The organism is Kribbella sancticallisti (assembly GCF_039530625.1).
GTDB classification, from domain to species: domain Bacteria; phylum Actinomycetota; class Actinomycetes; order Propionibacteriales; family Kribbellaceae; genus Kribbella; species Kribbella sancticallisti.
In genome coordinates this window covers 369,768-425,786 of record NZ_BAAAOS010000056.1, presented here as the reverse complement: position 1 = coordinate 425,786, position 56,019 = coordinate 369,768, and the positions used below count along the sequence as shown (strand labels likewise).

Genomic DNA, 56,019 nt, shown 5'->3' with positions numbered 1-56,019 from the left:
GCGATCACCCCGAGCAGGAACAACGCGGCCTTGAACGCCCCGAGTGCCCCAGAACTGTGCCCCATCCGCGCCCGATCGGCCACCTCCACGATCTCGAACAGCCGGAACAACCGGTCCTGCTCCCGCCGCGCGGCCGCGAGATCCCCGGCGGCGACGGCGTCGAAGATCCGCACGTAGCCGGCCGGATCCACGTTCCCCAGTCCCGGCACCACGCCGTCGACCCCGAAGTTCAACGCCGAGTCCACCGTCACCTCGGACCCGGTCATGATCGCGAAACCCTCCAGCCCGGCAGCAGCGCGATCGAGCACCAGCCGCCGCAGGCTCGTCTCCTGGCCGCTCGAATCCTTCACCCCGGCCAGCACACCCCGCCGGCCCAGGTCGATCATCAACGCCGACGGCAGCTTCGTCCCGCTGATCCGCGACGGAATGTCGTAGGCGAACATCGGCGTCTCCCCGGCGACGGAAGCCAGCCGCGTGTAGTGCCGCTCGATCTCCGCGGGGTGCGTTGCCGCATAGAACGGCGCCGTCGCCACCACCGCGTCCACACCTGCCTTCAACGCGGCGGCCACATGCGCACCGGCTCGCGCGGTCGAGGTGTCGATCGCGCCCGCCAGTACGGGGACTTGGCCGGACACCTCGGACACGACCGTCTCCAGCACGGTCTGCCGCTGCTCATCGGTCAGAAAGGTCCCCTCCCCGGAGGTCCCGAGGACGAAGACGCCGCGGACTCCCCCGGCCAGTTGGTGCGCGACCAGCCGCGCCAGCGAGGCGGTGTCGACGTCGTACTCGGTGGTGAGAGGGGTGACGAGCGGCGGCACCACACCGCTGAGGTTCTGGGCGGAATCGGACACAAAAATCTCCCCTGGATCGGTCAGAGCTGGGACGGATCGAACGTGACGAAACGCAAGGTGGCGAAGGACGAGGTCTCACCGGCCTCGTAGAACAGCCCGACCTGGCCGCCCGGCAGCGGTACCAGATCGGAGTACCCGGCCATGCCCGGGTGGACGACGAGCCCCGGACGCCAGGACAGGCCGTCGTCGGAGCTCACGAAGACGGTCAGTTCGCGCCGGATCTCCGGATGCACCGGCGTCGACAGAAGCAGCCGATCCCCTACCCGCAGCACGCTTCCCTGGATCCCGGGCGCCGTGACCTCAGGAATCCCCGCGTACTGCGAATCGAGGGAAGCGCCACCGTCCGACGAGTACGCGTGCACCCGAGCCGGGCCGGTACCGCGGTGGTTGCGGGCGTTGAAGTAGAGCCGTCCGTCGGCCAGTTCCACGACGGTCGTCTCGTTCGCGTTGATCTCGTCGCCGTCGTTGCGGTCGACGAATCCGAGCGACCAGGTCCGGCCGCCGTCATCGCTGAAGATGCCGTGGCCTCCGTTCAGCCGCATCGCTCCCGCAGCGTCGAGGCCGTCGAAGTCCGCGGGGATGAACGAGTGGTTCGCGGGCACGACCAGCCGGCCGGCGTACGGGCCTTGGGTGAGGGCGATGCCGTGGCAGGGGCCGGTCGCGTACCAGCCCCAGTCGTCCGGCTTGACCTGCTTGGTGATCTCTTCCGGGTCGGTCCAGGTCTCGCCGTCGTCACTGCTGCGCTGGACGTAGACGCGGCGGCCGCTCTCGGGGTCGGAGCCGCGGGCGACCGTGATCTCGATCTGGTCCGCGCCGTTCTGGACGGTGACCAGGACGAGGTCGCCGCTGGCCGGGTCGACCATCGGCACGGGATTCCCGCAGGTCTTGCCGGGGGCGGCCGACACGACCTGGAGCGGCAACCAGGTCCGCCCGCCGTCGCGTGAGCGCCGCAGTACGACCTCGATCTCGCCGGCGTCGGCCGACGAGTTCAGCCGTCCTTCGCAGAAGGCGAACAGCACGTCCCCTCGCGCCGTGATCGAGGGGATCCGGAACGTGTGATATCCGCTGCCGGCGGGGTCGAAGACGACTTTCGGGGCACCGAGTCTTGAAGACATAGGACGTACTATGTCATGGTGAGGCCGCTGACTCAACGCCCATGGCCGGCTTAATCAATGAAGGAGAGGCCTCATGCCACTCAGCAGACGGACATTCCTCGGCGGCGGCCTGGCCGCCGCGGCGGTCGCGGTCACCGGTACGCCGTTGCTCAGCGGCTGCGCGTCGGACAAGAAGAACCAGGCCGCCGCCAATCTCGCGGTCAAGTTGCCGACGTACCAGCGCTACACCGGGGTGAAGCCGGACCTCCCGGGCACGGACCTGGTGCTGGACGGATTCCTGAAGTACCCGGCCAACCCGATCAGGGCCATCACCGAGAAGCCGGGCGACGGTCAGCCGATCACGTTCATGACGAACATCCCCGGCGCGATCCCACCGGCCGCCGACAAGAACGCCTTCTGGCAGGCGCTGAACGAGCGCCTCGGCTCGGAACTGCAGATCAGCATGGCCTCGAACGACGAGTACTCCAACAAGTTCGCCACCCGGGTGGCCGGCGGCGATCTGCCCGACGTGATCAACATCCCGCCGAGCACGGTGCAGATCCCCGGCCTGCTCAAGGCCAAGTGTCTGGACCTGACCGAGCACCTGTCCGGCGACGCCGTGAAGAAGTACCCCTTCCTGGCGAACATCCCCACGGAGTACTGGAAGGGGTGTGTCTACAACGGAGGCATCTACGCCGTACCGGTGCCGCGGGGGATGTCACGAACCTCGCTGCCGCTCTACCGCTCGGATCTCCTGGCGGCCAAGGGCATCGACAACCCGGCGCCGAAGAACTTCGAGGAGTTCCTCGCGCTCTGCCAGGAGTTGACCGCGGCGAAGCAGAACCGCTGGGCCTGGACCCGGGTGCCGCTCGCGTACATCCGCCAGATGCTCGGGCTGCCGAACGGCTATGCCGAGGACGGCGGCAAGTTCACCGCGATGGTCGAGCACGAGGCGAACACCGACGCGCTCGAAGCGGCCCGCAAGATGTTCGCGGCCGGCGTGGTCAACCCCGACACCTTCAGCGCCGCCGGGAGCGCCCGCAAGCAGTGGTTCAACGGCGGTACCGCGGTCTTCGACCTGGACAGCTTCGTCGCCTGGAACCAGTACTACGCCGACAGCACCGCGGGTGACTCGTTCGGCGTGAACATGCTCGACGTGCCGGGCTTCTCCGGCGGCGAGGGCAAGCCCTGGATGGGTGCGGCGCTGAACAACATCACCGCCTTCAACAAGAGCAGCAAGCACTCGGCCGAAACCCTGCTGAAGGTGGCCAACTGGATGGCCGCGCCCTTCGGCACCGAGGAGTACCTGTTCCGCAAGTACGGCGTCGCCGGCCGGCACTACGAACTGAAGGGGACCGACCCGGTTCCCACCAAGGTCGGGGTGGTCGAGACCGGGATCGGGTTGCAGTACATCTCCGACTCGGCGTTGTCGCTGTACTGGGCGGGCAAGCCGGCCGTGCCGCAGAACCAGCACAAGATCCAGCAGAAGATCGCGCCCAGACTGGTGTTCGACGCGTCGTACGGGCTGTACTCGGACACGCTGTCGAAGGACGGCGCGCGGATCAACGGCGTCCTGACCGATCTGGAGAACCAGATCATGCAGGGCAAGAAGCCGGTGTCGGCGTGGGCGCCTGCCGTGAAGACCTGGCTGTCGGCCGGTGGCGACAAGATCAAGGCCGAGCTCGGGCAGGCCTTCAGCGACGCGGCAGGGCGCTAGATGCTGCAAGGCACCAAATCCCTGTCCGGCAAGGGGCCGCGGCAGCAGTTGTCACTCGGGCAGCGGTTGATCCGCGACCGGGTGCTGCTGCTGTTCGCGTTGCCCGGGACCGCGCTGATCGTGGCGTTCCACTACGTCCCGCTGCTCGGGAACGTGATCGCGTTCAAGGACTACCAGCCGTTCCTGGGCATCAGTGCCAGCGACTGGGCCGGCTGGGAGAACTTCTCGGTGATCTTCACCGGCGACCCGGCGTTCCTGCGGGCGTTGAAGAACACCCTGATCCTGACCAGCCTGCAGTCGGTGTTCGTGTTCCCGGCGCCGATCCTGCTGGCGTTGCTGCTGAACTCGCTGTTCTCCGAGCGGATCAAGCGGATCGCGCAGAGCATCCTGTACCTGCCGCACTTCATGTCCTGGGTGATCGTGGTCGCGTTGTTCCAGCAGATGCTGGGCGGCAGCGGGCTGCTCAACAACTACCTGCGATCCCATGATCTGGCGACGCTCGACATCATCGGGAACTCCGAGTTGTTCCACGTGCTGCTGACGTCGCAGATCATCTGGAAGGACACCGGGTGGGCGACGATCCTCTTCCTGGCGGCGCTTTCGCAGATCGATTCGCAGCTCTACGAGGCGGCCAGCGTGGACGGCGCCAGCCGGATGCGGCAACTGTGGCACGTCACGATGCCCGGGCTGCGGGGGATCATCATCTTGCTGTTCATCCTGCGGCTGGGTGACTCGCTGACGGTCGGGTTCGAGCAGATCATCCTGCAACAGGCAGCGGTGGGACGCGACGTCAGCGAAGTACTGGACACCTACGTCTACAACAACGGCGTGATCGGTGGCGCCTGGGGAGTCGCGGCCGCGGTCGGACTGGTGAAGGGCATCGTCGGCGTCGCGCTGGTCCTGGTGGCCAACAAGGTGGCGCACATCTTCGGGGAGCAAGGGGTGTACAGCCGATGACGCGGCGTCTAGTCAACGGCACGCCGATGCCGTCGTGGCCGATGCGAGGGTTCAAGGGCCTGGTCCTGCTGGTGTTCTGCGCCGCGGTGATCGTGCCGTTCGTCGCGGTGATCTCGACCAGCATCGCGCCGAACAAGCAGGTCAACGAGTCAGGTGGGCTGGTGCTGCTGCCGGACTCCGTGGACCTCGGCGCGTACCGCTCGTTGTTCGCGGGTGGAGTGGTCACGCAGGCGTTGTTCGTGAGCATCTTCGTCACGGTGATCGGCACCCTGCTCAGCCTGACCGTGTCCTGCCTGCTCGCCTACGCGCTCGCCCGGCCTTCCTTCACCGCCGGCCGGCCGATCCTGCTGGTGGTGCTGTTCAGCATGCTGTTCTCCCCCGGCATCATCCCGACCTACCTGGTGGTGAAGGGCGCCGGGTTGCTGGACAGCATCTGGGCGCTGATCGTGCCGACGATGGTCAGCGCGTTCAACGTGATCGTGCTGCGGGCCTTCTTCTCCGCGTTGCCGCAGGAGATCACCGAGAGCGCCCGGATCGACGGCGCGGGCGAACTGAAGACGTTCGGCTACATCGTGCTGCCGTTGTCGAAGGCGGTTCTGTCGGTGATAGGCCTCTTCTATGCGGTCGGCTACTGGAACGCCTTCTTCAGCGCACTGCTCTACCTGAACGACAGCAAGCTCTGGCCGCTGCAACTGGTACTGCGTACCTACGTCATCAACGACACCCAGTTGGGCAGCGCCGAACTCGGCACCGAACGCCTGCCCCCGCAGGCGTCGATCCAGATGGCGATCCTGGTGATCTCCATCGTGCCGATCCTGCTGGTCTACCCGTTCCTGCAACGCCACTTCGCCAAGGGCGTCCTGACCGGCGCGGTCAAGGGCTGATCAACTGACCGCCGGTCACCGTCCAGGCGCGGCCGGCGACCGGTGGAATGCCGCGGCGGCCGCGCCGGTTGGCGCTGATGAGGGGAGTATCGGCGACTAGCTGGATGGGGGGTGACGGGCCGGTCACGACGCGTGGCTCGGGGGTTGCCCAGGGCAACATCAGGGTTCAGCCTGGGCCATTCCCGACGCCGTGACCGGTACCGTCGAGGGGTATGGGGACACAGGTACTGGAGCAGGGGGAACTGGCCGGTGAACGGGGGCGCGCCCCCTCGGGACCCGCGCCGGTGGTGTGGAGGGTGGTGCGAGAAGCGGTCCTGCTGGCGACCCTGTTCGGGGTCTACAGCCTCGGCCGGCAGTTCGCGGCCGGACACACCGGCTCCGCGTTCGGAAATGCTCGCGAGGTGCTCTCGTTTCAGCGCCTGCTTCACCTGCCCGACGAGGCGGCGATCCAGCAGGCCGGGCTCCAGGTCCCGCACCTGATCGAGGGAGCGAACCTGTACTACGCGGCGGTGCACGCGCCACTGACCGCGGCGGTCCTGCTCTGGCTCAGCATCTGGCGCCCGATGGCCTATCCGCGGGTCCGCTGGACGATGGTGTCGCTGACCGGGCTGGCGACGATCGGCCACATCCTCTTCCCGCTCGCGCCGCCGCGGATGATGCCGGGCTTCGTCGACACCGGCCTGAAGTTCGGCCAGTCGGTCTACGGTCCGCAGAGCTCCGGCGGCGTCGCCAACCAGTTCGCCGCGATGCCGAGCCTGCACGTCGGCTGGGCCGCGCTGATCGCCCTGGCGATGATCCTGATCACCCGGACCAAGTGGCGCTGGCTGTGGCTGCTGCACCCGATCATCACCGTCGCCGTGGTGGTGGTGACCGCGAACCACTACTGGCTCGACGGCATTGTCGTACTGATCCTGCTCGCCGTCAGCCTGCCGCTGCTGCTCCGGCCGGGCCTGCGCAGCGACAGGCCGGAGCTCGCACCGGGTAATTCGGTCGCCCTGGAGCCCGCGCTCAAGTAACGTGGCGGGGCTTCCCTGACCATCGACCGCTTAGCGGAGGTTCTGTCGTGCCCTCAGACGATCCCATCCTCCAGGCCGAACGAAACTACCTGCGTACTTCGCGCGCCGCGCTCGCCGTGATGCGGGAGAAGACCGGCTCGCTGGAGATCGCCAGCGCGGACCGGGTGAACACCGAGTTCCTCAAGGCCGCGATCTGGCGGCGGATGAAGGAGCTCGAGGACGACCCGGACGTGCCGCTGTTCTTCGGCCGGCTGGACTACCTGGAGCCGGCCGAGGAGACCTTCCACATCGGCCGCCGGCACGTGAACGACGACGCCGGCGAACCGCTGGTGGTGGACTGGCGGGCCGACATCTCGGTGCCGTTCTACCGGGCCAGCAAGACCGAGCCGATGGGCGTCGGGGTGCGCCGCCGGTTCGGCTTCACCCACGGCGAGATGACCGCGTTCGAGGACGAGGACCTGACCTCCTCCGCGGCCGTGGCCGAGCACAGCGACATCCTCGACGCCGAGATCGAGCGTCCTCGCTCCGGCCCGATGCGCGACATCGTCGCCACGATCCAGCCGGAGCAGGACGTCATCGTCCGGGCCGGGGTCGAGGACACCATCTGTGTGCAGGGGGCGCCCGGCACCGGGAAGACCGCGGTGGGCCTGCACCGCGCGGCGTACCTGCTGTACGCCTATCGCGACCAGCTCAGCCGTGCCGGAGTACTGGTGGTCGGGCCGAACGCGAGCTTCCTGCGGTACATCGGCGACGTGCTCCCCGCACTGGGCGAGATCGAGGCGAAGCAGACCACCGTCGAGGAGATGGTGGCGCGGGTGAAGATCGCCGGACCCGGAACCGCCGCCGTGGACGTGCTCAAGGGGGACGCGCGGATGGCGGAACTGCTGCACCGTGCGGTCTGGTCGCACGTGCAGCTGCCGAAGGAGGCACTGGTGGTCCCGCGGGGGTCCCACCGGTGGCGCGTACCGGCGTACCAGGCTGAGGAGCTGGTCACTGAGCTGCGCACGCGCGGGGTCCGGTACGGCGCCGGGCGGGCGATGCTGCCGCAGCGACTCGCGCACGCCGTCCTGCTGCGGATGGAAGCCGCCGGGGACTCCCCCGACGACCGCGTGCAGGACTCCGTGGCTCGCAGCCGCCCGGTCAAGCAGTACGCCGAGGCGTTGTGGCCGGTGGTCGACCCGGCCAAGCTCCTGTTCCAGCTGTTCACCGACGCCGACCTGCTGGCCGAGCACGCCGCCGGGATCCTCAGCGAGGATGAGCAGGCGCTGCTGAGCTGGGAGAAGCCGCCGAGATCCGCGGGTGCCGCGAAGTGGTCCGTGGCGGATGCCACCCTGATCGACGAGATCGCCGACCTGGTCGATCGGACTCCCAGCCTCGGACATGTCGTCCTCGACGAGGCGCAGGACCTCTCGGCGATGCAGTTGCGGGCCGTCGGGCGAAGGTGTTCGACCGGTTCGATGACAGTGCTGGGCGACATCGCGCAAGGCACCACCCCGTGGGCGACGCCCTCGTGGGAGGAGGCGCTCGGGCACCTCGGCAAGTCAGGCGCGCACACCGAGGAACTGACCGCCGGGTTCCGCGTCCCCGGCCAGGTGATCGAGTACGCCGCCCGCCTGCTGCCGCAGATCGCGCCGCACCTGACACCGCCCACGGCAGTACGACGGGCCCGGGGTGAGCTGGCGATCACCAGGGTCCCCGACAGTCTGGCGGCCGCCGTCGAGACCGTCGCCCAGGTGATGGACCGGCCGGGCTCGATCGGCCTGATCGTGCCGGACGCGCTGGTCCCGGCGGCCCGGAAAGCGCTGCGGGATCACGGTGTGAGCTTCGCCGTACTGGGCGACGAGGACGACGTCGACGCGCACGTGGACGTCGTACCGGCCGGGCTGGCGAAGGGCCTCGAGTTCGACCACGTAGTACTGGTCGAACCGGCCGGTATCGTCGCGGGTGAGGCCGACGAGCGGACCGGGCTCCGGCGGCTCTACGTGTGCCTGACCCGTGCGGTCACCTCGCTCGCCATCCTGCATCACGACGACCTGCCCGAGGTCCTGGCCGGCTGATCCGTAGGCTGGAACGCGTGACCACAGATCTGGACGAGGCCGCCGCCGAGTTCGCCGGGGTACGCCGGCGGCTTTTCGGGATCGCGTACCGGATGCTCGGGAGCGTCCATGAGGCGGAGGACCTGATCCAGGACGTCTGGCTCAAGTGGCAGGCCTACGACCGCGAGACGGTCCGGGAGCCGGCCGCGTTCCTCGCCACCATGACGACCCGGCTGGCCATCAACGCGACCCAGACCGCGCGGGTACGGCGGGAGACCTACATCGGCCCGTGGCTGCCCGAGCCGGTCGACACGAGCGCTGATCCGACCCTCGGCGCGGAGCGTGGCGAGGCACTGGAACTGGCCATGCTCGTGCTGCTGGAGAAGTTGTCGCCGACCCAGCGGGCGGCGTACATCCTGCGTGAGGCGTTCGACTACCCCTACGACCAGATCGCCGAGATCGTGCAGTTGTCCGAGGCGAACGTGCGGCAACTGGTCAGCCGGTCGCGCAAGCGGCTGGGTGAGGAGCGGCGCGAGCCGGTGGACGCGGCCGAGCAGCGGCGCCTGCTGGAGGCGTTCCTCGCGGCGGCCCAGGAAGGCGACCTCGCCGAACTGGTGGAACTGCTCGCCGCGGACGTGGTCAGCTACTCCGACGGCGGCGGGATCGTCCGGGCCAGCCGGATCCCCGTGTTCGGGCGGGATCACGTCGCGAAGTACGTGGCGTCCTTCGCGTCGCGGTTCTGGGTCGGCTCGACGCTCACCTGGTTCCAGGCCAACGGCCGGACCTCCGCCCTGGCGGTCCGCGACGGCGAGGCGTTCGTTGCCGTCAGCATCAGCGTCTCCGCGGCCGGGATCGACGAGGTCCAGTGGCTGATGAACCCCGAGAAGCTGGCCGCTGTCACAGCGCAGGGCCCTGCCCTGTCTTAGCTGTACGACCGGACGGTGACGGACACCGCCCGCGGTACAGGAAGGGTCTTCCATGAAGATCGTTGTGATCGGCGGCACTGGCCTGATCGGTTCGAAGCTCATCGGCAAGCTGGGCGAGCACGGTCACGAGGCGGTGCCGGCCTCGCCGAACACCGGCGTCAACACCCTGACCGGCGAGGGTCTGGCCGAGGTGCTCACCGGTGCGTCGGTCGTCATCGACGTGTCCAACTCGCCGTCGTTCGAGGACGCGGCCGTGCTGGAGTTCTTCGAGACCTCCACCCGCAACCTGCTCGCCGCCGAGGCCGAGGCCGGCGTCGGCCACCACGTCGCGCTCTCCGTGGTCGGCGACGACCGGCTGCCCGACAGCGGCTACCTGCGCGCGAAGGTGGCGCAGGAGAAGCTGATCGCCGGCTCGTCGATCCCCTACTCGATCGTGCGGGCGACCCAGTTCTTCGAGTTCGTCGCCGGGATCGCCGACGCCGGCACCGAGAACGGCGTCATCCGGGTGCCGGACGCGCGGATCCAGCCGATGGCGGCCGAGGACGTCGCCACCGCGGTGGGCCGGGTCTCCGTCGGCGAACCGCTGAACGCGGCGACCGAGATCGGTGGGCCCGAGGAGCTCACCTTCGAGCAGCTGATCCAGCAGTTCATCGACGCGACCGGTGACCAGCGCAAGGTGGTCGTCGACCCGCACGGCCGGTACTTCGGCACCGAACTGGCCGAGCACAGCCTGTGCACCGACGCCGGCGCGACGCTCGCGCAGACCACGTACGCCGACTGGCTCAAGTCGCACTGACGGCCGGCACTGACGGCAGGGGCGGCTCGGTCGGGGCGGCTCAGAAACCTCTGGACCCGCCGGAGCGACGGGACGAGCGGCGGGACGAACCCCCGCCGCTCGACCGGGTGCGGGAGGAGTACGACCGCCGGCGGGACGAACCGGAGCCCCAGGAACTACCGCTGCCGCTGCTGCTGCCGCTTGAGATGCTGCCGACCGAGGAACCCACGTCAGCGGTCCAGCTGCGGAAGCGGGCACCCGGGCGGCGGGACCGCCAGCGGGCTCGCATCGTGTCACCCGCACGGCGTGCGTCGTCGTCCGGGAAGTACCAGCGCCTGCCATCGCCCTGGGACCAGTAGCCGTCGATGTACGACGCCAGCTCCTCGCCGAGGGTCCAGTACGGGCGGGGCGTGTCCCGCACAGTCACCATCCGTACTGCGGGCTCCTGGTTGGCCGCCACTTGCTCGGCGCAGGTGGCGCAGACCTGGACCTGGCGAGTGGATCCACCTTGAGGGGCCCAGTCGACGCCCGTAGTACTCGGGCCGTGGCGTGGGTCGAAGAAGCAGGGTGCCGTCGGCTCGGGAATCGGCCTCCCGGCGCGCAGGGCGTCGAGGCAGGCGACGCCGTACCGGGCTGAGCCGAGCAGGGTCGCGACGGCCTCGGTGTCGGCGTCCCCGTCGGCCGAGTCGAGCCGGTGCCTGGCCTTCTCGATGGTGTCGAGCACGTCCTTCAGCAGCTTGGACTGCTGCGGGTCCGAGGTGACCGGCCGGGCCGCGATCCGCTCCGAGAGGGCGATGATCTCCTCGTTGAGCACCGGCCGTGCGATCTCCAGGTTTCGCTTCTCGTCAGCTCGGCGGGTTTTGCGGGCGCCCAGCGCCGTGACCCCCCACCACAGGCCGATCAGGCCCGCCGCACCGCCGGCGTACGGGGCCGCGTCGACGTAGAAAGGCTTGTTGATCTGCTGGGCGCGCTGGATGAACCTCTCCAGCATGTCCTCGTAGTCCGGGGAGCAGCAGTCGACGGCCTGGTCCACCGCGCTCTCGACGTGGTACGTCGGCCCGTGGTCCGCCCGCTGGACCGCGTGCAGGCCGCGGCCTTGGGAGCTGGAGCTCGCGTGGGTCAGTACGACGTACACGCCCTCCACGCCGACGCGGTCGTACAACTGGTCGGCGATCTCCTCCCCCTCCCAGGCGAGCTTGACCTTCGTGTACGCCGTATTGCGGAAGGGTGCGACGTTGATCGAACCGGCTGGGATCACGGCGATCCGGATCGGCGCCTTGGCTGCCTTGGCCGCCCGGTCCAGCGCGGCCACCTCCCGAGCACTCAGCGACTTCACCGCCGGATCCGCCCACACCCCCGGCGTACTGAGCTTGGCTGCCACGTCATCCATGTACCGCTCCGCAGCAGCCAGTTGCTTCTTCCGCTCCCCCTCCAGGTCTGGCGGCGTGTACCGGTAGGTCGGCCTGGTCTTGCTGGGCTTCGGCGTCGGCGTAGGTGTTGCTGCCTGGGCGGCCAGACCCGGAAGGCTGACGACGAAGACCACCGTGACGGCGGTGAGCAGACGACTGCAGCGGTTCATCGCGGTCCTCCCGAGAGGCGGGCTTGGCAGGGGGCGCAAATGGGGATCTCGCGGGGACGGCCGCCGGCTGGGGTGTACATCCAGTCCGTCGCGGACATGCCGTGCGCGGGATCGAAGAAGCAGGCTGCTCTTCGTGCCGGTGCCGGGGTTCCGGCTGCCCGGGCCTGGGCGCGGGCGAGACGCCAGCGGCCGTACTCCACCGTGTCCCGCACACCCCGCAGGCGCAGATCATCCGGCTCGCCGTCGACCACCCGCCCAGCCTCGGCGTACGCGTCCATCGCCGCCTGCACGTCCGCTGTCGTCTCCACGCCGTCCAGACGCACGTCGGCGACATCCAGTTCCTCGCCGAACCGCGTCACGTCCTCCCGAGCCAGCTTCCGCCTCTCGTCGAGGGTGTCCGCTTCATCCGGCAGTACGTCGTACGACGGGCGGTAGAGCGCGGGTCCCTCGTCCTTGCGCGGCCGGCGCCTCCACCAGAGCAAGCCGAGGCCGAGCCCCACCAGAACCACCAGCACGATCAGCAGCGGCCACAGCCAACCCGGTGTCCCCGTGGACGAGCCGGGGACCTCCATCTGATCCAGCACGCCGTCCAGCAACCCGACGGGATCCGATCGGCTGTGCTTGGTCAGCTCCTCCTTCAGGATGTCCGCGATCGGGGTATCGACCCCCACCGCACTCCCCCAGGTGATTGCCCCACCAAACACCACCAGGTAGACGCCGTCGGCCTGCTGCACGTCCACCAGACTGTCGACGAAGGCCTTGGCGGTCTCGTCCTTCATGCTCGAGTCGATCGCAGCCGCCGGGACCACCGCGATCCGGATGGCCGGCTGGTGTCCGGCGACCCGCTCAGCGAGCCGGGCGGCCTCCTTCTCCGGAACCAGCGACCGCTGCGTCGGGTCGACGTACACAGGAGACGTCTTCCACCCCTCGACGACATCGAGCGGACCGACATCCGCTGCCGTCGCCACCCCGGGAAGAGCCCAAACAGTCACCAGAACCAAGAGACCAGCCAGCCAACGCATGGCGGCTAGCCTGCCTTAGCTGGGTGCTACCGCCTCAATCGGCTACGGCTGCGAGCTCCGCCTCGGCCGGCTCCAGGCGCTCCGCTCGCTGAAGTGCCGGGTTGCGGCGCAAGGTGAACAGCAGGCCGATCACCAGCAGGCCCAGGGCCGCGGCGATGGGCGGAAGCAGTTGTACGCCCAGCAGCTTGATGACCACCCCTCCGACTACTGCGGACAGGCCTGCGCCCAGATAGATCGCCGAGGCGTTCATGGCGAGGAGGAGGCCGCCGCCCTCGCCGAGCTCCAGCAGCAGGTTCTGGATGGGCGGGTTGAAGGCCCAGGTGAAGACGCTCCAGACGAACAGGGCGATGGCCGCGCCGGTTACCGAGGTCGCGGTCAGCGTCAGGGTGGCGATGACCACGGTGAAGCCGATCAGGGTGACCGTCAGCGTGCGGAGGCTGCCGAAGCGGTCAGTGGCGCGGCCGCCGACCAGGTTGCCCAGGACGGCGCCGATGCCGTAGATGAGGAGCAGTACGCCGACTGTTCCGCCCTTCAGGTGGGCAGTCTCGGCCAGCAGCGGCACGATGTAGATGTAGACGCTCATGGTCGCCAGTACCGCCAGTACGGTCATCAGCAGCACGGTCTGCACCCGGCGGTCGGTGAGTCCGGCGAACCGCTCCCGCAGGCTCACGGCCGCAGGTGCTTCCAGCGTCGGCAGCGCGGAGCGCACCGAGAGAACGACGATCAGGCAGATCACCGCGATCAAGGCGAACACACCGCGGTAGCCGAGGCTGTCACCGAGCAGGCTGCCCGCCGGTACGCCGAGCACCAGCGCGAAGGTCAGACCACCGAACACCACCGCGACCGCTCGTCCCCGCTCCTCCGGCGGGAGGAAGGTCGTGGCGAACAACGTCGCCGCCGGCGTGTACGCCGCGGCGCCCAGCGCGGCCACGATCCGGCCGACGATCAGGACCGGGTAGTTCGTCGCGATCGCCGCGATGCCGTTGCCGATCGCGGCCAGCAGCAGGGCGGCGATCAGCAGCGTGCGGCGCTCCCAGCGGCCCGTCAACGTCGACAGCAGCGGCGCGCCGACGGCGTACGAGAGGGCGAACGCGGTGGCCAGTTGGCCGGCGGCGGTGAGCGAGACGTTCAGCTCGGAACTGACCGCGGGCAGCACGCCGGACACGACGTACGCGCTGGTGCCGACGGCGAACGCTCCGGCCGCGAGCAGGTAGATGCGTGCGGACATCAGGGGACCTTCCAGGGGGCAGACGAATAGTTCGATGTTGATCGTACTACGATCTTCGTCGAACTTCGATAGTCGTCGTACTATGGACCCATGACGACGAAGTCGCTGCCCCAGCCGGACCGCGAAGAGATCCGCGTGGAGTCAGTCCTGCAGGCGCTTGGCGAGCCGGTCCGCCTGCAGATCATCCGCGCCCTGGCCGACGCCCCCCAAGGCATCGCCTGCGGCGACATCGAACTACCCGTCACCGCCTCCACCCGCGCCCACCACCTCCGCACCCTGCGCGAAGCAGGCGTCCTCAGCACCCGCACCGACGGCACCCGCCGCATCAGCACCCTCCGCCGCGAAGACCTGGACGCCCTCTACCCCGGCCTCCTAACCGGCATCCTCTCCGCCCCCCGCTGACCCATCCACTTCCCGGAAAACCGCCCGTACTGCGGAACAAACCGCGCGGCACCGCGTCGCAGCCGGCCGGCGAGCGGCCGTACACCGTCCGGTTGTTCGCCAACCGCAAGTGTTCGGTGTCCAGATCGAGCGGCGGTCGTTGCGGTCTGACTGGCACACTGTGGCAGTGGTAGCCCTGCGCGAACGGTGGAACGAGCTGCTCCCGGGCTCGACACCGTTGGCCGACGAACTGGTCGCCAGGTACGTCGAGCGAACCCGGCGCGCCTACCGCGACCAGTACCTCGACATCGTGCTCACGGCACTCGACCAGTTGATCCAGCTCAGCACGGATCCCACCTCGGTCCGGCTGGCCGCCTGGTTCCATCGGGCCGTGCACGAGCCGGGCGGTGGCCCCGCCGAGGACGCGGAATCGTCGGCCCGGTTGGCCGAACGGACCCTGCCCACGTACGGCGTCGACCCGATCCGCATCGCCGAAGTGGCTCGGCTGATCCGCCTCACCGGTGAGCTGACGACTCCCCCGACGGATTCCTACGCACCACCCCGGCGCGACGCGAACGGCGACGTCCTGCTGGACGCGGTCAACGCAGTACTCGCGGCTGCTCCGGTTCGCTACGCCGCCCACGCGTCCGAAGTACGCCGGGACGCGGGCGACCGCGCAACCGCGGTAGAGCGCCGGTACGACGAAGTGAGCCACCTGCTCGACGGGCATCTCTACCGAACTCAGCTGGCTCGGCAGCGCATGGGCACAGCCGCTCGCGCCAACCTGGAGGCAGAGCTCGCCGGACTCGACAAGGAACTCCCGGCTCCCTGGCGCGGCTGGCAGCAAGCCGCACTGGCCGCGACCTCGACCTTCGGCGCGATCGCAGCCGCCCTCGTCTCCATCGCCGCATCGGGGGCCTCCTGGCAGGTCCCGACCATCGAGCCCGAGCCAGGCTGGCCACCGGTCGTCCTGGCCGCAGTGGCGTTCTTCAGCGCCCCACTACTGTTCCGGAGCGCCAGGAGCTCCAGCCAACGAGCAAGGCTGATCTCGGGTGCCGTAGTAGCCGTGGCTGTCACAGGACTGCTGGTGGCCTGGGCGCGAGTCCCGGTAACGAACCCAGCCGTTGGTGTGGGCCTCCGGGTCCCCCTGATGATCTCTGCCCTACTACTCCTCCTAACCGCCGGTACTGCGGCGCTTGCAGCGTCCCTCCTGCGCACCAGGACCGCCCGGTTCCTCCCCTCGAGGAACTTGGGCCAGCAGTTGGCGTGGCTCGCAGTGCCCGGGGTGATCGCGCTGGCCCTCCTGCTGATCGTGCAACCGCTGGCCAGGGGCTACGTGCTCAGCTCCAACGAACGGGTGGAAGGTGCACGCGAACCAGCAGGCGAGCGGCCGCAGTCCGCGCTGGACGGGGGTGTCGCCTGGATCAGCCGCACGTTGTCGGGCGCGGGTGCGGAGGAGGCGGTCGGTACGAAGTACGGCATCGCCATCCCGCGGCAGACCGGCGTGGTCGAGATGCTCGACGCGGCGACCGGCGAACTCCGCTGGCGCTACAGCAGGTCGGACTCGGACGAGAAGCCGGACATCGTCGCCACCGACAACGGCGACTACGTGCTCGCCGAGTTCGCAGACGTCGGCTACGTCCTGCTCGACGCGGACACGGGCAAGCGCAAGGCCGCCTGGCCGGGTGACACCCGCCAGCACAGCATCCAGCAGGCCGATCCGCTGCTGACCGGTGAAGAGGTCGCGCGCGGCTCCGACAAGCTGCACGGTGTCGACCCCGACGGCACCACCCGGTGGACCTTCGAGCCGGGCCGCTGCACCGACATCGGCGCGGTCGCGACCACGAACACCGTGGTCGCGTTCCTGGGACACAACTGCGGCGACGAGCCGGACGAGATGGCCGGGCTGGACCTGGTCAGCGGCAAGAAGCTGTGGACGAAGGCGCCGACCGACATGTTCCGCCGGCCGATCGTCGTGGGCGGCCTCGTCGTGGTGGCTGAGCCCGGCGGCGATTCCGACGTACCGGCGGCGCTGGTCGGGATCGAGCCGCGTACCGGTGAGACCAAGTGGCGGTGGCCGGTACCACGGGACTGGTCCTGCCGGACGCTGCTCAATTCGGCCGGCCGGTTCCTGGTGGTCGTCGACTGTCCGGGATCGCAGCCGAGCCGGACGATCGTCACCGCCATCGACGCGGTGACCGGCCAGACCGCCTGGCAGACCACCGCGCCCGTCAGCGCACGCGCCCGGGTCACCGTCACCAGCGACGGCCGGGTCGTGTCACTCGCCCGGGGCTCCGACGGCTGCTGGGCGAACGTGATCAGCAAGACCGGCTTCCGTCAGGTCCGGCTGCCCACCGCCATCTCCTGCAGCCGCGACGCCGTAGCCATCGGCAACCTCGTCCTGACCTCCGGCCCCGGCTCCGTCATCGCCTTACGCTGAGCTGCTCCGCCGGCGTCATCGCGCTGCGGTGAGCTGCTGCTCGGCCGAGGCCAGTAGCTCCACTACGCGGGTACCGAAGACCACGTCCACCGGGTGCGACTCACCAGACTCGGCTGCCTCGACCAACTCCTTGGCTGCCAGTTGATAGGACTCGACCGCCGGCGTCTCCGATGGCGGCAGCAGCGCAGTACCGGTCTCTCCCCAGATGCCGGTCTCGAAGTTGCTGCCCTCGGGCGGCGCGAACAACGCCAGGCTCGCCGTGCTGGTAGCGCCCGACTCGTGAGTGAGCACCAGATGGACCAGATCACCTTCGCCGCCGACCGCCCGGATCTCCCCGATCGGCCCAAGCAACGCGCTCAGGTTGGACAGCGCGTGCGGACCGACGTCCCACAGCGCGCCCCGCTGCTCCCGCCGCCACGGCGACTCGCTGAACGGGTTGCCGGGGGCATCGAGCGAGGCCAGCATCCGCGACCAGCCGCCCTTCCACCCACCGGTGGCCGCGATCTGGTCGAAGAAGGCCCGCGTCCTCGGCTCGAACCGGCCGGTGAAGAAGACCACCGAGGCGATCCCTTCGTTGGTCACCTCGTCGGCCAGCGCCCGGGCGTCGTCGAGGGAGTCCGCGACCGGCTTGTCCAGGAGCAGATGCTTGCCGACGGCAGCGGCATCGAGCGCCATCGCGGCCTGCACCTTCGGCGGTACGGCGAAAGCGACCGCGTCGACATCGGCGAGTAACTCCGCGTAGTCGGCGTACGGGGTCACCTCGAGGTTGGTGGCCAGCGCCTCGGTCCTGCCCGCGTCCCGCCCCCAGACGCCGACGAGTTCGACTCCTTCGGCGGCCCGCAGCCCCGGCCCGTGAGTGAGATGGGCCCACGGACCGGTCCCGACCAAGCCGAAGCGCATGTGTCCTCCATCTGTGACAAGGCCCACCCCACCGCACCGGTCAGGTGACGAGCCGATATCGCTTTGGCCACGACCCTAACCGGGAGCCCTGGATCGGTCGGCCCGGGCCGCCACCGGGTGCGAGACTCACGGCCATGGACCTGCGCGACCAGTGGAATCGCCTGCTGCCGCACGCGCAGCCGCTGGGCGATGATCTGCTGGCTCGTTACGCAGAGCAACATCGCCACTATCACGACCAGCGGCACCTGACGGAGCTGTTGCAGACCATCGACGAGCTGGCCGATCTGGCCGACGACGCCGACACGGTCCGGCTGGCCGCCTGGTTCCACGACGCGATCTACGACCCGCAGGCCGAGCCCGGGGAGAACGAAGAGGTCTCGGCCCAGCTCGCCGAGCTGGAGCTGTCCGCGTACGGCGTCGACGCCGCCCGGGTCGCCGAGATCGGCCGGCTGATCCGGCTCACCGCCAAGCACGACTGCGACCCGGAGGACGCGAACGGGGCCGTCCTGTGCGACGCCGACCTGCGCATCCTCAGCCTGGCCGCAGACCGGTACGACGAGTACGCCGCCGGCATCCGCCAGGAGTACGCGCACATCGACGACCGCGACTTCGCTCGCGGCCGGATGACCTTCCTCCAGGGACTCGCCGAGACCTCCCTGTACGCCACCAGCCGCGGCCACGAGCAGTGGGAGCAGCCGGCCCGCGAGAACCTCCAGCGCGAACTGAAGCAGTGGGCCCCGAAGGCGGCCCGCCCGATCGCCGGACTGATCCCGATGATCTACCTGGGCGCAGCCCTGGGTGTAGTTGTCGCTGCCTCCGTACTGCTCGGCCGAGGACTCGGTGCCGCCGCGCGCTGGCCTGCCTCCCCCGACGAGGTGAACGGGTACCCGGTGTGGGCCCCGATCGCCGGTACCGCGGTTGCCGCCGGGCTGACGTGTGCTTGGTTCAGACGCACCCGGCCCCGGCTGGTCACGATCCCGGCGATCATCTTCGCTGTAGTCGGACTGGCAGCCATCGGCATCTGCTGGTGGCAGTGGCCGGCGGCCCAACCCGGTGCCGCGATGAGCGAGCGCTGGCCGTACCTCATGCTCGCCTCTGTCGCGCTGCTGCTCGCTGGAGTACTGCTCGCGCTGGCCCGCCGCCTACGGCTCGCACCGCCGTACGCGCTGGCGCCACCGCGAGCGTTGAGCGTGGGCGTGACCGTGGTGTGCGCGTCGCTGCTTGCCTGGGTCGTGGTGTCCGCCGGCGAGCCCTTCGTGCAGGCCCGGCTGGAGACCGCCAATACCGTGAGCACCACCGCGACCATGCCCCCCGCAGTAGGGCCGGTTCAGCTGGACGGCAGCGTCGCCTGGAGCCGCGAGGTCCCCGCGACGGGTGCAATCGCCGGTACCGCGGGCGGTGTCGCCGAGCTCCGATCCGACGGCGTGGTGATGTCCGACGCGACTACTGGGCAGATCCGGTGGCGCTACTCCCGGGCCGACGTCGACCAGGCGGCCGCCAGGGGCTCCCAAGGGCTGCTGGTTTCGAGTGACGGCCGGACGCTCGCCGCCCACCTCCCGTACGACGGTAACCACGCGCCTCGGGGGATCGACCTGCCGACGTACGCAGTACTGGATGCGGAGAGCGGACGGGTACTCACCGAGGTCCACACCGACGGGACAGCTCTCGCGGTCGACGCGAACCAACTCCTCGTCGCCGAGGACCGGTACGTCGTGGCGCACGGCGTCAGTCGTCCCACTCACTGGCGAGCGCAGGTGAAGTGCGCGGTGACCCAGGGCGTGCTGCTGGGTGACCAGGCCGTCGTGGTGGATGCCTGTGGCGGTGACAGCGCGATCGTCCGTGGTCTCGACGTCGCTGACGGCGACCAGCGCTGGGAGGCCAACCTTGGCGTCAAGTTCGAGCTGAGCGCGGAGCTCGACCCGTCGACCTGGATCGGTGAACTCGTGGCAATCCCGGACACCCGAGAGGTCTCGGGCCTGATCTGGACGGGCGCAGCCGGCGGCACGCTCCACCAGTGGTCAGTAGACGCCGGGGCAGGCCGCATCCTCTGGACCACCCCAGTGCCCGGTACTCCGCGCCCGCGGCTCGGCAAGTCGGCCTGTGACGCGCAGCTCGCGGCGACGCATGCCTCACTGGTCCTGGTGACCTGCCGGACGAGCAGCGAGCCGGGCGAGGACCCGATGTACGACGTAGCCGCCGCAAGTCCGGCGGACGGCACGCCGCAGTGGCACCACTTGCTGCCGGTGCCGCCGAAGCTGGAGCAGCCCGAATTCCCCCGGGACGGCTTCGGTCTGCTTCCGGACGGCCGAGTCATCACACTGATGCCGCAGGACGATGGCAGTTGCTCCCCCGTCATGATCGGCACCACCGGCATTCAGCCGCGCCCCCTCGTCGCCGGCCCGACCGCGGCCTCGATCGCCGAGACCAAGAGCGTCACCTGCGACAAGCCCGCGGTGACAGTGGCCAGCGGCCGCCCGATCTTCAGCGACGGCTCCCGGCTCTTCGCCCTCAACTGAACTAGCCTCGGGCGCATGCGACGAGCCCTCCTTGCCGCCCTCACCGTCCTGCTTCTGACCAGTTCCTCGTGCTCTGATCCCGACGTGGTCGGGCCGTCCGCCTCCCCCGCCGCCCCCACGCCTACTCCCACACTTACGCCGACGCCGGCCCCGCAGGTGGCGGACTTCAGCCAGCTGGAGAAGCGGTTCGCCGCCCGCCTCGGGGTCTTCGCCTACGACACCGGCACCCGCCGCACCGTCACCAACCGCGCCGACGAACGCTTCGCCTTCGCCTCCACCTTCAAGGCCCTGGCCGCCGGCGTACTGCTCGCTGAGGGCAAGGACCTGGACAAGTTGATCCGCTACTCCCGGGCCGACCTCATCGCCAACTCCCCCATCACCGAGAAGCACGTCGCGACCGGCATGACCTTGAGGCAACTCTGCGACGCCGCGGTCCGCTACAGCGACAATGCCGCGGCCAACCTGATGCTGGAGGAGCTCGGCGGGCCGCGGGGACTGCAGGCAGGCCTACGGAAACTCGGCGACGAGGTCATCCGTCTGGACCGCATCGAGACGGAACTGAGCGAAGGTAAGCCGGGCGATCTCCGCGACACCTCCACCCCGCGGGCGATGGCCACCACCCTGCAGACGTTGACGCTCGGCGCTGCCCTCCCGCCCGCCGGCCGTGCGGTGCTCGTCGACTGGCTACAGCGCAACACCACCGGCGACAAGGTCATCCGTGCCGGTGTCCCGGCCGGCTGGAAGGTCGGCGACAAGACCGGCTCCGCGGGCTACGGCGGCCGCAACGACATCGCCGTCCTCTGGCCCCCGAACCGCGCCCCGATCGTGCTCGCCGTCATGTCCTCGAAGGGCGTCAAGAACGCCGAACGCGATGACGCGCTGTTGGCGGAGGCGACCAAGATCGCCCTCGACGCGCTGATCTGATCACCTGCGACGACCGGCGCCGCGCTACGCCACGGAGAAGCTGAGCCAGGGAATTCCGTTGCCCATGGCAGCGTTGATCCCTACCGTGATGGTCATGTTCCGCGTGGATTCAGCTGCCGACCTGTCAGGCCTGTGCCTGACGGGCGCTGCCGCGTGGACGTCAGAGGATTCAGCTCTGCACACCGGCGCGCGAAGCCGACCCTCCTCCTGCTGAAGCAGGACCCGCGGAGGAGGGTGGCTCGAGAACCGGCCCCCTCCGACCGCTGTCACAGCTGTGTCGGAAGGTGGGGCCCTGGGGTCCTGGCTCTTCTCAATCTTCTGACCAGTAAAGGAAAATCATGGCCAAGAGCCAGTTCGTGCGGACCAAGCCGCACCTCAACATCGGCACCATGGGTCACGTCGACCATGGCAAGACCACGCTGACCGCCGCGATCACCAAGGTGCTCGCCGAGCGCTACCCGAACCTCAACTCGTTCGTGGCGTTCGACGGGATCGACCGGGCGCCGGAGGAGGTCCAGCGCGGGATCACCATCAACATCTCGCACGTCGAGTACGAGACCGCCAACCGGCACTACGCGCACGTGGACATGCCGGGGCACGCCGACTACGTCAAGAACATGATCACCGGTGCCGCCCAGGTGGACGCCGCGATCCTGGTCGTGTCGGCGCAGGACGGCGCCATGCCGCAGACACGGGAGCATGTGCTGCTCGCGCAACGGGTGGGCGTGCCGTACCTGGTGGTCGCGCTGAACAAGGCGGACGCCGTCGACGACCCCGAACTGCTCGACCTGGTCGAGCTCGAGGTCCGCGAACTCCTGTCGGAGTACGGCTTCCCCGGCGACGAGGTGCCGGTGGTGCGCGTCTCCGGGCTGCGGGCGCTCGAGGGAGACCCCGAGTGGACCGCTTCGATCGGTGCGCTGCTCGACGCTGTCGACGAGTACGTGCCGGTGCCGGAGCGTGAACTGGGCGAGCCGTTCCTGATGCCGATCGAGAACGTGCTCACCATCAGCGGCCGCGGCACCGTCGTGACCGGCGCGGTCGAGCAGGGCTCGCTCCGCCTCGGTGACACCGTCGAGGTGGTCGGCCTCGGCCCGACCGTCACCAGTACGGCGATCGGGCTGGAGACGTTCGGCAAGTCGTTGGAGGCCGCGGAGGCGGGCGACAACGCGGCCGTGCTGCTGCGTGGGGTCAAGCGCGACGAGGTCCGTCGCGGCCAGGTGGTGGCGCTGCCGGGCAGTGTGCGGCCGCACCGGAAGTTCCGGGCGCAACTGCACGCGCTGTCGACCGCCGAGGGTGGCCGGCACACGCCGTTCGCCGCGGACTACCGGCCGCAGTTCTACTTCCGGACCACGGACGTGTCGGGTGGCATCGACCTGGGCGAGATCGCCCTGGTGATGCCCGGTGACACGATCGAGCTGGGGGTGGAACTGGAGAAGGCGGTCGCGATGACGGTCGGCCTCGGCTTCGCCGTTCGCGAGGGCGGCCACACCGTCGCCGCCGGCACGGTGAGCGAACTGCTCGACTGAAGTGAAGGTGCCTCGGGCATAGTTGCCCGGGGCATCTTTGCGTTGGCGGGGAGCTATGCCTGCCGGTGAAGAGGGCCGGTCGCGCCTTTGCGATGCCGGAGGCCGGACTCGACCAGGCGGCGGACCAGGGTCCGGCTGGAGACCGCGACCGCGCCGGCGGCGATCAGCGCGTCGTACTGGTCGGAGGGTACGTCGTAGTGGTCGCGGTCGAAGCCGCGCGCGGGGATGCCGGCCTTGCGGGCGAACTCGTGCAGTTCGTCGTACGAGACGTCGCTGGCCAGGTGCGACCAGATCCTGTCCCAGGCCGGCCAGGCGGGCGGGTCGATCAGGATCACGCGCCCGGCCCCTTCTCGTCCTGAGCCTTCTGGTCCTGGGCCTGCTGGTTCTGCGCCTTCTCGTCCTGGGCGTCCAGCAGGTTGCGCCAGGCGCGGACGAACCGGGCGTTCACGTAGGCCTTCGTCCAGGACCCGTCCTGCCGCACCGACGACCCGACATGGAACCGCCGTACTCCGGCGCCGTACAGCCAGGGCACATGCTCGGGCTGCAGCGAGCCACCGGCCATCATCACCTTCGCGACCTGCGGGTCGTCCTTGGCCAGCTTGAGCAGGTCGTCCAGGCCGTGCCCGACGCCGAGGGACGAACCTGCCGTCAGCACGCAGTCCAGCCCCGGCAGGCTCCGCAACGCGCGCCAGGCCCGCTGCTGCTCGAGCACGGCGTCGACAGCCCGGTGGAACGTCCACGGAGTCCCGCCGAAGGTGCTCGCCAGCGCGGCGGTCGACTCGGCGTCCACCTCGCTGTCCGCCGTCAGGAACCCGAACACGAAGCCGTCCGCCCCGGCCGACAGGTAGGACTGCGCCATCGCCGTCAGCCGGTTCAGCTCGGCACCGTTGGTGGTGAAGGAATCGGACAGCCGCAGCATCACCCGGAGCGGGAGGTCGGTCACCCGGCGGACGGCGCTGACCGTCGACACCGAGGGGCACAGCCCGTCGGCCTCCATCGACGCGCACAACTCCAGCCGGTCCGCTCCACCCTCCTGCGCCGCCTCCGCGTCCGCCGGATGCAAGGCGATGACCTCCAGCAACGAACCCATGCGCCTCATCATCCTTCATCGGCCCGGCAAAACTCCTCCGGTAATCCTCTTGCACTCCGCCGAGGTCTTCTGTAACGTTTTTCTAGAACGATTTAGAAGAACGATACAGAAGACTGCCGAAGAGAGGTGCGGAGGATGTCGCCGAGAGTCACCATCAAGACCGTCGCGCAGGCCGCCGGGGTGTCGCCGTCGACCGTCTCCAACGCCTACAACAAGCCCGACCAACTGTCCGCCGCGCTGCGCGAGCGGATCCTGAGCACGGCCCAGGAGCTCGGCTACGCCGGCCCCGACGCCTCCGCCCGCGCACTGCGCAGCGGCAAGGCGGGTTCGGTCGGCGTGCTGTTCACCGACAAGCTCGCCTACGCCTTCTCCGATCCGTACGCGGTCGGCTTCCTGGCCGGGCTGGCCGAGGTGGCCGAGGAGTTCGCCACCAGCCTGCTGCTGATGCCGCTCAGCTCCACCGACATCCAGGGCGGGACGAACGCGGTGCAGCAGGCCGCGATCGACGCGGCCGCGATCTTCTGCGTCGCCGGTGGCCACCCGGCACTGGAGACGCTGAAGAACCGCGGCATCCCGATGGTCTCCACCGACCGCGGCGACCACCCGGACCTGTCCTGGGTCGCGATCGACGAGGTCGAGGCGGCCGCCAAGCTCGGCGCGCACCTGGCCAGGCTCGGTCACCGCGAGGTCGTCGTGCTGGTCGACAACGCCGAGGCGGCCGGCACCCAGCCGGTGGAACTGTCGCTCGACGAGGTCGGCTACACCGACTGCGAACTGCGGATCCGCGGCTTGCAGAAGGAGATGCCGGACGCGCGGATCAGGCTCGTCTCGGGCGGCCACAACGCGTTCAGTTCGGGCCTGATCGCGGCCGAGTGGGTGCTCGACTCGCAGGACCGGCCGACCGCGATCGTCGGACTGAGCGACGTCCAGGCGCTCGGCGCGATGGAGGCGATGCGGACCCGCGGCCTGGTCCCCGGCCGGGACCTGAGTGTGGTCGGCTTCGACGACATCCCCGCCGCCCAGACCGCCGGCCTGACCACGATCCGCCAGCCGATCCGGGACAAGGGCCGCGCCGTCGGCCGGGTGCTGCTCGACCCGGCCGCGACCGAGCGCCAGATCACGATGCCGACCGAGCTGGTCGTTCGCTCCAGCAGCGGCCCGGCACCCCGCTAAGACCCCACAGAAAACAAGTACCGCCGACGGCCATCCGGGCCGCTGGTTCCGATCATCACGCCCTTCGGAAGGGAGCACGACCATGACTTACTTCATCGCCGGCAACACCGCAGTGGAGGCCGCGAGGTCCCTCGCCCAGTCCGCGTTGCCGAACGCTCCTCAGGAGCCGTACGAGGCGCCCGCGCCGCGTCGAGGCGTCGCCGTCCGCGCCCGCCTCAGCGCGGTACTGCGGACCGCGGCCGAGCGCGAGCTCAAGCTCGCCGACCGGCTCGACCCCGCCCCCGGCTGCACCACGAGCTGACGGATGGAGCCCGCCTCGCGGTGCTCACCACCATCCCCAGGGGCGCGGTCGACGCCCGCCCCGCCAAGACCTCTCCCGAGGCGACAGGACCCCGAGCCACCGCGGCTTGGGGTTTTGTCGGTTCCGTCTGGCACTCTGAACAACGATGACTGAGCCAGGCGTGTTGCTGACGGCCCGGGCGCAGGTGCTCCACGACCTGTCCGCGCGGGGATTCGACGACGCCGTCATGGTGTCTTTACTGGAGGACGCCGTCGCCGGACGGCAGTGGTGGCTGGACCAGTGGCCGGACGGCGCGGAGCACATCGCCGGCCTGGTCGCGCAGGACGTCCAGGACCGCTTGGCCGACTCCGGTGTCCGCTGGCCGCGCTGCACCGCCTGCGACGACCTGCACGACCACGAGCTACGGATCGAGCCGGAGCTCGGGCCTGACCCGCACTGGGTCTGCGAGCGGGCCGGCATCTCCGTCTCCCCACTGGGGCACCTGACCTGATCGTCGCGAACCCTCGGGGCTGACCCAGGGAATACCCGGTCGCGCTACATGTAGACACACTACTAGTGTGTGTCTCCATGAAGTCTTTGGTGGTCCTCCGGGTGGTCGCAATGGCGCAGGCCGTCGCCGTCTGCCTGCAACCCGTGATCGCGGGCGTCTACCTGAACGGCTCCGGCACCGCGATGCGCGCGCACGAGCCGATCGGGCTCGGGCTCACCGTCCTGGCGATCGGGCAGTTGCTGGCAGCAACGATCTGGTGGCGGTCCGGCGGTCGCCTCTCGGCCGTCCTGGTGACACTGGTGCTGCTGCTCGCCGAGGGAGTCCAGATCGGGATGGGCTACGCCCGGCAGCTCACCCTGCACGTCCCGCTCGGCATCACGATCGTGGCGATCGCGTGCTCGTTCGCCGTCTGGACCTGCCGCCCGGGCGTTCGCCGTACGGAGTCTGTCGAGGTGTCCGCATGACGGTCACGGTCGCGGTGAAGCAGCGCCGGCCGCGGGTGACGCTGTGGTTCCTGCGCGGCACGCTCCTCCTCCATGCGGGTCTGGTCTGCGCCCAGCCGATCCTGGCCGGCTACTTCCTGTCCGGCGAGTCGGACGCGATGGACATCCACAGCCCGATCGGCTCGACGCTGTGGATGGTCTCGATGATCCAGTTCGTCGTCGCCGTGCTCTATTGGCGTCCCGGCGGCGGCCGCGCGTGGCCCGCCCTGGTGACGCCGGCGGTCTTCTTCGCCGAGTTCGTCCAACTCGTCTTCGGCCATCTGGAGAACTTCGCCGTCCATGTGCCGCTCGGCACGGCCATTGTGATCACCGTCGTCGCGATGACGATCTGGTCCTTCCGTTCGGGAGCCAAGAGATGAAGCTGTCGCGGCGTGGATTCCTGGGAGCGAGCCTCGCGCTGACCGTGACCGGTTGCGGCCTCGACCCCTCCCCCGGCCAGACCGCCGAACTGCTGCGCAGCCAGGCGCCACTTCCGGAAGCCTTCAAGGTGCCGCTGCCGATCCCGCCGGTGAAGAAGCCGCTGCGCTCGGCCGGGGGCATCGACTACTACCGCGTGGTCCAGCAGAAGGCCTCGCTGGAGATCCTGCCGGGCCTCAAAACCCCAGTACTGGGGTACGACGGACTCCTGCCCGGCCCGACCTTCGACGTACGCAGCGGACGAACCACTGTCATCGAGCAGGTCAACCAACTCGACGTACCGACAGTGGTTCATCTTCACGGCGGGCACACCCCGGCAGCCAGCGATGGCTGGCCGCTGGATCTCCTGATGCCGAACGGCGGGCACCACGGACATACAGGCCACTCCGGCATGACCGGGGGTGACGTGAAGACCGGCAGCAGGATCTACACGTATCCGAACACGCAGCGAGCCGCCACCCTCTGGTACCACGACCACCGGATGGACTACACGGCTCCACAGGTCTATCGCGGGTTGTTCGGCCTCCACCTGATTCGTGACGACGAGGACGACGCTCTGCCTTTGCCCGCGGGCGATCGGGAAGTTCCGCTGGTGATCGCGGATCGCGCCTTCGCGGCCGACGGGTCGTTCCTGTACCCGGGGTTGAAGGACGAGCCCGGCGTCGAATCGGCGTACATGGAAGGCGTTGTCGGCGACGTCATCCTGGTGAACGGCGCGCCTTGGCCCGTTCTCGAGGTGGATGCCGTGCGCTACCGGTTCCGCATCCTGAACGCGTCGAACGCGCGCCGGTACGAACTCGCTCTCGATCCCGGCCCGGCCAAGCTGATCCAGGTCGGCAGCGACGGCGGACTCCTCGATTCGCCGGCCGAGCACACCTCGCTGGTGGTTGCCCCGGCCGAGCGATTCGACGTGGTCGTGGACTTCTCGCAGTACCAGCCTGGTGCCGAGGTCACCTTGGTCAACAAGCTCGACAGCGGCCGCGCGGGGCAGGTGATGCGGTTCAAGGTTGCCCGCAAGGCCACCGACGACACCAACATCCCCGCCAAGCTCTCGACCTACGCCACGGTCCCTGAACCTAACGGCTTGGTTCACCGGAAGTGGCGCTTCAGCCGGGGCAGCGCCGGCGGCCACCAGGGCTGGACCATCAACGGCAAGGCCTTCGACCCCAAGGTGATGCAGGCCAGCGTCAAGCTCGATCAGTACGAGATCTGGTCCTTCGTGACGGACGTCCACCACCCGGTGCACGTCCACCTCGCGCCCTTCCAGGTACTCCGCCGAGGCGGCTCCAAACCCGGCCCCGTCCGACCTCGGCTGGAAGGACACCGTCGACGTCCGCCCCGCCGAGGTGGTCGACGTACTCGTCAAATTCTCAGCCCACAAGGGCAAATACCTCATCCACTGCCACAACCTCGAACACGAGGACATGGCCATGATGGCCGCCTTCGAAACCATCTGAATCGGTCAGCCGTCGGGGTGTTCGGTGGCGCGGGATCGGAGGGTGGGTCGGTCGATGCCGGTGAGGTCGAGGGCGCGGGCGACCCGGCCGAGCTTGGTGTCCAGGAGGCCGACCAGGATGTTCGATGCGCCGATCCGGCCGCCGCCGCGCTCGGCGGCGTTGTCCATCGCCCGCTTCAGGACGAGCTTGGCCGACTCGCCGATGTGCGGGGTGCGGTCGTGGTTCGGTGTTGCTGTGGGCAACGTTTCGACGTCGACGGTGATCCCGGCGACGGCGAGGCTCTGCTCCCATTCGCGATCCAGCGCGGCCCGGATCGCCTCCCGGGTCAGGCCGGCCTCCCGCATCAAGCGGGCGACCGCGTTGTCCGGCAGCGCCGCGAGCGCGAGCAGCAGGTGCTCGGCTTCGATCGCGGCCGAGCCGTCCTGCCGCGCCTCGGCGCGACCACCGTGAACCAGCACCGCACGGACATCCTTCTCTTTCGTCGACATCAACGCCTCCTCAGGGCGACGCCCGCGGCGATCAGCCGCTTGGCGTGTTTCTTGTGCACGGCCTGCCGGGTGACTCCCAGCACCTCGGCCACGTCGGACCAGCTCCAGCCCGCCCGCATCGCTTCCTCCACCTGGCTGTCCTCGAGCCGGTCGGCCAGCCGCCGCAACGCGACGACCGCCGCCAGCCCGGCGCCGGGATCGTCCACCTCCACCAGCTTCTCCATGCTTAGCAACTTAGGTTGACATTCTGAACTTGTCAACCAAAGTTGCTATAAGTCCCCTCTTGCCGCACGCCGCGGAATCTGTTTATAGTCAACACAACAGTTGATCAACGGAATGGTTGATAAAGATGACAGTTGACGACGCGGCACTCGATCGGGCCTTCACCGCACTCGGTGACCCGGTCCGCCGGGCCCTGATCGCCCGCCTGTCCCGAGGCGAGGCAACGGTGAACGAACTGGCCGAGCCGTTCGAGATCACCAAGCAGGCGATCTCGCGGCACATCCAGGTGCTCGAGGCCGCCGGCCTGATCACCCGCAGCCGCGACGGGCAGCGCCGTCCGTGTCATCTCAACCCGTCCGCCCTGGAAGCACTGACCGGCTGGATCGACGAGTACCGGCTGGCTTCCGAGCGGCAGTTCCGCCGCATCGACGCCATTCTCGAAACAGTGAAGGAGCAGGAACGATGAGCACCAACCCCACCACCATCAAGGCCGAGGCCGGCACCCCCTTCGTCGAGGTGACCCGGGACTTCGACGCCACCCCGGCCCAGTTGTTCCGGGTCCAGACCGATCCCGACCTGGTCGCCCAGTGGCTCGGCCCGCGCAACCTCGAGATGCGGGTCGAGGAGTACGACGTCCGCCCGGGCGGGCGATACCGCTACATCCACCGCGACCCGGACGGCGCGGAGTACGCGTTCCGCGGCGTCTTCCACTCCGTCGAGCCGGAGACACGGGTGATCCAGACCTTCGAGTGGGAGGGCGCGCCGGGCGAGGTCTGCCTGGAGCGGGCCACCTACGAGAAGACCGACACCGGCGTCCGGCTGCACACCCAGTCGGTGTTCCCGTCGGTCGAGGCCCGGGATGCGGCTGTCCAGAGCGGGATGGAGTACGGCATCCGCGACGCGATGGACCGGCTCGCCGAACTGCTCGCGGGTGACCGGTCATGAGCGCGGTCGTGGTCGACATCACGATGTCGCTGGACGGCTACGTCACCGGCCCCGCAGCTGGTCCCGGCAACGGACTGGGCGACGGCGGCGAGGGGTTGCACGACTGGGTGATGAAGGGCAGCACCGAGGACCGGGCCGTGCTGGAGAGGTCGTTCGAGCAGACCGGCGCGGTGATCATGGGCCGCAACCTGTTCGACGTCGTGGACGGACCGGGCGGCTGGAACGAGGAGATGGGCTACGGCGCCAAGCCGGACGGCGAGTCGCAGGCCCCGATCTTCGTCCTCACCCACCAGCCGCCCGCGAAGACCCGGCTGGGCGACCGCTTCCGCTTCGTCACCGACGGCCCGGAGAGCGCGCTGGCCCAGGCCCAGGAAGTTGCCGGCAGCAAGGAGATCGTCGTGATGGGCGGTGGCGAGACCTGCTACGAGTACCTCGCCGCGGGCCTGGCCGACGTACTGCGGCTGCACGTGGCGCCCGTAGTACTGGGTGGCGGTACTCGGTTGTTCCCCGCCGAGCCCGGGACCACCGTCCCGCTGGAGTTCACCGAGGTCGTCTCGACACCTGGCGCCCAGCACCTCACCTACAAGGTGGCCAAGAAGTGAGCAAGGTCATCCAGGGCGACCGCGTAACCCACCTGCACTACCGCATCCAGCGGTAGTGCAGGCAGGCCGGGGCTGCGTCAGTAGCCGCCGACGGAGACCGAGAAGATGTACTTGTTCTCGCCCTGCTGGACCAGCAGGTTCCCGCCCGTGCACCCGGTGTTGTACCAGGTGCGCTGGACGATGGCGGAGCGGTTCCAGATCCGGTCGTAGTACGTCGGAAGGGTCTTGCACTGCCCCGAGTACATCGGCGCGAACCTGGAGAGCAGAGCACCGTTGCGATACACGCACACCTGCCCCTCGTAACAGGGCGGATCCGCCGCCGCGACCTGGGCCGACAAGCCGCTCATCACCAGCGCGGACATCGCGCCGGCCACCACAAGTCGTGCGATCCGTTTGGCCATTGACTTCTCCCCTCGATGAAGTGACCTGGCCTCGGACGGTAACGACCTTCATCGAGGGCCTGCGAACACTTAGACAGTGCCGTTCATGACCCATTTCCTGTGGTAGCGACGACGGTGAAGCTGCCGGGGTCGATCTCGGTGAAGCCTGCGTCCTGTACGACGGGAGACCCGCTCGTGAGCAGCTTCTTCCACTGGGTCAGGGTGGCGGTCCGGACGGCGAGGGAGAAGTCGGAGGCCGCCCAGGCGTTGCGGTCGGCGTCGGAGAGCTCGAACCAGGCGAGGTGAGCACCATGACCGACCTGGGCCATGGTCTTGCCGGTCGACATGGTCAGACCGGGGTTCACCCAAAGCACCGGTACTCCGCCCTCCACCGCGGGTAGCTCCTCTGGGTCCTCCAGGTCCGTGCCGGTGACCTGGAGCTTGGCCAGGTCCTTCGGCACCTCGTCCAGCGGCACCGGCGGGAACACCCGTACGACGGCGGTCTCCCCGGTCACGGTGATCCCGGGCAGCGCGGACGCCCGCCGCCACTCGGCACCTCGCGCGCGGCGTACGACCTTCCGGATCCGTGCGTCCTGCCAGTCACGCATCGCGACGGCCCACTCGCCCTCCCCGCTGGACCGCTCGTCGGCCAGGATCGCCAGCACCGCCCGGCCGCCGTCTCCAGCGCGTCGGTCTGCCCCGGCCGCTCCGCCTTCTCCACCCGCAGCACCAACGTCAGCACGAACTCGCGCTCCACAGAACTCACTCCGCGAGTCTGCCAGCTGTTAGTTTTACCGGTATGCGGCAGTATCTGGATCTTCTCGACCATGTCCTGACTCACGGCGTCGAGAAGGGCGACCGCACCGGCACCGGGACGCTGAGCGTGTTCGGCCACCAGGCGCGGTACGACCTCGCCGCCGGCTTCCCCGCGGTGACCACCAAGAAGCTGCATCTTCGCTCGGTGGTCGGCGAGCTGATCTGGTTCCTGAGCGGCTCGACGAACGTGAAGTGGCTGCGGGAGAACAACATCTCCATCTGGGACGAGTGGGCCGACCCGGACGGCGAACTGGGCCCGGTCTACGGCTACCAATGGCGCTCCTGGCCGACCCCGGACGGCCGGCACGTCGACCAGATCGCGGCCGTGATCGAGTCGATCAAGAACAACCCTGACTCGCGCCGGCACATCGTCAACGCGTGGAACGTCGCCGACGTGGACGGGATGGCGCTGCCGCCCTGCCACACGATGTTCCAGTTCTACGTCGCCGACGGCCGGCTGTCCTGCCAGCTGTACCAGCGCTCGGCCGACATCTTCCTGGGCGTGCCGTTCAACATCGCGTCGTACGCGCTGCTCACCCACATGGTCGCGCAGCAGACCGGCCTGGAGGTGGGCGACTTCGTCCACACCCTCGGCGACGCGCACCTCTACCTGAACCATCTCGACCAGGCCAAGCTCCAGCTCACCCGAGACCCGCGCCCGTTGCCGACGCTGCAACTCGCGAAGCGTGACTCGATCGACGACTACCAGATCGCGGACATCGAACTGGTCGGCTACGACCCGCATCCCGGGATCAAAGCTCCGATCGCGATATGAGCGTCATTCTGATCGCGGCGGTCGGGAGCAACGGGGTGATCGGGCGGGACAACGACCTGCCCTGGCGGATTCGGGAGGATCTGCGGCACTTCAAGGAGCTCACGCTCGGGCATACGTTGGTGATGGGCCGCAAGACGTACGACTCGATCGGCCGGCCGCTGCCGGGGCGCAGTACGGTCGTGGTCACTCGGCAGCCGGACTGGTCCGCCGAGGGCGTCGAGGTGGCGCACACGCTCGACGACGCCCTTAAGTTTGCCGACGGCAACGACCTGTACGTCGCGGGCGGCGGCGAGATCTACCGCCAGGCCCTCCCGTACGCCGACCGGCTGGAACTCACCGAGGTCGACCAGTCCCCCGCCGGCGACGTCACCTTCCCCGACTTCGACCGCTCCTCCTGGACCGAGACCTCCCGCGAACAACACGACGGCTTCGCCTTCGTCAGCTACCAGCGGTCGGCGCCTCGTTGAGGATCGCATAGCAGGGGGTGTGAAAGCGGCCCGCCGGGGCACCTGGGGTGGGTCAGTACAGGGTCCTTGGAGTTGTCATGCGGATCGTCATCACCGGTGCCACCGGAAACGTGGGGTCTGCTCTTCTGCGCAGGTTGATCGCTGCCGGTAATCACAGCCTGGTCGGGCTGGCTCGGCGGTTACCCGAGCCGGGTGAGTACGACGAGGTGACGTGGCATGCTGCCGACCTCACCGAGGACAGCTCCGCCGAAGTACTGCGCAACGCGTTCCGCGAGGCGGACGCCGTCGTGCACCTGGCTTGGGCGTTCCAGCCTTCCCACGACCAGGAGTACCTCGAAGCGGTCGGAGTCGGTGGCACTCAGCGCGTACTCGACGCGGTCAAGGCCGCGGGAGTCCCGCACCTCGTGCACATGTCCTCCGTCGGTGCCTACTCCCCCAAGCGCGACAACAGCCCGGTCGACGAGAGTTGGCCGACGTTCGGCGTACTGACCTCTCCCTACAGCCAGCACAAGGCGGCAGCGGAGCGGCTGCTCGACACCTTCGAGCAGGCTGAGCCTCAAACCGTCGTCAGCCGCGTCCGTCCCGGAATCATCGGCCAGCGCTCGGCCGGCAGCGCCCTGCTCCGGTACGGCGTACCGGTGCTCATCCCAGCCGCGGCGATCGGCCTGGTACCGGTCGTGCCACTGGATCGGGGACTGACTTTCCCGATGGTCCACGCCGACGACGTCGCCGACGCGATCGAGCGGATCGTGCTGCGGAAGGCACCGGGCGCGTTCAACCTCGCGGCCGAGCCGCCCATCACCACCGAGCGCATCGCGGAGGCGCTCGATGCGAAAGCTGTGCACCTTCCGGTGGCGATCGTCCGCGCGGCCATGTCCGCCGGCTGGCACGCCCGGCTGCAGCAGGTCGACCCCGGCTGGCTCGACCTCGGATTCGCCACACCGCTGCTGGACACCTCCCGGGCAGCACGCGAGCTGGACTGGTCACCTTCCGTCGACGCGACGGACGTGCTCCGCGAGACCCTGACCGGCATGCGAGACGCGGCGTCCGACCGCACCGCCGTACTGCGGCCGCGGACCGTCCTCGGCCAGGTCCAGCGACTTCTCCGCCGCGGCCCGATCAGCCGCCGCCGCGAACCCTGACAACGACTGCGCAACGGTGCCGCCCTCCCGGACCGGGAACCGCGTAGATTGTGTGCGCGTCACGGAGTGTGTGACAGGGGCGGTGTTTGTCACAGAAGCAGGGGCGTGAACGCACGATGCAGGCCACCGGAGGGGAACGACGATGACCGAAGCTGACAACTCGCAAGGCGCCGCAGCAGCCGCGACACCACCTGCGCAGGCGGCGGCAGCCGCACAGTCGCCACTGCAGCCGCCCGCCGCGACCGCGCCCGGGCTGGTACTGACCGCCCCCGCGCCGACACAGCCGGTAGCCGCGACCGCCGCTCCGAGCCTGGCACCCGCCGTGGATCCGGCCGCGCTGCCCGGTCTCGACACCAAGGTCGACACGTTCCTGACCTCGCTGATGACCGCCGAGCCGCGGTCGCCCGAGTTCGCCCAGAAGGCCGGCGACGTCCGCAGCATGGGCGACGTCGACATCCGGCACGCCGCGGAGAGCTCGAACCGGCTGCTGCAGTCGCCGGTGAGGGCACTGACCAGCGGCGGGCTGTCCGAGGGCTCGACGGTCGGCAAAACGCTGCTCGAGCTGCGCCGGACGGTCGAGAACCTGGACCCGAAGGAAGCCACGGGCACCAAGAAGCTGCTCGGGATGATCCCGTTCGGCGACAAGATCGAGGACTACTTCCGCAAGTACCAGAGCGCCCAGAGCCACCTCGAGGGCATCCTGCACTCGCTCCGCGACGGCCAGGACGAGCTCGGCAAGGACAACGCCGCGCTGAACCTGGAGAAGCAGCAACTCTGGGATGCGATGGGTCGGCTGAACCAGTACGTGTACGTCGCCGAGCGGCTCGACGCCCGGCTGTCGGCGACCATCGCCGAACTGGAGGCGACCGACCCGGACAAGGCCCGCGCGCTCCGCGAGGACGTGCTGTTCTACGTCCGGCAGAAGCACCAGGACCTGCTGGTCCAGCTCGCCGTGTCGATCCAGAACTACCTGGCCATCGACATCGTGATCAAGAACAACATCGAGCTGATCAAGGGCGTCGACCGCGCCTCGACCACGACCGTCTCGGCGCTGCGGACCGCGGTGATCGTGGCGCAGGCGCTGGGCAACCAGAAGCTCGTGCTGGACCAGATCACCGCGCTGAACACCACCACCAGCGGGATGATCGAGCGGACCTCGCAGATGTTGCGGGACAACTCGGTGGCGATCCAGCAGCAGGCGGCGTCGGCCACGATCGGGCTGCCGCAACTGCAGGCGGCGTTCGCGAACATCTACGCCACGATGAACGCGATCGACACCTTCAAGGTCGAGGCGCTGGACAGCATGGCCGCCACCATCGGCACGCTCGAGGGTGAGGTGACCAAGTCCCGCAGCTACCTGGAACGGGTCGCCAGGCAGGACCAGCGGGTCGTCCAGGGCACCCTCGACCTCGGCCGCTGAGGCCGTCGAACCAAGCACGAGCGCCCGGGGTGACGACCTCGGGCGCCGGCGACAAACCAGAAGCGGGGACCGACTGCATGGCGCTGGGTGCCATCTTCAACAGGCTAACCAGTTTCGCGCGGCTGACCGGCCGCAAGGCGGAGCCCGAGCCTGCCCCGATTCCCCGCGCGCCCAGCAACGACGACCTGCTGGCGGCCCTGGTCCGGGTGGAGCAACTGGTCGCGGACGGCGCGGTACCGGCGGTGGTCGCGTCGCGGGTCAACCGGGTGGTTCGGATCGTGCGGGAGACCATCCCGCGGCTGGGCAACCTGGGCGGCAGCGCCCAGGCGTACTCGGTGATGGCGACGGCGACGGACTACCTGCCGGAGGCCATCGGCGGGTATCTGCGGCTGCCCCGGCAGTGGGCGGACAGCAGGCCGGTGGACCGCGGCAAGACCTCGCTGATGATTCTGATCGACCAGTTGGACCTCTTGGGCTCCACGATGGACAAAGTGTTCGACGCGGTGAACCGGGCCGATGCCGCGGCCCTGATCGCCCATGGCCGGTTCCTGCAGGAGAAGTTCGGGACCGGCTCCACCGGTGGTGGTCTGGCCCTCGGGCCGACGCCGTCGACACCACCACCCGACACAGGGTCGGGACCACTACAACCACCACCGGGACGAGGAGGGGCATGAGCGGCGTGGGGGGTACTTCGCTGCAGGGCGCACTGTCGGCTCTGCTGACCGTTGCCGCACGTGCCGGGGTCTCGGAGGAGGTAGCCAGGGCTGAGGCACTGTCGCTCGCGGCTGCTCTGGCCGAGTCAGCTCCTGGCGCACCGGCCGACTGGGCCTCGGTGACACCGGGCGCGGGTACTCAGGACTTCTTCAACTCCGCTGTGCGCGGGCGGAGGTGGAGGGGGGCGCCGACCGCAGTACTGACTGATCTGGTGGCGCAGGGGTCCCCCGAGAAGATCCCGTACGCCGAGGCGCTGGCTGAGGTGGCATCGGCGGCTTGCAGCCTCGGTGAACCCACCATGCGGGTCATCGGCAACGCTTCAGTAGCAGCAGCCGCCCAACTCCAAGCAGCAGGAGCTCGCCCCATTCAGGCGACACCTACACCGGGCCCGGTCGCACAGACTGCAGCAGTAGAAGCCAAGCCCGTAGAAGAGAAGCCTGCAGAACCAGAACGGACAGTAGAAGAACTACTGGCCGAGCTGGACGAACTTACCGGGCTGAAGACCGTCAAGCGTGAGGTGCACCGGCAGGTCGCAGTACTGCGGGTTGAGAAGCTCCGGGCCGAGGCGGGGCTCAAGAGCCCGACCATCACCCGGCACCTGGTGTTCGTCGGCAATCCCGGCACCGGCAAGACCACAGTCGCCCGGCTGGTCAGCGGCATCTACAAGGCGCTCGGCCTGCTCTCCAAGGGCCAGTTGGTCGAGGTGGACCGCTCCGAGCTCGTCGCCGGCTATCTGGGCCAGACCGCGACGAAGACCGCCGAGGTGGTCGCGTCCGCGGCGGGCGGCGTGCTCTTCATCGACGAGGCCTACAGCCTGACCGCCGGGGAGCTGGGCGCCGACCAGTACGGCCGCGAAGCAGTCGACACGCTGGTCAAGGAGATGGAGGACCGGCGCGACGACCTGGTCGTGATCGTCGCCGGCTACCCCGAGCCGATGGAGACCTTCATCGCCGCGAACCCCGGGCTGGCCAGCCGGTTCCGGACCACGATCGCCTTCGACGACTACACCGACGAGGAACTCACCGACATCCTGATCGGGCTGGCCGAGGGCGCCGACTACGAGCTGACGCCGAAGGCGCTGGACCAGTTCACGGTGATCCTCGCCTCGACGCCGCGGAACCGCTCGTTCGGCAACGGCCGGTTCGCCCGGAACATGCTCGAGGCCGCGATCGGGCGGCACGCCTGGCGGCTGCGCGACGTGACGGCACCCAGCACCGACCAGCTGCGTCAGATCGTCGCCGAAGACCTGACCGACGAAGATCTCACCGAAGACCTCACCGACAAAGACCTCACTGACAACGTGCTCACCGGTGAAGAAACCGCCGGCAGTGAGCCGGCCAAAGAGCAGCACAGTGAGTCCGAGCAAGGAGAGACGGCGTGACCCAGACAACCAGTGCGCCTCCGCCGCCGGCGACGTGGTCGCCACCGGCCCCGCAGGCCGCGCCACCGGGCCGGCAGGCTCCGGCCTCCCGGACCGCGCCGAAGCTTGGACCGATCGCCGCCTGGTTCGACGGTACGCCGGGCCGGATGCGCGCCCTGCTGATCGCGCTCGCGGTCGTCGCCGTGCTCTTCGGCGCGGCGGCGGCACAGGGCTTCCGCTCCTCCGATGGCGCCCTGCAGCGCGCTGAGGACAACACCGCCCAGTTGGTCCGGATCCAGTCGATCCACACCAACCTGGTCAGCGCCAACGCCGACGCCACCAACTCGTTCCTGGTCGGCGGCCTCGAGCCGCCCGCGCAACGTCAGCACTTCGTCGACTCGATGACCACGGCCGCCCGGCTGGTCTCCGAGGCGGCCACCGCGCAGCCCGCGGACCAGAAGGCGCTCGGCGAGCTCAACTCCACGTTGCTCACGTACCAGGGTTTGATCGAACAGGCCCGGGCGAACAACCGGCAGGGCCTGCCCATCGGTTCGCAGTACCTGAAGGACGCGAACGCGACGCTGCAGGCCGACTCGCTGCCGCTGCTGGACGCGCTGGTGAAGGCGAACGAGAACCGGATCAACACCGAGTTCAACGGCGTCGGCCGGGGCAACGCCTGGCTGCTGCTGGGTGGTGCGGTCACGCTGGTCGTGCTCGTTCTCGGGCTGATCTGGCTGGCCAGGCGCACCCACCGGTACGTGAACGTGCCGATCGCCGCGGCCGCGGTCCTGGTGCTGCTGACCGTCGTCATCGGCGGCGCGTCCCTGTCCAGCGCGGCCAACGCGGCCAAGGACACCCAGGACCAGGCCTACGCGAACACGCTGGCGCTGTCCCGCGCCCGGATCGCGGCGTACGACGCGAAGTCCAACGAGAGCCTGACGCTGATCGCCCGCGGCTCGGGCACCGCCTTCCAGGACGCCTGGGTCAAGTCGGCCAAGGACGTCGACGATCAACTGGCCATCGGCGGCACCACCAACCGGACGCTGCAGGACACCTGGTCCGCCTACAAGGCGGTCCACGTGCAGATTCGCGAGGATGACGACAAGGGCAGGTGGGACGACGCGGTGACCAAGGCGATCGGCAGCGGCAAGGCGACCTCCAACGCGACCTTCACCACCTTCGACAAGGCCTCCAACGAGCAACTGGACGAGCTCAGCGAGACGACCCAGTCCGAGCTGTCCGACGCGCGCGACGGCCTGCCGCCGATCGGCTGGCTCGGCCTGCCGATCGGCATCCTCGCCGCGCTGTTGATCGCCTGGGGCGTCTCCCAGCGACTGGAGGAGTACCGATGAAGAAGAAGCGCCTGATCGCGGCCTCGCTGACCCTCCTCTTCGCCGCCACCGCCTGCGGCTCCACCACATACGAAGCGACGCAGATCCCGGTCAAGCAAACGCCGCCGGTATCCACCCCGGCTCCGCCGGCCAAGCAGGACTGCACGAACCCCCTGCAGTCGTACGCCCCCGACCCCGGTCCGCTGTCGGCGCCGGGTGCGATGCCAACCGGATCCACGATGGCCAAGATCCAAGCGCACGGCCGGCTGGTCGCGGGCATCTCCGCGGACAGCCTCAACCTCGGCTCGCGCAACCCGATCTCGGGCAAGATCGAGGGCTTCGACATCGACATGATCCGGGCCGTCGCGGAGGCCATCTTCGGCGACGAGAACAAGGTCGAGCTGCGGGTGATCTCCAGCCCGCAGCGACTGCCGGTGCTGAAGGCGCCGCGGACGCCCGGTGCGGTGGACATCGTCGCCCGCAACATGACGATCAACTGCGCCCGCTGGAAGGAGATCGCCTTCTCCGCCGAGTACTACCGCTCCGGCCAGAAGCTGCTGGTGCGCAGCGACATGAAGGCGGAGACGCTGGCCCAGCTGAGCGGCCAGAAGGTCTGCGCACCCGCTGGTTCGACCAGCCTGGACAACATGATCAAGGCGAACCCGAAGGTCGTCCCGGTGACGGCGGACACCGACACGGGCTGCCTGGTCCTCTTCCAGCAGGGCAAGGTCGTCGCGATCACCGGTGACGACACCGTGCTGGCCGGCGAGGCCGCGCAGGATCCCTACGCGCGGATCACCAAGGCACCGGCGTTCAGCGCGGAGCCGTACGGCCTCGGCATGAACCCGGCCCAGGTCGACTTCGTGAAGTTCGTGAACAAGGTGCTCGAGGAGATGAAGGCCGACGGCCGCTGGAAGGCCTCGTACGACAAGTGGCTGGGTCCTTCGCTCGAGGTTCCCGCGGTGCCGCCGGCCCCGGTTTACGGACGATGACAGTAGGTACGCCGACGGCCACCGCGCCGGCGCCTCCGGGCAGGATCGGCAGCAGCATCCCCGCCAAGGATCTGCTGTCGTTCCTCGACGCGCTCGGGCGCTGGCGGGATCGGCGGCGAGCGGAGCTGGACGAGCTCGACCAGGCCGCCCTGCACTCGGCTGACGCCGATGCGTTGAGCGGGGACGTGGTGCTGGCGATGGCGGTCTGGAAGGCCGTGTCCGATCGGTACGAGCTCATCCTGCTCACCTGGGACTCCGGCCGGGTCGGACCGACCGAGACCGAGCGGATCTCCACCTTGATCTGGGGCGGTCTGGACACCGGCGGCGCGGCCGGCTCGCTGGCCGTTTCGTTGCCTGAGGCCTGTACTTTGTCGGACGCGCTCGCCTCGACGCTGCGGGCCAAGCTCCAACTGGCGCCCGGCGACGCGGAGCTCGCGGCCCGGCTGCGACAGCTCCGCGCCCAGGTGGAGCGGATCAACGACCTGGTCGCCCGGGAGCCCGCGATCAGCCGCAACGAGGCGATCGCCACCCACCACGACCTGGACCGCCGGGTCGCCGACCTGACCGACCGCGCGAAGCGTGGCGCCGACATCGGCGGGCTGATCGGGCCGCTGGAGATCGATGCCGCCCACACCGAACGCGACCTGATCGTCGGCGGCGCCACCCGCCGCGAGCGGGCGGCCGACGTCGCCAGAGCCCGCGCGGTCCGGATCGAGCTCGAGGCGCAAGGCCAGGCCGTACGGGCTCTGGCCGACCGCTGTGTCGCCGGAGTCACCCCGGCGCCGCGCCTCGGAGTACCGGATGTGACCGCGCTCGGGCCGGTGCCGAACACCCCGGCCGAGCTGGAGAAGTACCTGACCAAGCTGGACGCAGTACGGCGTGCGCTGGGGCAGGCGCAGTCGGCGTACGGAGCCGCACTGGAGCGCAGGGACGAACTGGCCGCGCGGCTGGACGCCTACCAGGTGAAAGCCGGCAGCGTCGCTCGGACCAGTGGAACCACCGAAGACCTGGCAGAGCTCTACCGGCGCGGCCGCGAGGTGCTCGACGCGGAACCAGTGAACCTGGTTCGGCTTGGCGCACTCGTAGCGGCGTACCAGACCTACCTGGAAACCAGTCTTGCCACTGGACCGAAGCGAGGGACGACATGACGACCAACGCCTGCACCCAGCCGGGCTGCACCGGAACGATCCTGGACGGCTACTGCGACGTCTGCGGCTCACCAGCCGCTACCTCGGCCCCGGCTGCCTCCGCTCCCGGTGCTTCGGCCATTTCGGGAGCCCCCGGCATCTCGGGACCACCGACGGCGTCCGGCGCCTGCACGCAACCTGGTTGCTCCGGGACGATCATGGACGGCTACTGCGACGTCTGCGGCTCCCCCGGCGGTGCTGCCGCCGCAAGCGCGCCAGACCCGATCAGTAGCGCCTCGACGGTGTCACGCGCGTCCAACCGACTCGCCTCGACCCCATTGGGCTCAGCCCGCGCCGCCGCGGCCGGCTCCAAGCTCACCCGCCGCCTCGGTACATCGTCCACCCGCCTGCGCGGGGCCCGGCTCGGTGCCGGCCTGACCCATGTGCCACCGATCCCCGCGATCGACGCGAGCAAGGCGATCCTGGCCAACCCGATGGTCCCCGAGGAGCGCCGGAACTGCCCGAACTGCGGCAACCCGGTCGGCCGCTCCCGGGGCGACCAGCCCGGCCGGACCGACGGCTTCTGCCCCAAATGCCGCAGCCCGTTCTCGTTCTCGCCGAAGCTGAAGGCGGGCGACCTGGTCGGCGGCCAGTACCGGGTGGCCGGCTGCCTGGCGCACGGTGGTTTCGGCTGGATCTACATGGCCCAGGACCAGAACGTGTCCGACCGCTGGGTGGTGCTGAAGGGCCTGCTGAACTCCGAGGACCCCGACGCCGTCGCCGCCGCGATCGCCGAGCAGCAGTTCCTGGCCCGGGTCGAGCACCCACTGATCGTCGAGATCTACAACTTCGTCACCCACGACGGCGCCGGCTACATCGTGATGGAGTACGTCGGCGGCACGTCGCTGAAGACCCTGCTCAAGCAGCGGATGGCGGCCAACCACGGCGAGTACGACGCGCTGCCGGTCGACCAGGCGATCGCCTACCTGCTCGAGATCATGCCGGCCTTCTCCTACCTGCACGATCTCGGCCTGGTCTACTGCGACTTCAAGCCGGACAACATCATCCAGGTCGGCGACGCGGTCAAACTGATCGACCTGGGCGGTGTCCGCCGGATCGACGACATGGACTCCGCGATCTACGGCACGGTCGGCTTCCAGGCGCCGGAAGTGGCCGAGGTCGGGCCGTCGGTGTCCTCCGACATCTACACGCTCGGCCGGACCCTGTGCGTGCTGGCGTTCGAGTTCCGCGGCTACCAGTCGAAGTACATCGCGTCGCTGCCGCCGGTGGCGGAGGTGCCGCTGTTCCAGAAGTACGACTCGGTCTACCGGCTGCTGGTGAAGGCCTGCGCGCCCGACCCGGCCGACCGGTTCGTGTCGGCCGACGAGTTCCGCGTCCAACTGCTCGGCGTACTGCGGGAGGTGGTCGCCGACAAGCTGGGCGTGAAGGCGGCCCAGCACTCCACCTCGTCCATCCTGTTCGGCAGCCCGGGTGACCTCGCGGCCGGTCTGGGTGAGGCCGCCGAACCGTGGCGGCGGCTGCCGTCGCTGGCGCCGGACGAGAGCGACAAGATGGCCGGCTGGCTGAAGACGGTGAGCGTGCCGGATCCGCAGAAGCGGCTGGAACTACTGGTCGACGCGCCGGAGTCCTCCGCGCAGATCCTGCTGGAGATCGCCCAGGCAGCCCTGGAGATCGGGCCGGAGCGGTACGACATGGTCGACACCGCGGTCGCCGATCTGCTGGCGGCCGACCCGTGGGAGTGGCGCGCGGTCTGGATGTCCGGACTCGTGGCGCTGGCCCGCAACGACTCGGCTGCGGCGCAGTCGGCCTTCAACGCCGTCTATGGCCAGGTGCCAGGCGAGCTGGCGCCCAAGCTCGCGCTGGCGGTGTCCTGTGAGATCAGCGGCGAGTTCGACGTCGCCGAGGGTCTCTACCTGACCTGTGCCCGCACCGACGCCAACTACATCGCACCGTCGGCCTTCGGGCTGGCGGCGATCCGGTCGAGCCGCGGCGACCTCGACGGCGCCGTGGGCGCCCTCGACCTGGTGCCGCCGACCAGCGGCGCGTTCGTCCGGGCTCGCCGTCAGCGAGCCGGTCTGCTGGCAGGATCAGGGCGTGGTCTTCCTGCGCTGGCCGAGGCGATGAGCAACATCGAGAGCCTGACGATCGACCCGGTCGACCGGGCGAGCCTGGCCGCGAACGTCTTCCAGACCGCTCTGTACGAGGTGCTCGGCAAGGGCCCGCAGCCCGGTCTGCGGATCGCCGGACGGGAGGCGACCGAGCCGGAACTGCGCACCGGGCTGGAGGAGGCCTACCGTGAGCTCGCCGGGCACGCGGACAGCAGGCAGGAACGGATCGCTCTGGTCGACCAGGCCAACGAAGTTCGAGGATGGACGCTGCGATGACGAGTAAGACCCAGACGGCCTGCCCCAGCTGCGGCGGGCCGATCTCCGACGCCGACCGCTTCTGCGAGGCGTGTGGGGCCGAGCTCACCCCGACCGCGCCCAGCACGCCGGCGATCGACACCGACACCGAGCCGACGGTCGAGCTGGATCCCGGCACGACCGCTCCGACCCCGCCGGCCGGTCCCTGCCGCTCCTGCGGCGGAGTGATCGGGCCCGAGGGCTACTGCGAGAACTGCGGCACGAAGGCCGCCAAGCCCCGGGACCACTTCACCGAGCAGCCTGCGACCTGGGTCGCCGGCACCTGCGATCGAGGCATCCGGCACAGCCGCAACGAGGACGCGATGGCGATCGCGGCCGACGCCGAGCCGGGGAGCCGCGCCCTGCTGGTGGTCTGCGACGGAGTCAGTTCGTCCCTCGACTCGGACGTGGCCAGCCTGGCTGCTGCCCGCGCGGCGCGCGAAGTACTGGTGGCCGGCCGGGCGCAGGGCCTGGGGACCGAGTCCTCGCGGATCGGCGCGGTGGCCGCGCGGCTCAAGGCTGCCGCCGACGCGGCTAGCGACGCAGTACTGGAGAACACGAGCCCGGACAGCCCGAACCCGGCGTCCTGCACGTTCGTGGCCACGGTGCTGGAGGATGGCCTGCTGGTGGCCGGTGTGGTCGGCGACAGCCGGGCGTACTGGTTCCCGGACGATGCGGAGCCCATGGCACTGACTGTGGACGACTCCTGGGCCGCTGAGCTGATCGCTACCGGCGTGCCTCGGCATGAGGCCGAGACTGGCCCGCAGGCCCACGCGATCACCCGCTGGCTGGGCAAGGACGCTCCGGACCACACGCCACGGACCACCTCGGTGAAGGTGACCGGCCACGGCTGGTTGCTGGTCTGCTCGGACGGCCTGTGGAACTACTGCTCCGAGGCGGCACCGCTGGCCGACCTGGTCCGTCAGACCGCTGCGGCCCACAACGGGGAGCCCTTGGCAACCTCCTCGGCGTTGGTCGACTGGGCCAACGCCCAAGGTGGCCAGGACAACATCACCGTCGCCCTCGCTCGCCTCTAGCACAGCCTCGTATCCAACAGCTCCACCGAAAGGACGCCTTCGATGGCCGAGTTCTCCGCCTCCGTGTACCAGAACGAGTTCCTGCCCGACGGCGGCACCGACGTCCACGCGATCGTCACGGTGTCCTGCAGCGGCGCGGGCGCGGCCGGCCAGTCCGGCGGTGGGGACGCCGGCGAGATCATCATCGTCGACACCTCCGGCTCGATGGGTGCCGAGGGCGTGCGGGCCGCCGCGCACGCCGCCCAGACCGCGCTCGACCAGATCCTCGACGGGGTCTGGTTCGCGGTCATCTCCGGCAACGACCGGGCCCAGCTGGCCTTCCCGCAGTCGCCCGAGCCGGTGATGGTGCGGATGGACCAGTTCACCCGGCAGGCCGCCAAGGACGCCGTCGCCCGGTTCTACGCCGACGGCGGCACCGCGATGGGCACCTGGCTGCGGCTCGCGTCCCGGGTCTTCGCCACCGTCCCGTCGCTGACCCAGAAGCACGCGCTGCTGCTCACCGACGGCGAGAACCAGCACGAGTCGCCCGAGGTACTGACCCAGACCATCGAGGCCGTCACCGGCCAGTTCCAGTGCGACTGCCGCGGTGTCGGCGTGGCCTGGCAGGTCGACGAGGTACGGCGGATCGCCAAGGCGCTGCTCGGCACCGTCGACATCATCCCGGCGCCGGACCAGTTGGCCGCCGAGTTCGCCGCGATCATCCAGAACGCGATGAGCAAGGGCGTCGCCACGGCCGACATGCGCGTCTGGGCTCCGCAGGGCGCACAGGTGCTGTTCGTGCGGCAGGTGGCTCCGACCGTGGAGGACCTGACGTCTCGCCGCACCGACGTGAATCCGCTGACCGGCGCCTACCCGACCGGCGCCTGGGGCGACGAGTCCCGCGACTACCACGTCGCGATTCGCCTTGCTGCGAAGGGAATCGGGCAGGAGCAGCTTGCCGCCCGGGTCCAGCTCGTGGTCGGCGAGCAGGTCGTCGCACAAGGTCTGGTGAAGGCGCTGTGGTCCGCGGACGAGGCGCTGACCACCCGGATCAGCCCGGAGGTCGCGCACTACACCGGCCAGACCGAGTTGGCCGACGCGATCCAGGAAGGCCTGGCCGCCAAGGCCGCGGGTGACACCGCGACCGCGACCACCAAGCTCGGCCGCGCGGTGCAACTCGCCGCCCAGACGGGCAACGAGGAAGCGACCACCCGGCTGCGTAAGGTGGTCGACATCGACGACCAGGAGACCGGCACCGTGCGACTCAAGCGCAGCGTCGAGAAGGCCGACGAGATGGCGCTCGACACCGCCTCCACCAAGACCACCCGGGTGAAGAAATGACCTCAGCGACGTGTCCGAGCGGGCATCCGTCCGTCTCCACCGACTACTGCGACGTCTGCGGCCTGCCAATCGGGGCAGCCGCGACGCCCGGGGCCGCGTCGGTGCCTGCCCCCGCGACGGCCGCCCCTGCTCCTACGCCCGCTCCGGCGACCCAGTCCTGCCCGAACTGCTCGGAGCCGGCCGCGCCGGACGCCTTGTTCTGTGAGAACTGCGGCTACGACTTCACCACCGGCACGATGCCGCGCCCGGCCTCAGCACTGGACCTCGGTACTCCGCCTCCGGTGCCCCCGGCGCCGCAGCAGGTCGCCGACTGGGTGGTGGAACGCTGGGTCGACCCGGACTGGTACGAGGTCCAGCAGAGCGACGACCCGTGCCCCTCACCCGGGCTGCCGGCGGTCATCCCGATCACCGCGAAGAGCGTGCTGGTAGGCCGTCCGTCCAAGAGCCGGGGAATCACCCCGGAGATCGACTGCGGCGAGGACACCGGCGTGAGCCGCCGTCAGGCCCAGTTGACCACCGACGGCCAGCGCTGGTGGGTGGAAGACCTCCAGTCCTCCAACGGCACCTTCGTCGGCCCGTCCTCCGGCCCACTCCCCGAGGACCCCATCACCCCCGGCCAACGCCGCGAACTCGGCAGCGACGACCGCGTCTACGTAGGCGCCTGGACCCGTCTCGTAGTACGCAAGGCCACCCCGGAAGAACAAGCCGGCCAAGCTTAAGAGCAGGACAGACAACCTGGACTATGATCTTTTTAAGTCCGGGTTAAAGAAACAACCTGGACTTAAACTAGTAGGAGTCCAGGTTGAGTCAACTGATAACAAGCATCTGGGCCTCTAGCCAAGATGCTTACGGACCTCGTAGGCATCGGCGACCGTGCGAGTATTCAGCGTACGTTCCCGACCCGCTGAGCGCCCACTCGCTGGAGCTGAGCGCCGAACTGGCGGCTGACGTGGTCGACACCGAACGAACGTTGGCGACCTTCGGCGGCTCGGACACACACAACCTGGAGCAGCTCGCGCGATTCCTGCTCCGGGCCGAGGCGGTGGCGTCCTCCAAGATCGAGGGCCTGCAGGTCAGCAGCCGTCGACTGGCCCGGCACGAGGCGAAGGTAGAAGCGGGGGCTCACGACAACGACGCGACGGCCGATGCCGTCCTGGGCAACGTCAAAGCGATGAACTATGCGGTTGATTCGGTCGCTGAGGTCGAGCACGTCACGGTGCACCATCTTCTCGAGGTTCACGCGGCGCTGATGGAACACTCCGACCGACCGGAGATCGCCGGCCTGGTCCGAACACAGCAGAACTGGATCGGCGGCAACGACTTCAACCCGTGCCAGGCCGCGTTCGTCCCCCCGCCGCCCGAGTATGTCAATGAGCTGCTCGAGGACCTCTGTTCCTTTATCAACCGTGACGACCTACCGGGAACGATCCAGGCCGGCATGGCGCATGCCCAGTTCGAGACCATCCATCCGTTCGCCGATGGGAACGGGCGCACCGGCCGGGCGCTCATCCATGTCATCCTCAAGCGCCGAGGTCTTGCGAAGGACTTCATTCCTCCGATCAGCCTCGCGCTTGCGACCCGGGCAACCGCCTACGTGGAAGGCCTGTCCAAGTTCAGATACGTCGGCGAGCCGACGAGTCAGGCCGCCTTGGAAGGTCTTCGCGGTTGGCTCGACCTCTTCCTGTCAGCGACTCGCCGGGCTGCCGCTGACGCCGTTGCCCTCCGGGCAGATCTCATCGATCTGGAGTCCGACTGGCGGGGCAAGGTCAACCCACGAAAAGGCAGCGCCGCCGATCGACTGCTTCCGCAATTGATCGCACATCCAGTCGTCACCACGGATGACGTGATGCGACTGACCGGCGCCGGTCGATCGGCGGCTTTCGCTGCGATCGAAAGCCTCATCGCCACCGAAGTCCTCCAGCCGGTCGGCAGCCAGCAGAGGTACCGGCTCTTCGAAGCCCCCAGGGTGTTCGAAGTGCTCACCGACTACGAACGGGCTTCGGCCACCGAGTCGGGCAACACCCGCGGAGAGGCACCCAAGCGGGTCGTCCCCGATCGTCGCAGGAGATAGCTCAGCGCCTGCTGGTCGTTTCTGGGAGATGATTTTGATTGCGGAAGGGAGCTCGCCGCGATTGCTTCTAGCGTCGGGGTATGACGACGAAGCAGAGTGAGATTCAGCCTTTCCGGATCGAGATCCCGCAGAGCGAGATCGACGACCTGCGCGCCCGGCTGGCCGGGGCGCGTTGGCCTGCTGAGCCGCGGGTGGATGACTGGAGCCGGGGAGTGCCGGTCGCCTACCTGAAGGAGTTGGCGGAGTACTGGGGTGACGGTTTCGACTGGCGCGCGCAGGAGGCGGCGCTGAACGAGATCCCGCAGTTCGTCACCGAGATCGACGGGCAGCGGATTCACTTCTTCCACCAGCGCTCCCCGGAGCCCGATGCGCTGCCGTTGATCCTGACGCACGGCTGGCCGGGGTCGCCGGTGGAGTTCCAGAAGCTGATCGGCCCGCTGACGGATCCGCGGGCCCATGGTGGCGACCCGGCCGACGCGTTCCACGTCGTCGTACCGTCGCTGCCGGGGTACGGGTTCTCCAACCCGATCGGCGAGGCGGGCTTCAACCTGTTCGGGGTGGCGCGGATGTGGGCCGAACTGATGAGCCGGCTCGGGTACGAGCGGTACGCCGCGCACGGGACCGACGCCGGATCCGGAGTCGCCGGGATGCTGCCGTTCATCGACGCGGAGCACGTGGCCGGGATCCACCTGGCCGGGATCAGCGCGTCGACGCCGTTCGGGGACCCGATCCCGCTCGACGAGTTGTCGGGGCGGGACCGCGAACGGGCCGAGCACTTCAACACGATGATGGACGAGGGCTTCGGGTATCTCGTGCAGCAGATGACCCGGCCGCAGACGCTGGCGTACGGGCTGAACGACTCGCCGATCGGGCAGTTGGCCTGGATCGTGGAGAAGTTCGCCGAGTGGACCGATCCGGCCAGGAAACTGCCGGAGGACGCGGTCGATCGCGATCAGTTGCTCACCAATGTCAGCCTCTACTGGTTCACCGGCTCAGGAGCATCGTCGGCGCACGCGGTCTACGAAGGCATGCAGGCCTGGAAGGCCTTCGCCGCCCAGCAAGCGTCCCAGGTTTCAGACGAGAGCGAGGGTGAGGCGCAGGAGTGGGGTTCGGTGGCCGGGCCGCCGACCGGGGTGGCGGTGTTCGGGGCGGAGACGGCTGTCAAGAGCCTGACCGATCCCGCGGGCAGGATCGAGCACTGGAACGAGTACGAGCGCGGCGGGCACTTCGCCGCGATGGAGGTGCCGGACCTGCTCACCGGCGACCTCCGGACCTTCTTCGGCCCGTTGCGTCAGGCCTGAGAGTTCCGGGTCCATGCCGCCGACGGGCGGAAGCAGAGCACCTCGATCACCGCCGAGCCGACCACGATCGGAATCGCCCAGGTCCACGGCTGGTCGGGAGCACTGACCACCAGAATCGCCGTCCACAAGGCGATCCAGCCGCCGCCGTAGCCGCGGAGGACGCCCCGGTACCAGAGTCCACCGGGTGACTCCGCGGCTCGCTGGCCGAAGTACACGAACAAGTACGACGCGATCGAGATCGGCCAGAACACCCAGAGCCCAGCCCAGTCGTAGGGCACCATCACCAGCGCGGTCAGGCAGACCAGCGCCACCGCCCAGTGGAAGGTCTCGCCGGCCCAGTTCAGCCGGCGCCGCCGCAGCGTGAAGACGATGGCCAAGGGCCCGAACAGGACCCCGACGGCACCCGCGGCGACATGCAGGATCAGCGCGACGTCACGCATCACTAATCCTTGACATGTCAGGGAAGCATAGGGGCCGTACCAGCCGTCGTCTGCCCCTGGAGCCCGGCTGTTTTCCCTTTGCTCCAGGGGCAGACTCCGATCAGCCGACCGGGTAGCCAGCGACCATCCGTACGGCGTGGTTGCGGTACCCGAGCCGTTCGAAGCTCGCCGCCATCGGCTTGTTCGTCAGATCGGTGTCGGCTCTGATCCGTTCGGCGCCGGCCTCCACCAGGATGTGGGTGATCTCGGCGAGCAGATCGTCGCTGTAGCCGTTGCCGCGATGCTCAGCCAGTACGCCGAGATACCCAACCACCGGACCGCCGTTGTTCGCCGAGGGCAGCGCGAACCCGACCAACTCGCCGGCCGGGTTGAACGCGAGTCGCCACCAGGACCGTTCGCCCGGCATGGACTGGTAGACCTCCAGGTCCTCCTTGGCCGAGCCCTCCACGCCGACCCGGGCGACGGCCCGTCGCGTCGACGCGTCGAGGCTGCCCTCGATCACCCGGCAGAACACGTCGAGGAACGCGTCGTCATCGGCCGGCTCGAACCGCAGCCGGGTCGACCGCGCCGACAGCCCGTACTCCGGGAGCCACTCGTAGCGCAGCCGCTCGGTCACCTCGGACAATCCGGCCGCGGCGGCAGCCTGCAACCTGGGCTCGAGTTCCGCGACGACGTCCGGCTGATCACGCCAGCCGTTCGGCACGAAGATGTGGTACTCCGGCTGTTCCGCCTCGGCCGGGATGTTCCCGAGCGCGTGCCGGATCAACTCGGTCCAGACGGCGACGCGGTCGGCGCCCGGTACGCAGTACAGGCCGTCGATGCTGAACGGGTGGTCGAACTGCTCCATCCCCCACCAGATCGCGAGGGCGATGATCCGGCCGTCCTCTTCGACGACCCAGGACCACTCGTGACGGTACGCGCCGGACGCCAGATACTCGTCGTAGCGTTCCCGGGTGACGGTGTTGAGCGACTGCTCGGCGATCAGGGTGTGGATGGTGTCGAGGTCTGCCTCGACGGTGGTGCGGATCTTCACGAATCCTCCAGAAGGAGGCGCGGCGACTCCGCTCAGTGCGAGCTGTGCGAGCGGGTCGGGCGCGCCGGCATGCAGAGTTGAGTACGCATCGGTCGCTCCTTCCACTCGAGGTCGTTCTCGCTGCCGCAGACAGTAGGGCGCGGCCGGGGTCACCGTCCACCGATTATCCGGGCTGACAGAATTCGTGCTCACGAGTTCGAATACGGCATCACGAGAGGGCGGGTCTTGGCAGACGTCAGGGATGTCTTGCGCGGGCAGTTCGAGCTGACCTGGTCACTGTTCGAGTACCACCTGGAACGGCTGACGCCGGAGGATCTGCTCTGGGAGCCGGCCGAGCTGTGCTGGACCGTCCGGGTGGACAGCGCCGGCGGCTGGCGGGCCGACTGGTCCGACCAGGCGCTGGATCCGATCCCGGTCCCGACGATCGGCTGGCTCAGCTGGCACATCGGCTGGTGGTGGTCCGTGGCCATCGCCCATGCCCGCGGCTTCGTGCCACCGGAGCGCGCCGCGGTTCGGTGGCCTGGCGACCTCGCCCGGACCCTCGGCTGGATGCGCGCGCTGCACGACGACTGGGCGCACCTGCTGGACGACGCCGACGACAGCGTGCTCGCCCTGCCGGCCGCCTTCCCCTGGCCGCCGGAGACCGGGCGGTCGATGGCGGACCTGTACGGCTGGGTGAACGCCGAACTGATGAAGAACGCCGCCGAGATCGGCCAACTCCGGCTGCTCCGCGCGGCCGAGGGCGCCGACCGCATGGTCGGCTAACAGGGCAGAAGAAACCAGCAGGGCACAAGAAAGCGGTCCCGGGCCTGAGCCCGGGACCGCTTCGTGTCTTGCTGGGAACTTCTACGAGATCAGAAGTCCATGCCGCCCATGTCGGGCGCGCCACCCGGAGCGGCCGAGGCCTTCTCCGGCTTGTCGGCGATGACTGCCTCGGTGGTGAGGAACAGCGCCGCGATCGAAGCCGCGTTCTGCAGCGCCGACCGGGTCACCTTGGCGGGGTCGATGATGCCGGTGGCGATCAGGTCGACGTACTCGCCGGTGGCGGCGTTGAGGCCCCAGCCCGGCTCGAGGTTGCGGACCTTCTCCACCACGACGCCACCCTCGAGGCCGGCGTTCACGGCGATCTGCTTCAACGGCGCCTCGACCGCGGACCGCACGATGGCGGCACCGGTGGCCTCGTCACCCTCGAGCTCCAGCTTCTCGAACGCCACCACGCTGGCCTGCAGCAGGGCCACGCCGCCGCCGGCGACGATACCCTCCTCGACGGCCGCCTTCGCGTTGCGAACGGCGTCCTCGATGCGGTGCTTGCGCTCCTTCAGCTCGACCTCGGTGGCCGCGCCGACCTTGATCACCGCAACGCCACCGGCCAGCTTGGCCAGCCGCTCCTGCAGCTTCTCGCGGTCGTAGTCGGAGTCCGACTTCTCGATCTCGGCGCGGATCTGGTTCACCCGGCCGGAGATCTGGTCGGCGTCGCCCGAACCCTCGACGATGGTCGTCTCGTCCTTGGTGACGACGATCTTGCGGGCCTGGCCGAGCAGCTCCAGGTCCACCGTGTCGAGCTTGAGGCCGACCTCCTCGGAGATGACCTCACCGCCGGTCAGGACGGCGATGTCGACGAGCATGGCCTTGCGGCGGTCACCGAAGCCCGGCGCCTTGACGGCGACGGTCTTGAAGGTGCCCTTGATCTTGTTCACGACCAGGGTCGCCAGCGCCTCACCCTCGAGGTCCTCGGCGATGATGGCCAGCGGCTTGCCGGTCTGCATGACCTTCTCCAGCACCGGGACGAGGTCCTTGATGCTCGAGATCTTGCTGTTCACCACGAGGATGTACGGGTCTTCGAGGACCGCTTCCATCCGCTCGGTGTCGGTCACGAAGTACGGCGAGATGTAGCCCTTGTCGAAGCGCATGCCCTCGGTGAGCTCGAGCTCGAGACCGAAGGTGTTGCTCTCCTCGACGGTGATGACACCTTCCTTGCCGACCTTGTCCATCGCCTCGGCGATGATCTGGCCGACCTGGGTGTCAGCGGCGGAGATCGAGGCGGTGGAAGCGATCTGCTCCCGGGTCTCGACGTCCTTCGCCTGGGCCAGCAGCTGCTCGCTGACGGCCTCGACCGCCTTCTCGATGCCCTTCTTCAGGCCCATCGGGTTGGCGCCCGCGGCGACGTTGCGCAGACCCTCGCGCACCAGCGCCTGGGCCAGCACGGTCGCCGTGGTGGTGCCGTCGCCGGCGACGTCATCCGTCTTCTTGGCAACTTCCTTGACGAGCTCGGCCCCGATCTTCTCGTACGGGTCCTCGAGCTCGATCTCCTTGGCGATGGAGACACCGTCGTTGGTGATCGTGGGGGCGCCCCACTTCTTCTCCAGCACGACGTTGCGGCCCTTGGGGCCGAGCGTCACCTTCACGGCGTCGGCGAGGGTGTTCATACCCCGCTCGAGGCCGCGGCGCGCCTCTTCATTAAAAGAAATCAGCTTGGGCATTCTCCGCGAGTCCTCCCGCGTCGAGTTTTTGGTTCAGCCGGCCGGATGCCCGCGACGGACGGTACTTTCGGTGCGGCGGTCACGTCCCGCCACGCCTCCGGTACCTCATCGAGGCCGTCTATGGTCACACTTCCGGGCGGGAGCAATTATCACTCTCGCCCGGTGAGTGCTAACCAAGTATTAGCACTCGACCCAAGCGAGTGCAAGCCGGGCCCAGCCCGCAGTACTGTGCTGCGATGGCTCTGGAAGTGCGCCCGGCCACGGCCGACCGGTGGGACGAGGTCAGGGCGGTGATGGGCGAGCGCGGCGATCCCTCCCGCTGCTTCTGCCAGTACTTCCGCCTCCGCGGCAAGCAGTGGTCCGATAGCTCCCCCGCCTCCCACCGCGCGTCCTTGCGCTCCCAGGTCCGCTCCGACCTCCCGCCCGGCGTCCTGGCCACCGACGAAGCCGGTACTGCGGTCGGCTGGTGCGCGGTGGCTCCCCGCTCGGACTACCCCCGGGTGGTCGCCTCCCCGAACTGGCGTGGCGGTGATCCCGACGCCTGGGTGGTCACCTGCTTCGTAGTACCGGTCGGTCATCGGCGCCAGGGGGTCGCCGGGGAGCTGCTGCTTGGCGCGATCGACTTCGCCCGCACCCAGGGCGTCACCCGCCTGGAGGCCTGCGCGGTGGACGTCGCCGCCGCGGGCAAGGTCCCCTCGGCCGACCTCTACCGCGGCCCGCTGTCGGTCTATCTGGACGCCGGCTTCAAGGAGATCAGCCGTACTTCGCCGCAGTGGGTGCTGGTCGGCAAGTCGCTCTCCCGCTAGACCCGAGCGACGAACTTGATCTCGACGAGCTGTTCCGGGAAGGCCAGCCGGGTGATGCCGACGAGGGTGCTGGCGACCTGCGGGTCTTCACGACCGTAGGCAGCCTTGCGGACCGGTCCAGCCACCTCGAAGGCCGCCGGAATGTCGAGAACGTAGATCACTTCCTCGACCACGTCGTCGAGGGAGGCACCGAAGCGCCGAAGCAGTTCCCCGGCGTTGACATAGGTCTGGCGCATCTGCTCGCCCATGGCCGAGAAATCCGTCGCGACGCCGTTCTCGTCGACCGGTGCCGGCGCGACCAGTTCGCTCCCCCGGTTCGCCAACTGACCGGAGAGATAGATCGTGTCCCCGCGCCGGACCGCCTGCACGTACCCGTACGACTCCTCCCACGGGACCCCGAAGCTCTCCACCTGTGAAATCTGCTCGATAGTCATGCGACGAAGGTAGGAGCCGTTCAGGGCCCCCACCAGCCGTGGCGGTGCCAAAGTGTGCGCGGTTCGTGCCAGCCCCCCGGCCGATAAACTCGGCCGAGCGGGTGGTCGTGCCTGCGGACTCGAGGAGAGCCCTTGCCCCAGCCCAGCGCGGAACTCACGGTGGCGATCCTGGTGATGCCCGGGGTGATCGCCCTCGACTTCAGCATTCCCGCACACATCCTGGGCAGCGCGGGTGGCTACCGGGTCATCGTCTGTTCCGAGACGACCGGCCTGGCCGCCGGGATCACCGCCACCCACCCACTGGCGGCGCTGGCGGACGCCGACATCGTGGTCGTCCCGGGATTCGACGACCCGGAGATCCCGCTGCCGGCTGAGTACACGGACGCGCTCCGGCTGAGCGCCGACCGCGGCGCCCGGCTGGTCGCCATCTGCACCGGCACGTTCGCCCTGGCGGCCGCCGGAATCCTCACCGGGCGGGACGCGACCACCCACTGGCAGTACCTGGGCCTGCTGCGGGAACTGCATCCGCAGGTGAACGTCGTCGAGAACCGGCTGTTCGTCGAGGACGGCAAGATCCTCACCTCCGCGGGAGGAGGGGCCGCCATCGACGCCTGCCTGCACGTGATCAGGTCCGACCTCGGCGCCGCCGCGGCGTACGAGGCGGGCAAGGGCGTCGTCGCCGCCCCGGCCCGCGGCGGCGAGGAACGCCAGTACGTCGACGTACTGACTCCGCCGCGGTCGGACCTGTCCGCCACCCGGGCGTGGGTGATGGAGAACATCGCGGAGCCGATCACGGTGCGACTGATGGCCGAGAACGCGAACCTGCCGCGCCGGACGTTCATCCGGCACTTCGAGACCGAGACCGGCCTGCCACCGATGCGCTGGGTGGTCCTGCAGCGCGTCCTCAGCGCCCGCCGGCTGCTGGAGACCTCGGACTGGTCGGTCGAACGGATCGCGACCGCCACCGGCTTCGGCAGCGCCGCGAGCTTCCGGTCGGTCTTCCGCCGCGAGGTCGGCAGCACCCCGAGCGCCTACCGGAATCGGCCCGCACAGCGGCCCTGACCACCGGCTGAGCCGAGCACGCCGCAGGCGGTGGCAGGGTCTAGGCGTTCTGGTCCAACTGGGCCACCAGGTACTTGGGGGCGGTCAGGCGCCAGGCCTCGATCAGCAGCTCGCGGAGTTCGTCCTCGTCGGCGGTCGCCAGTTCCACCCCCAGCCAGCCGAAGCGGCCCGCGGACCACCACGCGGAGTAGACCTCGGGGTCCTCCGCGACCATCGCCTCCTGCTCCTCCCGCAACGCCTTGAACATCACCGAGGTCTCGTCCTCCGAGAGATAGGCGAAGCCCTTCTTCCGCACCCTGTACGCGGGTTGACCGGCCCAGCCCTCACGCTCCTCGACCCCGGGCAGCCCGAGCATCAGCTTCCGCACCGCCGCAGCATCCATCCCCCGACGGTAGGACCCGGCACCGACAAAAGCTGACGAAAGTCGTCAGGGGCGGCGGCGGGGGCGGCTGACCGGGGTCAGGGGTGGGACCAGGGTCCGGTCGGTACCGATCCCGATGTGGAGAAGGGGTCTCCGGCGGCAGAGTTGTGGACATGACGAACTCCACCGCACCTTTCTCGAACCTGTCCGGCAAGACCCTCCGCCGGTCCCGCGACCAGCGAATGCTGTCCGGTGTGTCCGGCGGCC

General features: G+C 69.1%; 55 protein-coding genes and 1 pseudogene (2 of these 56 running past the window's edge). 40 read left to right on the top strand and 16 right to left on the bottom strand.

Going from position 1 to position 56,019, the window contains the following annotated elements; all coding sequences use genetic code 11:
* Nucleotides 1–851, bottom strand: the 5' portion of a protein-coding gene (locus ABD255_RS36885) for a dihydrodipicolinate synthase family protein (protein ID WP_344221433.1). Its footprint begins 91 nt before the window's first position; 851 of the gene's 942 nt are visible here — the first part of the coding sequence; the start codon lies at nucleotides 849–851; its stop codon lies off the left edge, out of view.
* Nucleotides 852–871: 20 nt separating this feature from the next.
* A complete protein-coding gene (locus ABD255_RS36880) occupies nucleotides 872–1,966 on the bottom strand; it encodes a sialidase family protein (RefSeq protein WP_344221432.1) in 1,095 nt (364 codons plus the stop codon).
* Nucleotides 1,967–2,039: 73 nt separating this feature from the next.
* Here ABD255_RS36880 and ABD255_RS36875 point away from each other — a divergent pair, with 73 nt between their 5' ends.
* The 7 genes from ABD255_RS36875 to ABD255_RS36845 all read left to right on the top strand — a co-directional run bounded on the left by ABD255_RS36875 (nucleotide 2,040) and on the right by ABD255_RS36845 (nucleotide 10,277).
* Complete coding sequence (locus ABD255_RS36875) at nucleotides 2,040–3,662, top strand: extracellular solute-binding protein (protein WP_344221431.1); 1,623 nt, start codon at nucleotides 2,040–2,042, stop codon at nucleotides 3,660–3,662.
* Nucleotides 3,663–4,619 carry an ABC transporter permease gene (locus ABD255_RS36870; protein WP_344221430.1) on the top strand — a complete coding sequence of 319 codons (957 nt, stop codon included), beginning with the start codon at nucleotides 3,663–3,665 and terminating at the stop codon, nucleotides 4,617–4,619.
* The gene (locus ABD255_RS36865; protein ID WP_344221429.1) at nucleotides 4,616–5,503 is read left to right on the top strand and encodes a carbohydrate ABC transporter permease; all 888 of its coding nucleotides are present in this window, start codon (nucleotides 4,616–4,618) and stop codon (nucleotides 5,501–5,503) included. The genes ABD255_RS36870 and ABD255_RS36865 overlap by 4 nt, the downstream gene beginning before the upstream one ends.
* Before the next feature lie 212 nt (nucleotides 5,504–5,715).
* Nucleotides 5,716–6,519: a phosphatase PAP2 family protein gene (locus ABD255_RS36860; protein ID WP_344221428.1), complete on the top strand. Its 804-nt coding sequence runs from the start codon at nucleotides 5,716–5,718 to the stop codon at nucleotides 6,517–6,519.
* A gap of 47 nt (nucleotides 6,520–6,566) precedes the next feature.
* Entirely contained in the window at nucleotides 6,567–8,576 is a 2,010-nt protein-coding gene (locus ABD255_RS36855; protein ID WP_344221427.1) for a HelD family protein, read from the top strand.
* A 17-nt stretch (nucleotides 8,577–8,593) separates the two neighbouring features.
* Nucleotides 8,594–9,481: an RNA polymerase sigma-70 factor gene (locus ABD255_RS36850; RefSeq protein WP_344221426.1), complete on the top strand. Its 888-nt coding sequence runs from the start codon at nucleotides 8,594–8,596 to the stop codon at nucleotides 9,479–9,481.
* A gap of 52 nt (nucleotides 9,482–9,533) precedes the next feature.
* Nucleotides 9,534–10,277 (top strand): SDR family oxidoreductase, encoded by a 744-nt coding sequence (locus tag ABD255_RS36845; RefSeq protein WP_344221425.1) that lies wholly within the window; start codon nucleotides 9,534–9,536, stop codon nucleotides 10,275–10,277.
* Between the two features lie 40 nt (nucleotides 10,278–10,317).
* Here ABD255_RS36845 and ABD255_RS36840 read toward each other — a convergent pair whose 3' ends face one another.
* From ABD255_RS36840 to ABD255_RS36830, 3 genes are all read right to left on the bottom strand, one after another.
* Entirely contained in the window at nucleotides 10,318–11,835 is a 1,518-nt protein-coding gene (locus tag ABD255_RS36840) for a hypothetical protein (RefSeq protein ID WP_344221424.1), read from the bottom strand.
* Nucleotides 11,832–12,827: a hypothetical protein gene (locus ABD255_RS36835; protein WP_344221423.1), complete on the bottom strand. Its 996-nt coding sequence runs from the start codon at nucleotides 12,825–12,827 to the stop codon at nucleotides 11,832–11,834. The genes ABD255_RS36840 and ABD255_RS36835 overlap by 4 nt, the downstream gene beginning before the upstream one ends.
* 64 nt (nucleotides 12,828–12,891) lie before the next feature.
* Entirely contained in the window at nucleotides 12,892–14,085 is a 1,194-nt protein-coding gene (locus ABD255_RS36830) for an MFS transporter (protein WP_344221422.1), read from the bottom strand.
* A gap of 90 nt (nucleotides 14,086–14,175) precedes the next feature.
* Between ABD255_RS36830 and ABD255_RS36825 the strand changes: the two genes are divergently transcribed.
* Together ABD255_RS36825 and ABD255_RS36820 are read left to right on the top strand one after the other, a co-directional pair.
* On the top strand, nucleotides 14,176–14,487 hold the full coding sequence (locus ABD255_RS36825) for an ArsR/SmtB family transcription factor (RefSeq protein ID WP_344221421.1): 312 nt from the start codon (nucleotides 14,176–14,178) through the stop codon (nucleotides 14,485–14,487).
* Between the two features lie 166 nt (nucleotides 14,488–14,653).
* Nucleotides 14,654–16,906, top strand: coding sequence for an outer membrane protein assembly factor BamB family protein (locus tag ABD255_RS36820; RefSeq protein ID WP_344221420.1), 2,253 nt, complete (start codon nucleotides 14,654–14,656; stop codon nucleotides 16,904–16,906).
* 15 nt (nucleotides 16,907–16,921) lie between these two features.
* Here the strand turns inward: ABD255_RS36820 and ABD255_RS36815 are convergent, their stop codons facing one another.
* Nucleotides 16,922–17,806, bottom strand: coding sequence for a Gfo/Idh/MocA family protein (locus ABD255_RS36815; RefSeq protein ID WP_344221419.1), 885 nt, complete (start codon nucleotides 17,804–17,806; stop codon nucleotides 16,922–16,924).
* A gap of 134 nt (nucleotides 17,807–17,940) precedes the next feature.
* Here ABD255_RS36815 and ABD255_RS36810 point away from each other — a divergent pair, with 134 nt between their 5' ends.
* From ABD255_RS36810 to tuf, 3 genes are all read left to right on the top strand, one after another.
* Nucleotides 17,941–20,322 carry a hypothetical protein gene (locus tag ABD255_RS36810; protein ID WP_344221418.1) on the top strand — a complete coding sequence of 794 codons (2,382 nt, stop codon included), beginning with the start codon at nucleotides 17,941–17,943 and terminating at the stop codon, nucleotides 20,320–20,322.
* Nucleotides 20,323–20,337: 15 nt separating this feature from the next.
* The gene (gene bla, locus ABD255_RS36805; protein ID WP_344221417.1) at nucleotides 20,338–21,246 is read left to right on the top strand and encodes a class A beta-lactamase; all 909 of its coding nucleotides are present in this window, start codon (nucleotides 20,338–20,340) and stop codon (nucleotides 21,244–21,246) included.
* A 338-nt stretch (nucleotides 21,247–21,584) separates the two neighbouring features.
* Nucleotides 21,585–22,772 carry an elongation factor Tu gene (tuf, locus tag ABD255_RS36800; RefSeq protein ID WP_344221416.1) on the top strand — a complete coding sequence of 396 codons (1,188 nt, stop codon included), beginning with the start codon at nucleotides 21,585–21,587 and terminating at the stop codon, nucleotides 22,770–22,772.
* A gap of 53 nt (nucleotides 22,773–22,825) precedes the next feature.
* On the opposite strand, the gene ABD255_RS36795 is transcribed toward tuf, so the two are convergent.
* Together ABD255_RS36795 and ABD255_RS36790 are read right to left on the bottom strand one after the other, a co-directional pair.
* Entirely contained in the window at nucleotides 22,826–23,107 is a 282-nt protein-coding gene (locus ABD255_RS36795) for a DUF4031 domain-containing protein (RefSeq protein ID WP_344221414.1), read from the bottom strand.
* A complete protein-coding gene (locus tag ABD255_RS36790) occupies nucleotides 23,104–23,862 on the bottom strand; it encodes a copper homeostasis protein CutC (RefSeq protein WP_344221413.1) in 759 nt (252 codons plus the stop codon). Before ABD255_RS36790 ends, ABD255_RS36795 begins: the two co-directional genes overlap by 4 nt.
* A gap of 135 nt (nucleotides 23,863–23,997) precedes the next feature.
* On the opposite strand from ABD255_RS36790, the gene ABD255_RS36785 reads away from it, so the two are divergent.
* The 6 genes and pseudogenes from ABD255_RS36785 to ABD255_RS36760 all read left to right on the top strand — a co-directional run.
* The gene (locus ABD255_RS36785) at nucleotides 23,998–25,035 is read left to right on the top strand and encodes a LacI family DNA-binding transcriptional regulator (protein ID WP_344221412.1); all 1,038 of its coding nucleotides are present in this window, start codon (nucleotides 23,998–24,000) and stop codon (nucleotides 25,033–25,035) included.
* A gap of 82 nt (nucleotides 25,036–25,117) precedes the next feature.
* On the top strand, nucleotides 25,118–25,336 hold the full coding sequence (locus ABD255_RS36780) for a hypothetical protein (protein WP_344221411.1): 219 nt from the start codon (nucleotides 25,118–25,120) through the stop codon (nucleotides 25,334–25,336).
* A 145-nt stretch (nucleotides 25,337–25,481) separates the two neighbouring features.
* Nucleotides 25,482–25,826, top strand: a complete 345-nt coding sequence (locus tag ABD255_RS36775) for a hypothetical protein (RefSeq protein WP_344221410.1) — start codon at nucleotides 25,482–25,484, stop codon at nucleotides 25,824–25,826.
* Between the two features lie 77 nt (nucleotides 25,827–25,903).
* On the top strand, nucleotides 25,904–26,290 hold the full coding sequence (locus tag ABD255_RS36770) for a hypothetical protein (protein ID WP_344221409.1): 387 nt from the start codon (nucleotides 25,904–25,906) through the stop codon (nucleotides 26,288–26,290).
* Complete coding sequence (locus tag ABD255_RS36765) at nucleotides 26,287–26,688, top strand: hypothetical protein (RefSeq protein WP_344221408.1); 402 nt, start codon at nucleotides 26,287–26,289, stop codon at nucleotides 26,686–26,688. The genes ABD255_RS36770 and ABD255_RS36765 overlap by 4 nt, the downstream gene beginning before the upstream one ends.
* A pseudogene (locus tag ABD255_RS36760) lies at nucleotides 26,685–27,995 on the top strand (multicopper oxidase family protein); the annotation flags it as partial. The gene ABD255_RS36765 and the pseudogene ABD255_RS36760, both read left to right, overlap by 4 nt.
* Before the next feature lie 213 nt (nucleotides 27,996–28,208).
* Here ABD255_RS36760 and ABD255_RS43940 read toward each other — a convergent pair.
* Nucleotides 28,209–28,691 carry a Clp protease N-terminal domain-containing protein gene (locus tag ABD255_RS43940; protein WP_425554629.1) on the bottom strand — a complete coding sequence of 161 codons (483 nt, stop codon included), beginning with the start codon at nucleotides 28,689–28,691 and terminating at the stop codon, nucleotides 28,209–28,211.
* 349 nt (nucleotides 28,692–29,040) lie between these two features.
* On the opposite strand from ABD255_RS43940, the gene ABD255_RS36745 reads away from it, so the two are divergent.
* Genes ABD255_RS36745 through ABD255_RS36735 form a run of 3 tightly spaced genes read left to right on the top strand, consistent with a single transcriptional unit; the run spans nucleotide 29,041 to nucleotide 30,460 of the window.
* Nucleotides 29,041–29,379, top strand: coding sequence for an ArsR/SmtB family transcription factor (locus tag ABD255_RS36745; protein ID WP_344221407.1), 339 nt, complete (start codon nucleotides 29,041–29,043; stop codon nucleotides 29,377–29,379).
* The gene (locus ABD255_RS36740) at nucleotides 29,376–29,858 is read left to right on the top strand and encodes an SRPBCC family protein (protein WP_344221406.1); all 483 of its coding nucleotides are present in this window, start codon (nucleotides 29,376–29,378) and stop codon (nucleotides 29,856–29,858) included. Before ABD255_RS36745 ends, ABD255_RS36740 begins: the two co-directional genes overlap by 4 nt.
* Nucleotides 29,855–30,460, top strand: coding sequence for a dihydrofolate reductase family protein (locus ABD255_RS36735; RefSeq protein WP_344221405.1), 606 nt, complete (start codon nucleotides 29,855–29,857; stop codon nucleotides 30,458–30,460). Before ABD255_RS36740 ends, ABD255_RS36735 begins: the two co-directional genes overlap by 4 nt.
* Before the next feature lie 77 nt (nucleotides 30,461–30,537).
* On the opposite strand, the gene ABD255_RS36730 is transcribed toward ABD255_RS36735, so the two are convergent.
* Both ABD255_RS36730 and ABD255_RS36725 read right to left on the bottom strand, forming a co-directional pair.
* A complete protein-coding gene (locus ABD255_RS36730; RefSeq protein ID WP_344221404.1) occupies nucleotides 30,538–30,861 on the bottom strand; it encodes a hypothetical protein in 324 nt (107 codons plus the stop codon).
* A gap of 83 nt (nucleotides 30,862–30,944) precedes the next feature.
* On the bottom strand, nucleotides 30,945–31,505 hold the full coding sequence (locus tag ABD255_RS36725; RefSeq protein ID WP_344221403.1) for a peptidyl-tRNA hydrolase: 561 nt from the start codon (nucleotides 31,503–31,505) through the stop codon (nucleotides 30,945–30,947).
* A 134-nt stretch (nucleotides 31,506–31,639) separates the two neighbouring features.
* Between ABD255_RS36725 and ABD255_RS36720 the strand changes: the two genes are divergently transcribed.
* The 15 genes from ABD255_RS36720 (at nucleotide 31,640) to ABD255_RS36650 (ending at nucleotide 49,136) form a co-directional block, all read left to right on the top strand.
* Nucleotides 31,640–32,431, top strand: coding sequence for a thymidylate synthase (locus tag ABD255_RS36720; protein WP_344221401.1), 792 nt, complete (start codon nucleotides 31,640–31,642; stop codon nucleotides 32,429–32,431).
* Nucleotides 32,428–32,898: a dihydrofolate reductase gene (locus tag ABD255_RS36715; protein WP_344221400.1), complete on the top strand. Its 471-nt coding sequence runs from the start codon at nucleotides 32,428–32,430 to the stop codon at nucleotides 32,896–32,898. Before ABD255_RS36720 ends, ABD255_RS36715 begins: the two co-directional genes overlap by 4 nt.
* Nucleotides 32,899–32,975: 77 nt before the next feature.
* The gene (locus ABD255_RS36710; protein ID WP_344221399.1) at nucleotides 32,976–34,040 is read left to right on the top strand and encodes an NAD-dependent epimerase/dehydratase family protein; all 1,065 of its coding nucleotides are present in this window, start codon (nucleotides 32,976–32,978) and stop codon (nucleotides 34,038–34,040) included.
* A gap of 142 nt (nucleotides 34,041–34,182) precedes the next feature.
* A complete protein-coding gene (locus ABD255_RS36705) occupies nucleotides 34,183–35,460 on the top strand; it encodes a toxic anion resistance protein (protein ID WP_344221398.1) in 1,278 nt (425 codons plus the stop codon).
* A 29-nt stretch (nucleotides 35,461–35,489) separates the two neighbouring features.
* On the top strand, nucleotides 35,490–36,134 hold the full coding sequence (locus ABD255_RS36700; protein WP_344221397.1) for a hypothetical protein: 645 nt from the start codon (nucleotides 35,490–35,492) through the stop codon (nucleotides 36,132–36,134).
* Entirely contained in the window at nucleotides 36,131–37,555 is a 1,425-nt protein-coding gene (locus tag ABD255_RS36695) for an AAA family ATPase (protein ID WP_344221396.1), read from the top strand. Before ABD255_RS36700 ends, ABD255_RS36695 begins: the two co-directional genes overlap by 4 nt.
* Entirely contained in the window at nucleotides 37,552–38,886 is a 1,335-nt protein-coding gene (locus tag ABD255_RS36690; RefSeq protein ID WP_344221395.1) for a hypothetical protein, read from the top strand. Before ABD255_RS36695 ends, ABD255_RS36690 begins: the two co-directional genes overlap by 4 nt.
* On the top strand, nucleotides 38,883–39,857 hold the full coding sequence (locus ABD255_RS36685) for a glutamate ABC transporter substrate-binding protein (protein ID WP_344221394.1): 975 nt from the start codon (nucleotides 38,883–38,885) through the stop codon (nucleotides 39,855–39,857). Before ABD255_RS36690 ends, ABD255_RS36685 begins: the two co-directional genes overlap by 4 nt.
* Nucleotides 39,854–41,005: a hypothetical protein gene (locus tag ABD255_RS36680; RefSeq protein ID WP_344221393.1), complete on the top strand. Its 1,152-nt coding sequence runs from the start codon at nucleotides 39,854–39,856 to the stop codon at nucleotides 41,003–41,005. The genes ABD255_RS36685 and ABD255_RS36680 overlap by 4 nt, the downstream gene beginning before the upstream one ends.
* A complete protein-coding gene (locus ABD255_RS36675) occupies nucleotides 41,002–43,389 on the top strand; it encodes a serine/threonine-protein kinase (protein ID WP_344221392.1) in 2,388 nt (795 codons plus the stop codon). Before ABD255_RS36680 ends, ABD255_RS36675 begins: the two co-directional genes overlap by 4 nt.
* Complete coding sequence (locus tag ABD255_RS36670; RefSeq protein ID WP_344221391.1) at nucleotides 43,386–44,444, top strand: protein phosphatase 2C domain-containing protein; 1,059 nt, start codon at nucleotides 43,386–43,388, stop codon at nucleotides 44,442–44,444. Before ABD255_RS36675 ends, ABD255_RS36670 begins: the two co-directional genes overlap by 4 nt.
* A gap of 42 nt (nucleotides 44,445–44,486) precedes the next feature.
* Nucleotides 44,487–45,764, top strand: coding sequence for a vWA domain-containing protein (locus tag ABD255_RS36665; protein WP_344221390.1), 1,278 nt, complete (start codon nucleotides 44,487–44,489; stop codon nucleotides 45,762–45,764).
* On the top strand, nucleotides 45,761–46,483 hold the full coding sequence (locus ABD255_RS36660) for an FHA domain-containing protein (RefSeq protein WP_344221389.1): 723 nt from the start codon (nucleotides 45,761–45,763) through the stop codon (nucleotides 46,481–46,483). The genes ABD255_RS36665 and ABD255_RS36660 overlap by 4 nt, the downstream gene beginning before the upstream one ends.
* A 230-nt stretch (nucleotides 46,484–46,713) precedes the next feature.
* Nucleotides 46,714–47,835 (top strand): Fic family protein, encoded by a 1,122-nt coding sequence (locus ABD255_RS36655; protein WP_344221388.1) that lies wholly within the window; start codon nucleotides 46,714–46,716, stop codon nucleotides 47,833–47,835.
* A gap of 80 nt (nucleotides 47,836–47,915) precedes the next feature.
* A complete protein-coding gene (locus tag ABD255_RS36650; protein ID WP_344221386.1) occupies nucleotides 47,916–49,136 on the top strand; it encodes an epoxide hydrolase family protein in 1,221 nt (406 codons plus the stop codon).
* Here the strand turns inward: ABD255_RS36650 and ABD255_RS36645 are convergent.
* A complete protein-coding gene (locus ABD255_RS36645; protein WP_344221385.1) occupies nucleotides 49,127–49,576 on the bottom strand; it encodes a hypothetical protein in 450 nt (149 codons plus the stop codon). The two genes, ABD255_RS36650 and ABD255_RS36645, sit on opposite strands and share 10 nt — an antisense overlap.
* Before the next feature lie 100 nt (nucleotides 49,577–49,676).
* Complete coding sequence (locus ABD255_RS36640; protein ID WP_344221383.1) at nucleotides 49,677–50,609, bottom strand: GNAT family N-acetyltransferase; 933 nt, start codon at nucleotides 50,607–50,609, stop codon at nucleotides 49,677–49,679.
* Nucleotides 50,610–50,834: 225 nt separating this feature from the next.
* Between ABD255_RS36640 and ABD255_RS36635 the strand changes: the two genes are divergently transcribed.
* Nucleotides 50,835–51,374 carry a DinB family protein gene (locus ABD255_RS36635; RefSeq protein ID WP_344221382.1) on the top strand — a complete coding sequence of 180 codons (540 nt, stop codon included), beginning with the start codon at nucleotides 50,835–50,837 and terminating at the stop codon, nucleotides 51,372–51,374.
* 89 nt (nucleotides 51,375–51,463) lie between these two features.
* Here ABD255_RS36635 and groL read toward each other — a convergent pair whose 3' ends face one another.
* Complete coding sequence (groL, locus tag ABD255_RS36630) at nucleotides 51,464–53,089, bottom strand: chaperonin GroEL (protein ID WP_344221381.1); 1,626 nt, start codon at nucleotides 53,087–53,089, stop codon at nucleotides 51,464–51,466.
* Nucleotides 53,090–53,325: 236 nt separating this feature from the next.
* Between groL and ABD255_RS36625 the strand changes: the two genes are divergently transcribed.
* Entirely contained in the window at nucleotides 53,326–53,895 is a 570-nt protein-coding gene (locus ABD255_RS36625) for a GNAT family N-acetyltransferase (RefSeq protein ID WP_344221380.1), read from the top strand.
* Here the strand turns inward: ABD255_RS36625 and ABD255_RS36620 are convergent.
* Nucleotides 53,892–54,329: a Rid family hydrolase gene (locus ABD255_RS36620; protein ID WP_344221379.1), complete on the bottom strand. Its 438-nt coding sequence runs from the start codon at nucleotides 54,327–54,329 to the stop codon at nucleotides 53,892–53,894. The genes ABD255_RS36625 and ABD255_RS36620 overlap by 4 nt on opposite strands.
* Before the next feature lie 132 nt (nucleotides 54,330–54,461).
* On the opposite strand from ABD255_RS36620, the gene ABD255_RS36615 reads away from it, so the two are divergent.
* On the top strand, nucleotides 54,462–55,391 hold the full coding sequence (locus ABD255_RS36615) for a GlxA family transcriptional regulator (protein ID WP_344221378.1): 930 nt from the start codon (nucleotides 54,462–54,464) through the stop codon (nucleotides 55,389–55,391).
* A gap of 40 nt (nucleotides 55,392–55,431) precedes the next feature.
* Here the strand turns inward: ABD255_RS36615 and ABD255_RS36610 are convergent, their stop codons facing one another.
* Nucleotides 55,432–55,773, bottom strand: a complete 342-nt coding sequence (locus tag ABD255_RS36610; RefSeq protein WP_344221377.1) for an MmcQ/YjbR family DNA-binding protein — start codon at nucleotides 55,771–55,773, stop codon at nucleotides 55,432–55,434.
* Between the two features lie 152 nt (nucleotides 55,774–55,925).
* Here ABD255_RS36610 and ABD255_RS36605 point away from each other — a divergent pair, with 152 nt between their 5' ends.
* Nucleotides 55,926–56,019, top strand: partial view of a PspC domain-containing protein gene (locus ABD255_RS36605; protein WP_344221376.1) — the beginning only. Its footprint extends 236 nt past the window's final position; the window shows 94 of its 330 coding nt (coding positions 1–94); the start codon lies at nucleotides 55,926–55,928; the stop codon falls past the right edge of the window.

Coding starts and splice junctions, on each gene's coding strand:
- ABD255_RS36670 (WP_344221391.1), top strand. CDS start 43,386: ATGACGAGTAAGACCCAGACGGCCTGCCCCAGCTGCGGCGGGCCGATC.
- ABD255_RS36735 (WP_344221405.1), top strand. CDS start 29,855: ATGAGCGCGGTCGTGGTCGACATCACGATGTCGCTGGACGGCTACGTC.
- ABD255_RS36710 (WP_344221399.1), top strand. CDS start 32,976: ATGCGGATCGTCATCACCGGTGCCACCGGAAACGTGGGGTCTGCTCTT.
- ABD255_RS36870 (WP_344221430.1), top strand. CDS start 3,663: ATGCTGCAAGGCACCAAATCCCTGTCCGGCAAGGGGCCGCGGCAGCAG.
- ABD255_RS36845 (WP_344221425.1), top strand. CDS start 9,534: ATGAAGATCGTTGTGATCGGCGGCACTGGCCTGATCGGTTCGAAGCTC.
- ABD255_RS36785 (WP_344221412.1), top strand. CDS start 23,998: ATGTCGCCGAGAGTCACCATCAAGACCGTCGCGCAGGCCGCCGGGGTG.
- ABD255_RS36860 (WP_344221428.1), top strand. CDS start 5,716: ATGGGGACACAGGTACTGGAGCAGGGGGAACTGGCCGGTGAACGGGGG.
- ABD255_RS36625 (WP_344221380.1), top strand. CDS start 53,326: ATGGCTCTGGAAGTGCGCCCGGCCACGGCCGACCGGTGGGACGAGGTC.
- ABD255_RS36810 (WP_344221418.1), top strand. CDS start 17,941: ATGGACCTGCGCGACCAGTGGAATCGCCTGCTGCCGCACGCGCAGCCG.
- ABD255_RS36685 (WP_344221394.1), top strand. CDS start 38,883: ATGAAGAAGAAGCGCCTGATCGCGGCCTCGCTGACCCTCCTCTTCGCC.
- ABD255_RS36790 (WP_344221413.1), bottom strand. CDS start 23,862: ATGGGTTCGTTGCTGGAGGTCATCGCCTTGCATCCGGCGGACGCGGAG.
- ABD255_RS36815 (WP_344221419.1), bottom strand. CDS start 17,806: ATGCGCTTCGGCTTGGTCGGGACCGGTCCGTGGGCCCATCTCACTCAC.
- ABD255_RS36645 (WP_344221385.1), bottom strand. CDS start 49,576: ATGCGTGACGTCGCGCTGATCCTGCATGTCGCCGCGGGTGCCGTCGGG.
- bla (WP_344221417.1), top strand. CDS start 20,338: ATGCGACGAGCCCTCCTTGCCGCCCTCACCGTCCTGCTTCTGACCAGT.
- ABD255_RS36620 (WP_344221379.1), bottom strand. CDS start 54,329: ATGACTATCGAGCAGATTTCACAGGTGGAGAGCTTCGGGGTCCCGTGG.
- ABD255_RS36875 (WP_344221431.1), top strand. CDS start 2,040: ATGCCACTCAGCAGACGGACATTCCTCGGCGGCGGCCTGGCCGCCGCG.
- ABD255_RS36780 (WP_344221411.1), top strand. CDS start 25,118: ATGACTTACTTCATCGCCGGCAACACCGCAGTGGAGGCCGCGAGGTCC.
- ABD255_RS36650 (WP_344221386.1), top strand. CDS start 47,916: ATGACGACGAAGCAGAGTGAGATTCAGCCTTTCCGGATCGAGATCCCG.
- ABD255_RS43940 (WP_425554629.1), bottom strand. CDS start 28,691: ATGTCGACGAAAGAGAAGGATGTCCGTGCGGTGCTGGTTCACGGTGGT.
- ABD255_RS36705 (WP_344221398.1), top strand. CDS start 34,183: ATGACCGAAGCTGACAACTCGCAAGGCGCCGCAGCAGCCGCGACACCA.
- ABD255_RS36730 (WP_344221404.1), bottom strand. CDS start 30,861: ATGGCCAAACGGATCGCACGACTTGTGGTGGCCGGCGCGATGTCCGCG.
- ABD255_RS36610 (WP_344221377.1), bottom strand. CDS start 55,773: ATGGATGCTGCGGCGGTGCGGAAGCTGATGCTCGGGCTGCCCGGGGTC.
- tuf (WP_344221416.1), top strand. CDS start 21,585: ATGGCCAAGAGCCAGTTCGTGCGGACCAAGCCGCACCTCAACATCGGC.
- ABD255_RS36770 (WP_344221409.1), top strand. CDS start 25,904: ATGAAGTCTTTGGTGGTCCTCCGGGTGGTCGCAATGGCGCAGGCCGTC.
- ABD255_RS36665 (WP_344221390.1), top strand. CDS start 44,487: ATGGCCGAGTTCTCCGCCTCCGTGTACCAGAACGAGTTCCTGCCCGAC.
- ABD255_RS36840 (WP_344221424.1), bottom strand. CDS start 11,835: ATGAACCGCTGCAGTCGTCTGCTCACCGCCGTCACGGTGGTCTTCGTC.
- ABD255_RS36675 (WP_344221392.1), top strand. CDS start 41,002: ATGACGACCAACGCCTGCACCCAGCCGGGCTGCACCGGAACGATCCTG.
- ABD255_RS36745 (WP_344221407.1), top strand. CDS start 29,041: ATGACAGTTGACGACGCGGCACTCGATCGGGCCTTCACCGCACTCGGT.
- ABD255_RS36775 (WP_344221410.1), top strand. CDS start 25,482: ATGACTGAGCCAGGCGTGTTGCTGACGGCCCGGGCGCAGGTGCTCCAC.
- ABD255_RS36880 (WP_344221432.1), bottom strand. CDS start 1,966: ATGTCTTCAAGACTCGGTGCCCCGAAAGTCGTCTTCGACCCCGCCGGC.
- ABD255_RS36830 (WP_344221422.1), bottom strand. CDS start 14,085: ATGTCCGCACGCATCTACCTGCTCGCGGCCGGAGCGTTCGCCGTCGGC.
- groL (WP_344221381.1), bottom strand. CDS start 53,089: ATGCCCAAGCTGATTTCTTTTAATGAAGAGGCGCGCCGCGGCCTCGAG.
- ABD255_RS36695 (WP_344221396.1), top strand. CDS start 36,131: ATGAGCGGCGTGGGGGGTACTTCGCTGCAGGGCGCACTGTCGGCTCTG.
- ABD255_RS36865 (WP_344221429.1), top strand. CDS start 4,616: ATGACGCGGCGTCTAGTCAACGGCACGCCGATGCCGTCGTGGCCGATG.
- ABD255_RS36715 (WP_344221400.1), top strand. CDS start 32,428: ATGAGCGTCATTCTGATCGCGGCGGTCGGGAGCAACGGGGTGATCGGG.
- ABD255_RS36740 (WP_344221406.1), top strand. CDS start 29,376: ATGAGCACCAACCCCACCACCATCAAGGCCGAGGCCGGCACCCCCTTC.
- ABD255_RS36765 (WP_344221408.1), top strand. CDS start 26,287: ATGACGGTCACGGTCGCGGTGAAGCAGCGCCGGCCGCGGGTGACGCTG.
- ABD255_RS36680 (WP_344221393.1), top strand. CDS start 39,854: ATGACAGTAGGTACGCCGACGGCCACCGCGCCGGCGCCTCCGGGCAGG.
- ABD255_RS36660 (WP_344221389.1), top strand. CDS start 45,761: ATGACCTCAGCGACGTGTCCGAGCGGGCATCCGTCCGTCTCCACCGAC.
- ABD255_RS36720 (WP_344221401.1), top strand. CDS start 31,640: ATGCGGCAGTATCTGGATCTTCTCGACCATGTCCTGACTCACGGCGTC.
- ABD255_RS36825 (WP_344221421.1), top strand. CDS start 14,176: ATGACGACGAAGTCGCTGCCCCAGCCGGACCGCGAAGAGATCCGCGTG.